We start from the raw sequence: 51,118 nt of genomic DNA on the forward strand, positions 1-51,118 counted from the left end.
AGGCAGACCTTGTTAATACTAAGCGATCAATTTGAAAATAGTGGTCACCCGCTCGCAGACGTAAGGCAGCAAGTTGACACGCTTGACTGAGGGGTGTCAATTTCAGATAATAATCAAGCTGTTTCTCTCCATTAAATCCTGCTTTCTCCCTTCGATAATGGTCCTGAATGCGTTCAAACCGTTGATCTCGCTTCTGATAACGTCTACTGACAACTTCTAATTGCTGAAGAAGTTCCGTTTGCTCTAACGTCAAAATAGTTTCAATCATCTCAATATGGCCCCTTTCTGAATAAGCGATTTAAGCAATAAATTGGCTGATTGGCTTTTATGATATAAGGTAATTTAGCTTCACGAATCAGAGGAGCAATCGATTGATTAGAAGATAAACCAAGGTAATGATTGAGCTGATTAAGTGACAAATGCGGACCATAGAGGATGGCAAATTCTCGGAGGGTGTTAAGATACGCATGTGGGTAGTGATGATGACAATTCGAACACGACCAAACTTGGTGTTGATAAGTTAACATAACGGTTCGACAACCTGGACACCAAACCCCTTTCTTAATTGCTTTGTCCGGAACGTGATACGTGTCGATAATTCGCTTGCAAGTGCTTTTTTGGGTGAAGGTTTGTTTGATGTGCCGTAATTCAGTTGGAGAAAGGTAAACCGTTTGATAGTGGTAGGCAATCGAAGCGATATCACAAGAAGGATCAGTTAAGGGATGGATCGGAATATTTACCGTTGAGGGTAGCCGTGATTTAATCGAAATCAGCTTTTGATTAGCTTGTGGATCAATGATAAACAATACGGTTGGTGTAATGAGAAGTGCATCAACAAATTCGGTGTAATTAAAATTTAAATACGGGTAACGCGTTTCTAAGTTAAGTCGACGTTGATACTGAAGTCGATGTGCTTTAAGTAAAACAGTAAGCCTTTGATAATGCGTGCCACATCGATCTAAGCGTGGCAAAAGAATCCCTAATTGAATATGCTGGGGGTCACGTTTAACTATTATTATTACCTCCCTTAAAATAAGATTTTTTCCATTATAGCGATAAAAATTGTAAAAAGCGAGACTTTTGACAAAATTAGAATCGCTTCGACAGTTTTCTTTTTGCTTGCTTTGATATATACTATATTTCGTATAACGAATAATTTATAGGAGTGTCTTTATGGCTTTACAAATAAATCATGCTGCCACTGCCGAAAAAATATGGACGAAAGACTTTGCCCTGATTTGCGTAGCAAACTTCTTCATCTTTCTAGGCTTTCAAATGACTTTACCTACTATTCCTCTTTTTGTTCAAGAACTTGGTGGCACTGACCAAATGATTGGTTTAATAACAGGTATTTTTACATTTTCATCTTTATTATTTCGACCTTATGCAGGACATGCACTTGAATCAAAGGGAAGACAAATCATCTATATGACTGGCCTGGCTATTTTCGTTCTATCTGTTGGTTCCTATGCGATCGTCCCTACCATCGCATTTCTGCTTATAATGCGTCTTGTTCAAGGGGTTGGTTGGGGACTATCTACCACTGCGACGGGAACGATCGTCACTGATTTTACACCGCTTAACCGACGTGGTGAAGGTATGGCCTATTTTGGTTTTTCAGGGAATCTTGCCCTTGCTATCGGCCCCACGCTTGGATTAACTTTGGCCGGAACCCTTGACTTTACCCCACTTTTTTTAATTATTGCATCACTCGGACTTGTCGCTACCTTACTAGCGACACGAATTAATTATAAGAAAGTTGAAGCAATGCCTAATAAATCGACAACAGTTAAATTTGATATTTTTGAAAAAAGTGCCGTTAAACCTTCCTTATTGCTATTCTTTGTCACGGTTACTTTTGGAGGAATCACATCTTTTCTCCCACTATACACTAACCAACAAGGGGTTCGAGGCATTGAACTATATTTCTTATGTTACGCTATTGCTTTATTAATTTCTAAAACATTCTGCGGAAAGTTGTATGACTTAAAGGGGCATATTTATGTTTTTTTACCCGGTGCAGTTTTAGTCGTGTTAGCAATGCTTATGCTCTTTTGGCTACCTGGAAGCTGGGCTTTACTCGTGGCAGGTGCTTTATATGGTCTAGGATTCGGTAGCATTCAACCAGCACTTCAAGCTTGGGCCATTAATGCCGCACCAACCCATCGCCGCGGAATGGCCAATGCAACTTTTTTTGGAGCATTTGATTTGGGTGTTGGTGCTGGTGCCATGCTATTCGGCTTCATTGCCTCATTTCTCGGTTATCAATTTATTTATTTATTTGCCGCTTTATCTGTATCAATTGCCATGATGGTTTATATTGGCTTATTGGTTAAATACGGTCAAGAAGGGTAAACTAAAAGCACTGTTAACAAAAGCACTATCCTTTATGTTGCATTTATTGGAAACTTACTAAAATAAAAAACTTGTAACTTTTCGATAAAACAAGAGACTAATAGTGTAGAACTTTACAAATTTGTTACAACTATTAAATATATGAATAAAGCAATTTACCTTTCATTTTAATAATAGTACAATAGTTGTTAGTGTTATGTATTTTGTTAACTTAAGGGGATTAATGATGAAAAAAAATAATCAAGTTAGATCACGTGCAATAAAAAGACAAGTTAAAAAAAGAAGTCGCAAGCGAAAGCTGATTTTATTTATATTAGTACCAATTTTACTCTTGGTTACGGCCACATCTGTTTACGCCTTAAATATGCTAAATCGAGCGCAAACTGCTGTAGACAATGCCTATGAAGATGATGGCAGAGACCGTTCAGAACTGCGCGAGATTGACGTTGACCCTGGACAAGATCATGTATCGATTTTGTTTATTGGTATTGATCAAAGTGAACATAGAGATAATGAAGGCCATGCACTTTCAGATGCCTTAGTATTAGCAACATTAAATAAAGACGAGAATAGCGTAAAATTACTTAGCATTCCTCGTGATTCATATGTTTATATTCCAGAAGTTGGTTATAATGATAAAATAACGCACGCCCATGCTAGAGGTGGTTCTCGTGCTACCATTGATGCCGTTGAAGGCTTTTTAGATATTCCTGTTGATTACTTTGTCCGTCTTGATTTTCATGCTTTTGTTGATGTCGTCGACGCTCTAGGTGGCATAACCGTTGACGTTCCTTATGAATTGACTGAATCGGATTCTTACGATCGAAGAGATTCTATACATTTATTACCTGGTGAGCAACAAGTTAACGGTGAAGAGGCTTTGGCCTTAGCAAGAACAAGAAAACAGGATAATGATATTGAACGCGGGCGTCGTCAGCAAATGATTATGGAATCGATCTTAGACAAAGCGGTCTCAATAGGTTCTGTTAATCGCTTAGGTAATATTATTGATGCAGTGGGAGACAATATGGCCACTAATTTAACTTTTAATGAAATGACAAGTTTTATTTCGTATGGTATTTCTGGTCATTTAAATGTTGAAACCTTAAACCTTGAGGGTAGTGATCTTTATTTAGAGAATTCTGTAGGTCAAAATATTTATTATTATCAACTTGATGAACCCCATTTAGCTGAGGTTCAAACCAAATTAAAGACACATTTAGATTTAATTGATGAAACTGACCAATATGAAACAAATATTGACGGTGAAACACAAACTTCTCCAATTGAAAATAACAATTAAATAATCGAAACGATTAATACACATTCTAATCAGTAACACCCCAAAAGTTAACCTATCCATTTAACTTTTGGGGTGTTTTTATGGCTTTCACTTCTGTTCGATTAAGACTTACGTATACTACCCATCCTGTCCTGCGTTAGGTATGCTTTTTAGCGGTCTGGAAACTTATATGTGTTACCTTGAGCAAGTTTTTTTACCTACCATGCTATAATGTCTGTGCCCCCTCCGACATAAGTTGAAGTTTTTTTGAAGACCAAAAAATGTAGTGCAATTAAATCTCACACTACATTTTTACTTTTATTTAAAAATTTACAAATTATTAAATAATTTATTTATCAAAATACCATTTAATCAACTATAAATTCCTTTACCCTATTAATATGCGTTTTATAGCTAAAATTATTTTCAATTAATTTTTCAGCTTTCTTTACTTGTTCGTTATAATATTTAGGATTAGAAATTAAGTTGTCTAGTTCTTGCTGTAAATTACTTGGTGTAGAATAAATCGCGGCATCTCCAAATAATATATTGTATTGAGGTGGTAAGATGACTGGTTTACCACAAGCCATTGCTTCTATAATTACCCTACCAAATGATTCAATCCAAGCACTATGCGTATAATAGACAAATACATCTATTTTATCAAGGAATTCTTTTGGACTGATCTCATCAAATTCATATACTACCCAATTATCCGGTAATTCACCAAGCATTTCTTTTGGAACAGAAGCTCCACCAAGCACATAAACTTTGTATTTCGGAGTGTTTGGATATACTTGAATTAACGCTTCTCTTGACTCTGGCCATTTCACTTTTTGCCCGCGCGAATGTCTGCCTATAATGATTGGGCTATTAATTGATGGGGTATCTGGGCTACTATTTCTCCACTCATTAACATCTATGATATTAGACCAATCAGTATCAGATAACTCTATCGTCTTCAAATCCTCGATATGATATTCAATTAACGCATTTCTAACTAATGGTCCAATAGGGTACCATTTAGCTTTTTTACCAAAATAATCTTTTATACGTTGGTTGCAAACTGGGATATCATAACGCTTTTCTTTATTGTCACTATAGTCACTCATCGGTGTTTGATTAATAATAGCAACTATCTTATTTGGCATTATATCCGGTATATATTTTTGATTTACTTGCAATATAGGAGGGTATCTTAATATAAGTAAATCACAAGTAACATGTTCCCCATATACTATGAGTTCAACCATCCCTGAATTTATAAGTTCTCTTACTTCTGGATTAATTTTTTTCTTTGGCGAATAGTCATAACGCGCAATTTGCACAATCGCTGTCTTTAATCCTACTTCAAGCTGAGCTTTAATCTCTTCAATACTTGATTTGGTCGATCCACCATCAAGCCTAAAATCCGAACCTATAATAACATCGAAATGGCGTTGTTTTTTATTATCTATTTCTCTAACTGGACGCATGGGTTCAGGTATAGCAAAAGGACGCTTAACTAGTGGATAATTATACTTTAAGTCTTCCGTTGCGTTATGGTGCTGCGTCTGTGCTTCAAGATATTCTTTCCTTGCCCCCATAAAAAAGTTTGGGAAACCAAATGCTGAATTTCCAGTTAATGAATTAGAGGAATATCTTTGAAATGAAAGCGGTCCTGATTCTAACAAGACAATACTATTCTCCCCAAATACTTTTTTTATACGTTTTATAAATTCTGAATCTGCTCCAAATCTAACACTATCCCAGTATCCTAATTTGCCTAATACTTTTTCTCTTCTAAACATAAAAGAAGACATATTACTAAAAATATATGTTCCTAACTTACCTCTACGATTAAAAAATAAATTGTCCGATGCTCTAGCTTGTTGTGATGTATTTCCTATAATTTTTGGATTCTTAACTAGATGCTGAACTTGTTTCTCTATTTTTTCGGGATGGGACCAATCATCCGCGTCATTAATCGTAACAAATTCCCCAGTAGCTATGTTAAGAGCTTCATTTCTTGCCACATAAGGACCACTATTTTCTGTTAATTTTAAAAATTTAATTCTAGCATCCGATTCTTGGTATTTCTCAATAATCTCCGCCGTACGATCAGAGCTACAATCATCAACAACAATAATCTCAAGGTTCTCCCAAGTCTGATTTTGAATTGAAGTAATAGAGGTATGAATAACATCTTCAGCGTTATAAACAGGCATTATCACAGTAACCTTTAGTTTGTCTTCTATCATTTTAAGGTTAGATTTCTCAACTTTTAACAGATCATAAGGAGCCTGTTCTGTATTCATTTCTTTAAGCGTAACAGGTGCTATATTATAATATGCCATAGCTTGATTAATTTCATTTATTCGAATGGATAGATCTGTTTTGGTATTAGCATTCGTCAAATACAGGTCCGGATGTGTATAACTTTTTAGCATTTTATTCAGTAAAGAAATGGCGGTTTTTTCCTCACCAAGTAACAAAAAACTTTCAACCTCTAAGATCACAATTTGTTTTTTAAATTCTTTATCAACTAATCCTTTTTTGACACGTTGTAAATAATCTATACATTTACGTGCGTCTTCTTTAGTTTGTTGATTAGCATGCCAGACTGCCAATTCTAATGCAATTGTTCTTTTAAAATGCTTATCATGACTTTCTTCATAAGCCAATAGTAGCTCCTTATATGCCTGCTCTGTAAATCCGAGATTATTTAATTTATATCTCAATAAATCAATTTTTCTATATGCCTTATGTACGTTACCTTTACTAATAGCATTTTTAACCTTACTTTTTATTTTTCTTGGTAAAATAGACAATAATAGCTTCTTGAATCGTGTAGTAAAGAGATTATTAATTGTCCAATATAAGATATCAGATAAATATTGTTTCATTATTTTAACCATTAATTGTGCACCTCATGTGAAATAATAATATTAATTTAAGTTATTGTCACCAATAAATATTTATCAATAACACAACCTAGATTTCTTTATAATAACATATTTCCCACATAAAATTAAATCTTTATATAAAATAAAAAACTCAAACAAAATACACTAAAACATGTATTTTTGCTTGAGTTAAGTTGAAATTCAGTCTACATTTATCTGTAGTTTACAACATCAAATCTTAATACTGGATTTGATACCTGATTATACAATGACTTAATATTTTGTGTTTGTTTTACAGCCCAACCTATATCCGTTGCATATTGAGGATAAAAATTAGGATTTTGTAAATGAGGATACTTATAATTCCATCGCATTTTGTAGAGCGTATTTTGTCCTCTAGCAAAATAACTATCGGAAATAAATGCTGATCCTCCTATTATTGCTTCTCGAGGTGTGAACCAACCAGCATTATAAGCATATATTGCACCTAATCGATTCGGATCCGCATCCGCTGCCCCAATTCCAAACATATTATATGTTGTACGTATATTCGATAAATCACTTCTGTTACTGGAATTCACTAATTCTAGATTTCCATCTTTGTTCCGTCCAACTTCTATACCAGAGGCTAATCGAGATGATCCATTGCCTGTTTCTAATATGGCATGAGATATTAAATAAATTTCATTAACACCATTAGTTTTTGCAGCATCAATAAAACTTTGACCTTGACCATCTAATGTCCCTTTACCACGAAGTACAGGATTAATCTGTGTAGCTGATAACCCGGCTGGTTGATCCAACACTAGATGTTGGTATATATCATTTCTTGTTGGATCTAAATACTCAAGAACAGCTGCTTGACTTGCATGATGGAATAAACCACTTGCACTGTAAACGACATCAAGCCAATCACCAGTTTGACCTACTACACTAACACTTTGACCATTTGATAATGTCCCAATGACTTTCGAGTTTGAACTTGGTTTACTTCTAACATTAAGTGAACTCCATTCACTAACTCTCACAGTGCCATTATTAATATAATCTTTATGAACGTAGCCTCTTGGCGTCGTCGTTTGAGGTGATTTATTTAACTGATCTTGAACAGCAGAAGATAGTGTTATGTCATATGTTGTATAGGTTAAATATTCGTACCCTGATTCGACTAATTCTGCAACTTTATTACGTGTCACTTCATCAGCTATCCCAGTAACTCTTAAATTAAAGTCCTTTTGAAATTGAATAACAGCTGCTTCAGTAGATGGACCATAGGTGTAAGTTATATTACTAGAAACTAAGTAACCTATCTTTGCTAGATCCACTTTGAAGTTATAAATATTTTCACCTAAGTTCCCTCGTTGATAAGGTGAGTAATAGGTTTCATCAATTTTTTGCAACGTAAGGTTATTTGCAATCCCTGTCACTGCTAATCCAAAATATTCTTGAAATGCTTTCACTGCAGCTTCTGTTTGTGGACCATAGTTAGAGTTCGGATTCTGAGTAATGAAGAAACCAATCTTATTTAACTTTAACTTCATCTCATAAACCGCTTGATTGTTTGAACCTGGCCCTAAAGTCGATGCTAATAACTCATTGATCTTCGCCAACGTCACTTCATCGATAATTCCATTGACGACAAGACCATAATGCCGTTGGAAGTTCTTCACTTCCTCTTCTGTCGTTGGACCGAAAGTAAAGGTCGGGTTATTCGATACGGAGAAGCCAAGTTTATTAAGATCTAATTTAAGATCTCGAATTTCCCCACTCATATTTCCTCTTTGATAAGGCGAGTTATAGGTCGCTTCAATCTTTTCTAACGTTTGATTATCTGCAATCCCCGTCACCGACAAACCAAAGTACTCTTGGAATGCTTTGACCGCTGCTTCTGTTTGTGAACCATAGTTAGCATTCGGATTTTCTGTAATGAAGAAGCCGATCTTATTTAATTTTAACTTCATCTCATAAACCGCTTGATTATTCGATCCTGGCATCAAAGTTTCATCTAGTAGCTCATTGATCTTTGCCAATGTCACTTCATCGATTATCCCATTGACCACAAGACCATAATGGCGCTGGAAGTTCTTCACTTCCTCTTCTGTCGTTGGACCGAAAGTAAAGGTCGGGTTATTCGATACAGAGAAGCCAAGTTTGTTAAGATCTAATTTAAGATCTCGAATCTCTCCACTCATATTTCCTCTTTGATATGGCGAATTATAGGTCGCTTCAATCTTTTCTAACGTTGCTTCATCTGCTGTGCCCGTCACTGACAAACCGAAATACTCTTGGAACGCTTTGACTGCGGCTTCTGTTTGTGGACCATAATTAGCGTTCGGATTTTCTGTGATAAAAAAGCCGATCTTGTTTAGCTTAAGCTTCATCTCACGCACATCTTGTCGATATAATCCAGGCCCCATGGGGGCTTCTAACAGCTCATTGATCTTTGCCAATGTCACTTCATCGATTATCCCATTGACCACAAGACCATAATGGCGCTGGAAGTTCTTCACTTCCTCTTCTGTCGTTGGACCGAAAGTAAAGGTCGGGTTATTCGATACAGAGAAGCCAAGTTTGTTAAGATCTAATTTAAGATCTCGAATCTCTCCACTCATATTTCCTCTTTGATATGGGGAGTTATAGCTCGCTTCTACTTTTTGAATGGTTGCTTCATCTGCTACACCTGTCACTGCTAGTCCAAAATAGTCTTGAAACTCTCGAACGGTTGCCTCTGTAGACGGACCATAGGTATATGTTGGATTACTTGATACACCAAACCCTATTTCGGCCAACATTAATTTAAAGTCTAGAATTTCTTGACCAACATCGCCTCGCTTGTATTCTCGACTAGTTGAAGCAACACTCATTGAGAAACTATCAGCTTCCTCATCCGATTCATTTTTCTGTTCGGAATCTTCACTTTGTTCTGAAGTTTCTTCTCTCTCCTCTTCAGACTGGCTGTTTACAGCTTCTTTTTGTTGATCCTCTTTTTCTGATGCATCAGCCTCAGTGCCTTCTTTATCCTCACTTAATTCATCAGATTGCTGATTCCCTTTATCAACAGACACCTCTTCTTCATCCGCCTCTTCTGAATCAATCGACCCAGACGAATCTACCTGTTCACTCTTGCCTTCCTCATCAATACTATTGCCATATACGGCAATATTTGATAGTGGGAAAGCCATAAATAACATAAATATTACAGTTAATACAAACCCTTTTTTGATCTTTTTCCCCTCCCTTCTCCCTATTACTATACTAAACTGAAAATAGAAAGTTAATAGTAAAATAGTATGATATACATTCATTTCTATAATTCTTAGTATAAAGTCACTCTTTTTCACTAAATCATTTTGTAATCAAAAAAAACTATTTAAAACTCTGTAATCAGAATTTTAAATAGTTTGATCTTTTATTCGCATACTAACAAGTCAGCAAAATTTATTAGATGGACTTATTTTCTTTGTAAATTAAATGATTCGGCTATAGCTTCTGCTGTTATAACACCTAACCATTCTCTATAAGCTCTATCCCTTAATAACTCATTGTCAGCCTGATTGTCAATGAATAAAAATTCTAGTAAGATAGCTGGCATATTTGTATTGCGCAACACACTAAAATCGGCTCTTTTCATACCTCGATCATGCACGCCCATCTCACCAATAATATAACTGTGAATATTTTCTTGATGTCTAACCGTTGTTGAAGAAACATTACCATTAAATATAAATGACTCAAAGCCACGAGCCTGGCCATTATGTGCATTGGTATGGACACTGACAAAGTAATCAGCTTCCCAAGCGTTTGCCATTTGTGAACGTTCTTTTAGAGCCAATGTTGTATCGGTAGTTCTTGATAATCTCACATCCACAAATTGATACCTTTCTTCTAAATAAGAGGCGGCACTCAATGAGATATCTAAAGCTAGATCTTTCTCTTTTAAGCCAAAACCAATTCCTCCAGGATCAGTTCCCCCATGTCCAGGGTCAATGAATATCTTGATTGAGTTACTATTATATGCATTTGTTAGAACATCAATAGTTATCTGATCTAAAATACCACTCACAGGTAAATGATTATCTTTTTGATACTCTTTCACTCTACGTTCAGTATTGTCTCCAAAGTAATCATTATTTACAGATAGACCATCATATCCCAAGACATTAAGCATTTCTTTATATTGAGGTAAACTGCTATGACTCTTACCATTTTGCAACGGGCTATTTAGAAGTTCTTCTATTCGATTTAAGGTTACAGGATCTGCTATACCATTTACAACTAACCCATAGTGATTTTGGAAATCTTTAACGTGTTTTTCGGTATCAGGACCGTAATTGTTAGGATAATTCATCCCTACTGGAAAACCTAACTTATTTAGTTGAGCTTTTAATTGGTGAACATCCCCATCTGACTGTCCTAATCGAAATGGACTGTTGACGATTGAATTTAACATATCTAGAGTAATCGTATCAGCTATACCACTATTCCTTAAGCCATAGTATTCTTGAAATGCCTTCACCGTAGCTTCAGTTCCTGGTCCATAATCATTAGGATAATCCATAGACACACTAAATCCAATCTGGTTTAAAGAGGATTTTAAATCTCCAACCCCATTATGGCTTTGTCCCCTTCGAAGAGCATTATTTAGCTCATAATCTAAAGTCTCAATCGTTTGATCATCAGCTATTCCCGTCACCGACAGGCCAAAATACTCTTGGAATGCCTTTACTGCGGCTTCTGTTTGTGGACCATAATTATAGTCTGGATTTTTTACACCAAGAAAGCCTAACTCATTAAGCTTTAATTTCATCTCATAAACATCTCGTCGATATAATCCTGGCTCCAATGGTGCTGCTAATAATTCACTGATCTTTGCCAATGTCACTTCATCGATTATCCCATTGACGACAAGACCATAATGCCGTTGGAAGTTCTTCACTTCTTCTTCTGTCGTTGGACCGAAAGTAAAGGTCGGGTTATTCGATACAGAGAAGCCAAGTTTGTTAAGATCTAATTTAAGATCTCGAATCTCTCCACTCATATTTCCTCTTTGATAAGGCGAGTTATAGGTCGCTTCAATCTTTTCTAACGTGGCTTCATCTGCTGTGCCCGTCGCTGACAAGCCGAAATACTCTTGGAATGCTTTGACTGCGGCTTCTGTTTGTGAACCATAGTTAGCATTCGGATTTTCTGTAATGAAGAAGCCGATCTTATTTAATCTTAGCTTCATCTCATAAACCGCTTGATTATTTGAACCTGGAATTAAAGCTCCACCTAACGATTCCTTTAGCTTATTGATCTTTGCCAATGTCACCTCATCGATTATCCCATTGACCACAAGACCATAATGGCGCTGGAAGTTCTTCACTTCCTCTTCTGTCGTTGGGCCAAAAGTAAAGGTCGGGTTATTCGATACAGAGAAGCCAAGTTTGTTAAGATCTAATTTAAGATCTCGAATCTCTCCACTCATATTTCCTCTTTGATATGGCGAGTTATAGGTCGCTTCAATCTTTTCTAACGTTGCTTCATCTGCTGTGCCCGTCACTGACAAACCGAAATACTCTTGGAACGCTTTGACTGCGGCTTCTGTTTGTGGACCATAATTAGCGTTCGGATTTTCTGTGATAAAAAAGCCGATCTTGTTTAGCTTAAGCTTCATCTCGTAAACGGCTTGATTATTTGAGCCCGGAGTTAAAGCACCATCTAATGATTCCTTTAGCTCATTGATCTTTGCCAATGTCACTTCATCGATTATCCCATTGACCACAAGACCATAATGGCGCTGGAAGTTCTTCACTTCCTCTTCTGTCGTTGGACCGAAAGTAAAGGTCGGGTTATTCGATACAGAGAAGCCAAGTTTGTTAAGATCTAATTTAAGATCTCGAATCTCTCCACTCATATTTCCTCTTTGATATGGGGAGTTATAGCTCGCTTCTACTTTTTGAATGGTTGCTTCATCTGCTACACCTGTCACTGTTAATCCAAAATAGTCTTGAAACTCTCGAACGGTTGCTTCTGTAGACGGACCATAGGTATATGTTGGATTACTTGATACACCAAACCCTATTTTGGCCAACATTACTTTAAAGTCTAGAATTTCTTGACCAACATCGCCTCGCTTGTATTCTCGACTAGTTGAAGCAACACTCATTGAGAAACTATCAGCTTCCTCATCCGATTCATTTTTCTGTTCGGAATCTTCACTTTGTTCTGAAGTTTCTTCTCTCTCCTCTTCAGACTGGCTGTTTACAGCTTCTTTTTGTTGATCCTCTTTTTCTGATGCATCAGCCTCAGTGCCTTCTTTATCAGCAGACACCTCTTCTGAATCAATCGACCCAGACGAATTTACCTGTTCGCTCTTGCCTTCTTCATCAATACTATTGCCGTATACGGCAATATTTGATAGTGGGGAAGCCATAAATAACATAAATATTACAGTTAATACAAACCCTTTTTTGATCTTTTTCCCCTCCCTTCTCCCTATTACTATACTAAACTAAAAATAGAAAGTTAATAGTAAAATAGTATGGTATCTAAGATACCATACTACTTTTTCATGAAACGGACCTTTAAATGAGTGGAAGTTTACGTTTTTCTTTCACTGATTGTTAGTTGAATTAATCAGGAGAGTAGCATCTAAATAGACGAGTACTACTCTCCGAACGTCTTATTACAGACGGTTATCGTGAGAATAAATCAAATACCACTTAATTTAATTGCCTCTTTTGCTAATAAGGTTAAGGGGTCAATAATTAGAGAAGTTGTTATAACCTTATTAGTTAATAAGCTTAATTCAGTACAACCAGTTATAACCGCTCTTACATTGTCTTTTTTAAATTGATCAACTAATTCAGCAAAATATAAATAATCACCATCAGCGACATTTTCAGATTTAATCTTGTATATTAACTTCATTATACTAGCCTGTAATGGTTCGTCTGGAATAACCAAGTTATTATCTATCCCTTTTTTGAATACACTTGATTTAATCGAACCTGAGGTTGCCATCAATCCAATCTTATCACTTATTTGGGCATCATTAATAATATATTTGTTTACCAAATCTATCGCATTAACAATTTTTGCTTCACAACCCGCTTGCAATTCATTTATAAAGCTGTGGGCAGTCATACATGGAATTAAAATGTAATCAGCCCCCGCCGTTTGCAAAGTATCAATATTTTTTTTTAACTGAGGAATTGGGCTCACCCCATTATTCAAAAGAAAATCAGTTCGATCTGGAATTTGAGGATCATTTATAATAATAACTTTGGCATGGTCCTGATCTTTTTGAACATCTGCCATGGTTACAATTCTATTAAATAATTCTACAGTAGCTGCCGGTCCCATACCACCTAATATACCTATGGTTTTTTTGCTCATTACTTATTTCCCCTTCTTCACTCAGTATTTGTATATTTATACTAGAGTGACCTTACATACTCCTTGAAATTGTCAAAACGCTTTCCATTTAGGATATCATTCATTAATCTTTCTTCAGCTTCCAAATAACTAATACCCAATTGGTTATCGACCTTTTCATTAAACTTAGAAAAGGTTCCTGGTCTTGGCGTAAACTCCCCAAAAACCATACCCTCTTTAGTCTTTAAAAAGTCAATTCTCATAAATGGAGTAGGTATTTCCTTGCTAATTAATTCAACCTGTTGAATTAATTCTTCTGGAACGCCATTTCCTTCAAAAAAAGTTTTTTCAAAAACACCAGTTTTCACAATTTCCCCCGCTCTGTTCCACCAACAATGGCTTTTCGAAGGGAAACGACTGATTTCTGTAATTAGTTCAACTTTTCCATAAAAACAAAGGAATTTATAATCTCTTGCGGGAGTTAAACGATCATCTTCAAAAATAAGCTCTTCAATAATCCATTCATCTTTAAAAACTCTACCTTGTTTTATATCATCCTCCATGTTAGCTAACATCTCTGACCAGTTCGATATCTCTGCCGACTTATGCACGTCCAGTATTTTATTATCTGATATCACAAGGTAAACACCTCTAGAAGCTGCTCCTTGTGTTGGTTTTATAGCAATATTAGTTTTTTTAGGTATTTGTTTAAATGTATAGATATTATTATCCGTCCAAGGGCGCTTAACGTTTAGCAGATCTATAAAGTTATATGCATATTTTTTGTCATTTAATTTCCATTCTGGAAGGTCAATCATCAGTTCTCGTTTTACTGACCTTAAATTCATAGATACTCTAAACGAAGCCAATCTTTTTAGTGAAACACCCTGATTTTCAGCTTCTTTGAGAACAAACTCTTGCTGATCTTTAATGTTAGTGTATTGTAAAATATGCTCAAATAACCTTGTTTTTTCACGACTGGAATGACTTTTTAATTTTCTAGCTACATGGAAATAAAGTGAATTTAGATTTTTCTTTTCTTTTACATAGCGATCATTTTGCTCTTCCAAATATCCCAATAATTCCCCTTTTTCCAAATAAATATCTGCATCAGACTTAAGCTGCTTTACATGCTCAACTTTGTCACTAAGGGCGTCTTTAGGAGAAGTTCCCACAATCTTATTTTCATCTTTTTGCTGGTTTTTAACACCCTTATTGGTATTTTTCACTATGTTTCTCAAAGGTTTAGTTATTCGCCAAGAATGACTTGACTCTAATTCAAACAGTTTCTTCTCTACTTGTTTCTTTTCATTTGTTAGCCTTTTGTTTCGTTTATTTTCTTTTCCTACTTCAATAATTAAATGATTAATCTCTTGTATAATTTTTTCTTTTTTTTGTTGTTCTTTTTGTAGTTTTCCTCTTAGGTCATTACCCTCTTCATTTTCACTCCAAGTTAAGTGGTCACCTATATTCGTTTCTTGGTTCTCAAGTTGCTTAATTCGATTTTTCATATTCTTAATTACTTCTCTTTGATGCCTGATTTCATTTTTTAATTCTTCTTCTTTAATAGCTTGCTTATAAATATCATTTTCAATCTCAATGTTAATATCAAATTCATCGCTGATTGCAATCGGACTAACAATAGATTTTCTTTTTGTTTTTCTAAGCTGCTCTTCACTAATAGTATCACTTTTTGCATGTATTGTTCTAAGATATAAACTTTTCTTTGAATCCACAATAGTTGGGAAAATTTGGTCGACATTTGTATGGGGACCAGCACCATATATACTTAATATAGATTTAGCAAAAGGGTTTTTCATATTTGGATCGTATGTATTAATATATGAAAGACCTAATGCAATTTTAGGTGAATAGTTACTGTGAATAGATTCAAAAGTATTACGCTCTTCATTAAAAATACCAGTATAACCTTTAGCAAAAGAAAGACAAAAGCCATTGTATGCTGTTGATAAATATGGGCTAACTTCACTTATGAAATTTCTACTTAATGCATCGTCATCATCTAGCCTCGTTGTTAAATAACATAGAGCATCACCATGGTGACTAACCTCTTTTTCTACCACATCTTCGATTGTTTTAATCATAGTATTTTCACTATTGGTAACTACTATTTTTGCCCAATTATAAGGAGAAATAATTTCCTTTAATTGTTGCATGTGTTTTTCTGGCAATTCTTGAGAAGTAATTATTAACAAACTAAAATCAATATCTTCATTTTTTTCCATACTAGCTACTGATGGTAATGTTATTGACTTAAATAAATGTTCCCGTTGCTCTAATCTTTTACTATCAAACAAACTTTTCTTATAATTGTCATAGGAAACTCTTCCGATTTTCCAATCTGCTCCATCAATTGTTAACATACTATAACGAACAATTATATAAACGTGCTTTTTCATATTCTTCACCCCTTAATTAAGCAGTAGATTGGTTTCAAACTTCATTTAAAGTATCAATATCTGTCACTTCAATCATTAAGCCTTCAAAGATATCCTTATATTCCTCTACCTCTTTCATGTGCCACGTGCCATAATCATTGAAGCTACTATAAACATTCGCTAACATGGCTTTTAATTGTTCTCTGCCTTTTGTCCTCTTATTTAAAGAGTTATTAGAATCAATCACTTTGATTACATTCGTCTCAATTTGCGGCGTGAATTTTTGCTTATATTCAAATACTGTCGGATCTAATATAATTAACGAATTACACTTTATATTTTCACCATATACAAGCATTTGCACTTTATCTCCATCAATATAACTTCTTAGTTCTGAATTAATTTTGTCTTGATTAGATAGATTGTATTGGTACATCTGTACAAGACCCACTCGTAAATCTTTATCAGCGTTATCTAAATAATGAGAAATCAACTTACTACTATAATCTAAAGAAAATCTGAAATCCTGAATTATAATGACATCAAAGTAACGCTTCCCTTTATTATCTTTATCTTCTCGTGTAGGCCACATTGGTTCAGGAACAGGAAATAGTCTATTTTTCATCGGAAAAGGATAATAAAGACTATCAGCGGAATTATGGTAATAGCCTTGTGATTCAACATACTCTCTTCTTGCTCCCATAAAATAGCCATGATATCCAAAGGCTGAATTCCCAGTTAAAGAAGTGCTAGACTGGCGCTGAAAAGATAGTGGACCAGTTTTCAAATTCACTACAACACCTCTACCGAAATACTTATTTATTCTACGCAAATACTCAGCGTCAGCACCAAACCTGACACAATCAAGATAACCAACAGCACTTAGTAGATGGTCTCTTCTAAACATAAAAGAAGACATATTTGTAAACATCAAACGATAATTACCTCTTCTATAAAATTTCAATTCGTTTGTTGCTCGTACTTGTTGTGATGTATTCCCTATAATGGTAGGATTATTTATTAAATGTTTAGCTTGTATTTCTAGCTTTTGTGGGTGTGACCAATCATCTGAATCGTTTGTTGTCACAAACTCCCCTTTTGCTATCTTTAATGCCATATTTCTTGCTACGTATGGTCCTCCATTGTTTGCTGTTTTCAGCAATTTTATCCTTGAGTCTTTTTGTTGATATTGCTCAACAATAGTGGTGGTATTATCTTCACTGCAATCATCCACCACAATAAGCTCTATATTTTTCCATGTTTGTTGTAACATAGCATCTAGAGCTGTCTTAACATAGGTTTCAGCATTATATACAGGCATTACCACCGAAATTAATGGCACATTTGGTCCAGGCTCAATGTATTTCAATGTATTCTTTTTAACGTAGATACGATCATAGTTTGCCTTATCTTCATCAGTTGAAAATTCAATGTTTTTTAAATTATGCATCGTTAAAACTTCATTTATCCTTCTAATTCTATTCGACATCTTTTCTTCAATGTTGGCAACCGTAAATAATGCATCAGAAAATGCACTACTATCTGATTTTGAAACCCTTTCTAGTGGTTTTAAAGCCATAGACTTTTCACCTAGAATAATATAAGCCTCTATTTCTAAAACAGATAGTTGGGCAACCTTTAAATCGTTAGTCTCACCCTCTAATGCAATCGGCAACAATTCAAGCGCTTTTTTAGCTCCTTCTACTGTTCTTAGATTGGAGTACCACAACACAAGTTCTCTTGCTGCTAATCTTTTATGAGATTGACTTTCTCCATTTTGAACAATATCTTGTAAATCTTGGTTTGCTTTTTCTTCAAAACCAAAATTCAACATATTCCTTTTTACTAGAGCTATATCTTTTTCAGCTTTACCGTTATTATCATTTATCTTACTTTTGGGCACAACACGATTACTGTTACTGGTTTTATTTACTATAGAGCTTTTCCCTTTAAATTTTCGTGCCAAAGCAGTTAGCTTCCAAGATCTACTCTTTTTAATACCTTTATATTTTTTTTCAATTTTTTTCTTCGAAAGTACTAGGTTATTATTCGTTTTTTTTATAGAATCCAGTTCTTTTCTTAGTTCTTTTAGCTGCTCCTCGTATCTTATTACCTTACTTTTTTCATCAGCTAATTCTTTAGGTAAATCATCAGTGTTGAAAGTAAGCCAACTGTCATTATCGTGATTAAGTGTCATCTATAATTTCCTCCCTCTCACTTAAATTCTTATAACTGAGAAATTATGTGAGCTAATGTGTATTGGGTATGTTTTCATTTTTAAGCATTCACACAAGTAAATTATGCTAAAGTTGCCCTTAAATAGTTATTTTATAAGGATACCTTTTTTATTTGTTCTTTTTGCTTTAACATCTTCTCGATATCGACGTACACCTTCTTTGGAATCACCATCAAATTTAATGTGTCCATTTTCCATCCATATTACTCTAGTACAAATCTTTTCAACCATTGACATACTATGTGAAACCAATACTACAGCTTTAGCATCTTCAATCATATTTTGAATACGTTCACTTGCTTTTTCTTTAAATGCCATATCACCTGTAGACAATGCTTCATCTATTATAAAAATATCAGGTTTTAATGTTGCTGCAATACTAAAACCCAAACGTGCCTTCATACCGCTTGAATATTCTTTTATAGGCTTATCAATAACTTTATTTAGCTCAGCAAATGAAACAATAGCTTGATAATTTTCAAACATGCGTTTCTTTGGGATACCCATTAACATGCCGTTAAGTAAGATATTATCTTTACCTGATAACTGCTTATTAAATCCTGTGCCATAGTTTAAAAGTGCTGTAGTGTCTCCATCAACTTTAATATTTCCTTCATCTGGAGCAAGTATTTTTGTCATAACTTTACAAAGTGTACTTTTACCTGCACCATTATGTCCTATTAAACCGACAATTTCCCCTTCGTTAATTGTAAAATTAATTTTATTTAGAGCCCAATACTCATCTTTGTTATGTTTATATAAGATACTTAAGTTATCAGCTTCAATAACTATGTTATTTTTTATGTCAATGTTTGTCTTGGACAGATTCAATTTTCTTTTCTTAGATTGTTTTCTTTGGGGCAGGGAAGCTTCATATTGCTTCATAACATAACTTGGATCACCAACTTCTCTGATCTCTCCCTTTTCAAGCCATATTAATCTGTCACAGTTCTTTACAGCGTACTTATGACTGTGGGTTACAATGATGACCATTTTAGCTTTAGATAATAATTCCCTAATTTTCACCGCTGCCTTATCACCAAAAGCTGCATCCCCGGTATTTAGTGCTTCATCTAAGATAAGAATTTCTGGTTCTAAATGTGATGCGACACTAAAACCTAACCTAGCTTTCATACCACTTGAATATGTTTTCATAGGGCGATTAAAGAATTCTTCCAATTCGGAAAACTCATGGATATCATCAATGAACTGATCTATCTTTTCTTTAGAAATACCTAACATCATACCATTTAAATATACATTTTCTTTTCCAGTTAAATCTTTATTAAACCCCATCCCCATTGAGAATAGTACAGAGACCTTACCATTAACTTTTAGGTCACCTTGATCCGGCGTTAAGATACCTGATAGCACCTTACATAAAGTTGTTTTACCGGAACCATTTGAACCTACAATACCAAGAACCTCTCCTTTGTATCCAGTAAACGTTAACCCTTTTAATGGCCAAAATACTTTTTGATCACTTTTATTCTTTTTTTTATTTTTCTTTGTTAAAAACTTAATAGCATGAGATTTATAATCATCTCTACTAAAGGTGGAACTATATGTCACCCCTAGGTTATTAGCCTCAATAACAACTTCCTGTTCCGTTGATGATTCAAAATTTGATGTCATAAATAAAATCCCTCATTTATAAAGCTTTAATTATTTTGTGTTCATTTTTACTATAGTGGTATATTAAATACAAAATCGCCAGTGTAGACATAACCGCAACAATAAAAAGACCACCTATATCTGGCATTCGATGATACATTAAAATGTCCCTGTATGCATTCATTACAATCGCCACAGGATTTATTGCAACAATCCAATCAAAACGTTCTGGCAATCTGCTTCCTTCCCAAATAATAGGGGAAGAATAGAAAAACAACCTAACTATATGTTTCATTACATTATCAATATCGCGAACAAAAACAGTAATATAAGCTACCAAAAAGCTTACCGCTATTAAAAAGAGTAATTGTACTAATATAATGTAAGGCAGAAAAACAATATGCCAAGTTGGCACCACTCTAAATGCAAATAAGAAAATTGCAATAACAATTAAACCAAATAAAAAGTTAAACAGTTGTGTAACTGAAAAAGCTAGTGGGAAAATTGACTTAGGCATGTAAACTTGACTTATAATACCTGAATATTTAGTAATGGCTTTAGATGAAGAATTAATCGTTGAACTTATCCAACGCCAAACCACTAAACCTATGACTAAATAAACCGGAAAATCAGGGCCCCCTCTTCCTACTATTACTACCATTAAAAAGTAATAAATAAAGACGTTTAATAGTGGATCTAACAACCACCAAAAGTAACCTAAATAACTATTTCTATTTTGCGCCTTTAATCCTGAAGAAACGAGATAAAATAATAAATCTTTTCTCTTAATTATTTCCTGTATATATGCTTTCATTCACTTTGCACCTCATTAATTATTTCTATGGTATTGCATTAATTATTTATTGCTTTTCTAATAACTGAAGTATTCTTTTGTTTTTAGAAAAGCATAATGGATAAAGTACCAAATCGCAACAGGTAAGCTTAGCTTTTCAACTTCCCGATAGACTCGCCAATTTTGTTTGGCCATTTTTATTTTATTGCTTGATAAAGAACCTACTCTTACAGAATAATTAGCTAGAACCTCGTTAATACCATGAGCCTCAAACCCTCTTCTTGTTAATTCTAGCCAAAGTGCATAATCTTGTCGAGCCCTAATATCAAACATTTGAACAGGCCCTGTTTTTTCAACGTCGATCATAACCGTTAGGCAACCAATGACATTTTGTTTTAATAGTTGCTTATAGGTTACCTGACTAGGTACAGATACAGCCTTTATTTCTTTGCGCCCATCATCATGGAGCTGGACACGATTATAGGCAGTATAAGTAAATGCGACGTTCGACTGTTGCATGTATAAGACTTGCTGTTCCAATTTATTTACTAACCATTGGTCATCACTATCTAAAAAGGCAATATATCGTCCCTCAGCTGCTTTCAGTGCAACATTTCGTGCACGTGCTGGACCTTGATTGGTATTAAGTTCTATTAATCGAATCCGTTGATCCTGCTCCATTAACTTGTTGATGACGCGAACGGTATCATCGGTTGACTGATCATCAACGATAACCATTTCCCAATTTTGATAGGATTGCTGTTGGACAGATACTATTGTGTTCTCTATGAAACGTGCCGCATTATATGTTGGGGTAATAACAGAGACTTTCGGCTCATCTCGTGTATCCATAATTGTTTCCACCTTATTTTTACAATTTCAGTTGTTGATACCAGTTGATGAGTTTGTCCTCTTCAACTGCCCAATTGAGTTCTTCGACAATCGCGGTGCGACCATTGTAAGCCATTGCCTGTCTTTCTTGCTCATTATCTATTAAATAATTTATCGCACGTTGCCAATCTTCTGGATTGTTCGGATCAACCGTTAAGCCACATTTGTACTTCTCTATAAACGCCTGCCAGACCGGAAAATTAGAACATATAATTGGGATCCCTGCACTCATATACTCAAAGAATTTAGTCAATTCTTTTCTCATATAGTGTTCAGTAGGGGGAAAGATGGCTACACCAGCTAACCACGTTCTAGAGATATAAGCTTGATCAATATCTTTTCGATCGACAAACTGATTAATCCCATTAAAAAATAAGTGCTCCTTATATTCGCCCGCTATTTGCTCCATTTTATTAGCTAGTCCTTGGTCACACTTACCTATAAAATGAATCATTGGGTGACTAGGTAAATTAGGGATGTTTGCATGTAAAAACGCCCCTCTTACTTCGGTAACATTGCCTGTATAAATGAGGGCATGGTCTGGTTTGTGATCAATCTGGTCATGATTTAGCAATTGTTGATTAATCATCGGATAATTAAGGACGGTTTGTCCCTTCGGATAGCGCTCTTGGTAGTATTTTTCCGCCAATATCAGGTTAAACTTTTTAATAAAAAACTTTTCTATTTTATTATAGAGTGCCCCAACTAATTTTCTAATCGATGACCATAAATAATCTTTCTGCATAATACTTGTATAATAATCTTCATGTATGTCATATACGACATGATTGGTTTTATTTTTTAAAAGCCACCCCACCCAGATTAATTCGGGATCATGGAAATGGTAGTATGACGCCTTTTCAGCTTTGGCAAGCTTATACGTTTGCCAAGTCGATAAAAGCATGCGGGTAAAACGATTATTTCTTTTCTTAGTAGCTATGACTTGAATACCCTCATCCGTTACCGTTTGTTGCCCGGTCACTTGATCCTCAAATGGCGCAACAAGTGTGACATTATATCCTGCTCTATGTAATGAGAGACATTCTTTATGGTAAACCCGTGTATCAAATGGGTGGTGAACGGTCGTTAAATGGACGACTTTTTCCTTGTTTGACACCTTAAACAACTCCTAACTAACGGGTCACGTCAAGAAAGACAGTTTCATATTGACGAACAATACCAGGCGCATTGAAAAACGCCGCTCTTTGATAACCCCTGCTTATTATATCACTAAGTTCATTATTTGCTAAAGTTAAAATCGCCAACATGTTTGAGGCTAGATTATCGACATCCCCGACCTCAACTAACCGTCCGTATTCGCCGTTGGCAAGTACTTCTGCTGGACCTGATTTACAATTCGTTGAAACAACTGGTGTTCCCGTAGCAAGCGCCTCTGCAATAACATGACTAAAACCTTCATGTTTAGAAGTGAGTACAAACAAATCTGCCTTAGCAAAAAATAAATATGGATTACGTTGAAAACCTAAGAAATGGACACGATCAGTAATACCAAGTTGCTGCGCTAATATCTCTAATGAGGGTTGTAATGGGCCTTCACCTAAAATAATTAATCGGCTAGCAATGTTCTGTTGTACTTGGGCAAAAGCGTTTAATAGGGTTGTTTGATCCTTTTGTGGGACCAAGCGTCCAGCAGTAACAATTGTTTTCTCATCTTCTTTAAACAAATCGATATATTTAGGTTCGAGTATTTCATTTTTAATCTTATCTTCAATCGCCACTATGTCAATAGGGTTATAAATCACTTTCACTTGATCACGCTTCATTTTATATTTTTCAACTAAATTGTCTTTAACACCTTCTGAAAGGGATACGACTTGGGCTGCCATTTTATAAATGCGTCCAAAACCGATTAGCTTTAAGCGTTCGATCAAACCTCCATCGAGATTGTCAGCTTCACGGACGACATTCTTTGCTTTCGTAAATGATAGGAGCTTCGCCAAAACAGCAATCGTATTCACTCTTGGAATCGTACTAAATATAACATCAATTTGTTGTTGACGAATGATTTTGGCTAATTTGAAAATGGATCGACTTAATCTTTGTGTATCTACCTTTAAAAAGACAATATCTTCTTTAACCTCTGATTCATACGAACCATTATAATCCAATGTGACCAAAACTGGTTCAAATCGCTCTCTATCAAGGTTATTCATTATATTTAATAGCGTTCTTGCAGCGCCTCCAGAGCCCATCTGATAAATAAAAAATAGCACTTTTATTCTCTTCATAATAGGACAACCTTTCTTTCAACAATTAAAGGGATTTGCGTGCAACCACAAATCCCACAATAATCACTTAATGATATAACGATTATAACTCTTTTAATCTACAATTATCCCAAAACAATACTCCCAGTATATCACAAAATCCGATAACTTTCGTGTAATAATTATATCATTATGAGGAATTTACGTTACAACTTTGTTTCAAAACACCTCTTTAGTAAAATATTATATATAGCAATGCATTAAATGAAATGTTTATAATTGACAACTGCTCCCCCAACTAGGTTTAGCTGGGGGAGCAGTTGTATTATGTGAGTTTGAGCACTTATTCTTCTTCATCATCTAACATATCTTCATCACCCATATCAGATGGTTCATCTGTTTCATCTGTATTAGGATCTGTTTGTTCCTCATCCATCTCTTCATCTTCTAGATTATCTTCCATCTCTTCTTCCATATTATCCATGTCTTCTTGCAATTCGTCTTCTGCCGGTTGATCATCAGGTGTCGGCTCTTCTTGTTCTTGCGCACAACCTAATAACAACCCGATCATCATTAGCGACATCAAAAATTTGTTAAGCAATATATGTCACCTCTTTTCATTTATGTTTGCAGTAGTTAGTTTGCCCTTGTTTAACATTTATAATCATGATTTATTACTTTATTATGTCATGATCGGTAAATTTAGTTTCCTTGTGATTAAAGGAAACAAGCTTGTTACCTTATTCTAATTGGTGACGAAATCAGAATAATGGTGTGCGCTAAACGCAATGTCTAATCAAGGAGAACGAAAATGCCACTAATTAAAGGTTTTATACGTACTTAACGCAAAAAGACTGGGACAAAAGAGTAACAAGATAAGAAAAATCCGAACATTAATGTCTGATACATGTAGCGCTTCGGTAAAACACGTCGCTTTCCGTGGGCACGGCCTCGGGCCTACAGGATGTAGGTCAGTTAGACGTTGTCCCAGGACGGGACGGGGTTAGTCTAACATTCCTCCACTGTGAAGAAGTACACTTCACTCAGTGGATCCTCAGCTCGTGCTATTCCCACAGGATAAGGAAAGCGTCCTCGATCATACATCGCACGAAGAAAATCGTTCGATATTTTCGAGGAGTCTACGTGTTTTTCCTACGCTTTGTTCAGAATGTTCGGATACGCCATTTCATTATTTAGTTATGTTCCCAACCTCTTTACTGAATGGCGAACATAATTTCTGCTTCACAAGCGAGCTCGCCTGCTACAGACGCTGTTGCCTTCCCTTTACCTATTGGTCCTTTAAGTCGGGTGATTTCTACTTCTAACGTTAGTGTATCTCCCGGCTTCACTTGACGTTTAAATCGACATTTATCAATACCTGCAAGAAAACCAATTTTGCCTTTGTTCTCTTCTTTACTAAGCATAGCAACAGCTCCTGTTTGGGCAAGTGCTTCAACAATCAATACACCTGGCATAACGGGATATTCAGGAAAATGCCCTTGAAAAAAAGGTTCATTGATCGTTACATTTTTCTTGCCGACCACACGCTTGCCTTCATCAATTTCAGTAATTTCATCTACAAGTAAAAAAGGGTACCTATGCGGTATGGTTGCTTTAATTTGTTCAATATCAAGCATCTAATCCTCTTCCTTTCATTATATATGTCCATGTTTTATCATCAATCAGTCATAGAAAAAACAGATTAACAACAACATTAATCTGTTTATCCGTTACTTATTCAACACCAGTAATAATGTCAAGAATATGCTGCCAAAATTCAAATTGCAATACATCTAACGGCTCACCATCTCCAAGGACACTAAAACCGACGATCATCCCCACAATTAAGGCAAGAAATGAAAGTAAAAAGATAACAATAATACGTAGCCAAATAGGGAAAATTCGACGTAACGGTTGTTTAGTCGACTGTTGCTTTTCCTCTTTTCGCTTTTGACGACGTGTTCGTTTATCTCCTTGCTTAGCTTTACTTTCCTTGCTTTGATCTGTCTGTTGCATAAATTGAAACTCCTTAGCGTAATTGATTAACAAGTCCTCGCATCTGGTCATGCATTGTAATCGTACGTGCATTATACTGATAGGCACGTTGAGATTGAATTAATTCAGTCATTTGTGTTGAAAGATCAACATTGGATAATTCTAAAGCTCCACTTTGAATTTGATTATCGATAGCAGCTACGTCACCAATAATATCCGCTGCTACATAAGCTTCATCAGTGATGTCAGGCAACCGGAATAAGTTACCTCCTGTTGCTTCGAGAAATTGTGGTCTAATCGCTTCTACGATAGCTAATTGTCCTTCAATAACTTCTTGACCACCACGACGGACAACAATTTGCCCAGCATTATTAATCGAAATATCTTCTATATCATCAGCAAAAGTAATCGGTCCACCCGTTTGTCCGATAACAGGGTGCCCTTCACTTGTTGAAAGTATAAGCTGATTATCTCCAAATGGCTGTAAATAGAGACCACCATCACGTGTATAGCGTGTTTCAGTCACACCATTCTCAGTAACTTCGACTTGTAGCATGTGATTATCTTCAAGCAAAGCAATGTCTAAACCTCTTTCAGTCGTATTAATTGTACCTGCGGACAAGTCAATGTTTGTATGACCTAGCCGAGCACCTGACCCTAAGCGAATACCGTGTGGCGTTACACGTCCAGTCGCGTTAGCTGCAACATCACTAAAATTATCAATATTTTGATACAGCAATGAGGTGAAATTAGCGGAACGGTTCTTGTAACCTGTTGTACTAGAGTTAGCCACATTATGACCAATAACATCAATTTTATTTTGAAGCTGATTCATTGTAACAGCAGCTTGAACATTCATTCTACTCATTTATTGATCACTCCTTAAGTCAAACGCGCAATTTGATTAACTGCGATATCCATACTTTGATCATATGCACGTAATACTTGCTGATTTGTTTCGAACAAACGATATGCTTGCATCATGTTCGTCATCGTTTGGACTTGGTCAACATTAGACGTCTCTAGAAAACGATGTTCAACAGAAAAGGATAAGCCAGCAAGGCCTCGCGCATCGACCATTTCACCCGCTTCATCTGTTAGTGTAAAAAGATCTTCATCATCCTTAATAAGATCATTTACATTAGCTGTATAGGCGATATTTAAAGGAATAGCTTGATCCCCTACTTCGACAATACCTTCGCTTGTTACCGAAAAAGATTGACCGTCAGTAAAAATCGGTTCACCCGCTTGGTCTAACACGTAATACCCTTGATTAGTGGTCAAATAACCTTCACCATCAATCGTGAAATTCCCGTTTCTCGTATAGCGTTCCTCACCAGCAGCATTCTGCACAGTAAAGAAAATGCTCCCCATATCATCAGGAATAACACCATTAACTAATGCCATATCCGTTGTCATTCCTGTCTCTTGCAAGCCACCTTGTTGATGATCCGCAATCGTCTCTTGAACATAGACACCTGTATTGATTGATCCAATATTCTGATCATGTGGAACAGAGAACCGACGTGTCGTAGGTAAATTTTCTTGCCCCATCCGCTTAATTAATAGCTCAGGAAATGCACGCACAGCCGCTTCATCTTGTTTAAAACCAGGTGTTTGTGCATTAGCTATATTGTTTGATAATGTATCTTGGCGACGTTGTTGCGTTGTCATACCACTTGCTGCAGTATAATATCCTCTTAGCAATTGGCCACTTCCTTTCAATTTCCGACAAATAATAAGTCTATTTTATCACAAATTTCGCAAATTGAACTGGTTTTTCTTAAAAATCATTTTTAAACAAGATAATGTTTTAACAAAAATACTTCTAGATTAATGATCGTTTCTCTATTTTATCAATATTTTCTAACATAATCCCTGTTCCTTTCGCTACACAATGCATCGGCTCTTCCGCTAAAAAGACAGGTACTTTTAATTCCTCAGATAACAATTGATCAATACCATGTAATAATGCGCCACCACCAGTTAGTATAACACCACGATCAATGATGTCCGCTGATAATTCAGGTGGTGTCTTTTCTAGTACATTTTTAGCAGCTTGTGTGATAACAGCGACTGATTCACGTAATGCCTCTTCAATTTCATCTGATTTTATCGTTATCGTTCGAGGCAAACCTGTTACCATATCACGCCCGCGTATATCAATGGATTCTTGACGCGCTCCAGGAAAAACAGTCGCAACATGAATCTTAATATCTTCTGCTGTGCGCTCACCGATTAAAAGTTTATATTGCCGCTTAACATAATTTAAAATCTCACCATCAAATTTATCCCCGGCCATCTTTATCGATTGTGCCGTTACTATATCACCCATTGATAAGACAGCGACATCTGTTGTTCCACCACCGATATCAACAACCATATTACCACTAGGTTGGAAGATATCCATCCCTGCACCAATGGCTGCAACTTTAGGTTCTTCTTCCAAATAAACTTTTTTTCCACCTGATTTTTCAGCAGCTTCTTTAATTGCTTTTTGTTCTACTTTGGTAATGTTAGTCGGGCAGCAAATCAACATACGTGGCTTCGAAAACATACCACGCACATTAATCTTATTAATAAAGTACTTTAACATCGATTCAGTGACATCAAAGTCTGCAATAACCCCATCTTTTAATGGTCGAATCGCTTCAATATTTCCCGGCGTTCGTCCTACCATCCGACGAGCAGCTTCTCCAACTTCTAGTACACGTCCACTTGAACGGTCCATCGCGACAACAGAGGGTTCATTCAGAACAACCCCCTTTCCTTTCACGTGAATTAAAACATTTGCCGTACCTAAGTCAATTCCTATATCTCTTGAAAACATGAATTCGATCCTCCCTATGTAAATAACTTCCGAAAAACGATATTACCTCTAATAATATATAATAGCATAAATTGGTTAGTAAAGTTAATCTATTTTGTAAATAGATTGTGCAAAATCTTGTATTTCATTAATTTTTGTCAAAATTAATTTGCTCTATCAACTATTTAAGCGTTTAAATGACGTTATTCATCCATTACTTGTGATAAAAAGTGGGAAGGGAATAGGAAGGATCACACCCTGTGATTAGTAGTTAGAAGTTTGTTCATATTTTCGTTTAGTCGCTGCTCCACCCCTAAGGTGACGAATCGCTTTATGGTGTTCTAAAATTTCTTTTACTTGAATAGAAAGCTCAGGATTTAGTTCTGGTAAACGTTCTGTTAGATCTTTGTGAACCGTGCTTTTAGATACACCAAATTCTTTAGCAATCGTTCTAACTGTCTTTTTTGTATCAATGATATGTCGACCAATTCTAATGGTTCTTTCTTTAATATAATCATGCACATCATTTGCCTCCTCCTGTTGTTTGGCCAAGGTGTGGGAAGTTAGATTGGCACGAATAAGCACGTATAGTTTAAATACAATTCCTCAGACCGTCTTTGTGTAGTTTGTATCATTTTATTAGTGGTAACGTTTGAATATGCGTGTTTTAGAACGATAAAAAAAGTCGACCTCTCTTATAAAAGAAGTCGACTTATCATTATTAAACTTAAACAATCGTTCCACGTCCTGGATCACTACAGATCGTTCCACGTCCTGGATCATTAATGCTATCACCTGGATTGCTAACAATTGTTCCACGTCCTGGGTCATTAATACTTTCACCTGGATTGCTGACAATCGTTCCACGTCCTGGATCTAGTGGTGTAACTTCGGCTTTAGCAGACAATGTCGTGCTTAGCTGGACAACACTTAAAACAGTGATCACTATAACTGCCATTAATGTTGAAACAAATTTACGTTTCATCTCTTGTCACCTCCTTAATTATTTTTATGAAAAACTGAAGCTACAAAGCTTTCAATGCTGTCAGAGGTAAACGTGCAAAAAAATGATCGCTTCGCTTCTCGATAAATTCGTTATAGGCTTGAAGTAAAATGCGACGATCCTGATAAGCACGCCCTACATAGTATTTAGTAAAAGGTGTATCTTCAGTTACTTCCGATAGTAAATGCTGTGCAAGTTTCAGATCTCCCCTAGCAATGGCTAGATGGGCTTGTTCGCTTTTAACAGGTGTTTTTATATCACAAGCTCGATTAAAGTGAGCACACAAGAAAGGGATATTTTGGTTGTCTATCATATCAATGATCCATGTTAAATTTAGGCTTTCTGCATTTTTCTTTGATTCATTAAGATGGAAGATGGCAGACTCAAATTCATCGAATATATACGATAAACTTAAATTAATGTGCAAATTAGCAAGTACGTAACGGTTTTTTGTTCCCGCTAAGGCATTAAACCCATGCTTTCGAGCTAAAATCATTTCATTGCGCCTCCAATAGTTATGAAACAACACCAATTCTAACCGTTGATTAATTAATGGTGCTATAATAGGATGCGAAATGGTTTTTATTTGTATTAAAAGCCGATCTAGTTTATTTCCAAGTATTTCATATTCAAACATATCAAAATGAATCGAAATGATAAATACTTGATTAATACAAGACAAAGCTGGATCTTCGGTATTTAATCGTTGAGCCCCTTCTAACAATAGCTCTAAATGTACTTGCCTATTCAATTTAGCCATTATTAATTCAAACACATATGCCCAATCTCGGTTAACCTTATTTTTACTTTGTTTATTTTTTTCAATCATCTGCTCTACTAAATCAAAATAGCCGTACATATAAAGAAATTCTAGAGCCACACATTGAGAGTAAGCGTCATTTGTTGTCATAAAAAAATCGCGTAATAGACGGGGGTGGTCTTGCTTGTCCACATGAGACTCAAGCCAATAGAAATAGGCCTCAGCATCTAAATTTAATTGTTGCTTGCGATAATCTTCTTTATTCGACACTAGCTGCCTCCCTCCCCTTAGATTCTACACTATTATTGTTACATATTCTCAGAAATTTACAAGAGAAAAAACGGTAAAATCGTTCGACAAATAATTTAACTCTTCGACAATAATGACTATTCATAGCATACCAACACTCTAAACTATATACTATTTTAATAATTAAAACATTGTTTCGCTTTCACACATTTGAATAAAATCTGTTGATCTATGTAAAAAGTTTTGACTGAGTCACCTGATCTTATTGTAATTTGAAAACTTGCATTCAACTGTCCTTTTAGCAAATATACTAACTTTCCTTATACTTGTCACTTTAAAATTTCACTTCGACGCTTGCTAGCCTGTCCTTTCTTAAGGGATAAAAAAGAGCCTGGGACAAAAGCGTAACAAGATAAGAAAAATCCGAACATTAATGTCTGATACATATAGCGCTTCGGTAAAACACTTCGCTTTCCGTGGGCACGGCTTCGGGCCTACAGGATGTAGGTCAGTTAGACGTTGTCCCAGGACGGGACGAAGTTAGTCTAACATTCCTCCACTGTGTGAAGAAGTACACTTCACACAGTGGATCCTCAGCTCGTGCTATTCCCACAGGATAAGGAAAGCGTCCTCGATCATACATCGCACGAAGAAAATCGTTCTTTATTTTCGAGGCGTCTACGTGTTTTTCCTACGCTTTGTTCAGAATGTTCGGATACGCCATTTCATTATTTAGTTATGTCCCACCCTCTTGCTAAATAATTAACTATGTGTCGTTGTTCTTCCGGATTCAAGATCTTCCTCTTCAGACTTGTCTTCTTGTTCTTCTTGTTCTTCTTGCTCTAGATCTGGTTGGTCTTCTGTCACATCTTCAGCATTAGTGATAACAATATCTGTGACGGGTTGTTCTAAAAATGTCTCAGGATTCACCGTTTGCCCTTCCTTACGCAACTCAAAGTGTACATGCGTACCTTTGTCTTGACCGAATAAACTTGTTCCGGCGTGGGCGAGTACATCTCCTTGTTCTACCTTATCACCAATCTTAACCTCAACATCTGTTAAACTAGAGTAATAAGTTGATACATCGTGATCATGTTCAATTTGAACGACAAAGCCTAATAACGGATCTTCCTTCACTTCTACAACTTCGCCACTTAGTGCTGCGACTACTGGCAAAGGATCACTTGTGCTAGCCGCAATATCAATCCCTTGACTTTGATAGTACTTATTATTGTAGAACACTAGGGCTTGTTCTTGATCTTCTTGTTCTACTTCATGATCATAAAACTTTGTGACAATTTGCGTCTCACTTTCTGATAAAACAGGCAAACTAACATTTTCGACTGGGCTTGTTACCGGATCAGATGCTTCATCTAATCGGTGCTGGTTGTCACCGCGCAATTCATCTTGCAAGTTGTGATCAAGGTTCAAATCAGGCTCTGAAATACGATCCATATTTTGATACCAAAGCACACCAGTTAGTAAGAGCGCAGCAACAACAAGATAAAGTGCCGGGAAAAATCCTTTTTTCTTAATGATTCGTTTCCAGTGGTATGATAATCCACGTTTTTCCTCTTTCATTTTCATCACCTCAGAAACCATTCTGATCAGAAAGAGGAATTTATATACATTTAATTTTTATTTTTTTGCAACAAGGGTCGGAATTGCTTCTGTTATCATTGAAATGTCGACACCTTGGTAATAATGGAGCACAATATCGCTATAATCCTTTCCTTCCTTAGCCATACCATTAGCCCCGTACTGACTCATCCCAACACCATGGCCAAACCCTTTAGTGGTGAAAACAAGGTGGTCATCTTTTTGTTCAATAGTAAAATCAGTTGATTTTAAATCTAACTTCTCTCTAATCTCTCTACCTGTAAAGACTTGCCCTCCCAATTCAACAGTCTGCACACGGTCACTTTCAGTATATGTCATACGTGGTGAAGAGACGATCTCATGAATAGTTATGCCAAGAGATTGCTCCACCTCATCAATAGGTATACTTTTTTGATCTAAAAATCGCGGCGAATCCTTATCCCATTCACTATCTACACTAATAAGATAAGGAAGCTCATTTTCCCAATAGTCTTGAGCGTTCTCTGTTTTACCATTACTTGTGGAAAAAAAAGCAGGTGTAATCAAGGCATCATTGTAAGTCAATATCTCCCCAGTCGTAACTGTCACCGCTTCACTTATTTTCTCATACTTCCAGTTAAAATCTGCTCCCCATAATGCTTTAAGCTCTTCTTCACTACGGTATACTTGATGTTGAACTGTATCTGTAATCGTCTTATCAGAATCCAACGAACCGGTTGCCATCAGATATTGAACAATATATGTCCTAGCCGCTAATGCTTGCGCTTTTAAGGCCTCTAGTTCAAAGTCAGCAGGCATTTCTGAAGCGACTACGCTAATCACATATTGTTCGAGCGGGACCGATTCTACTTGATCTGTTTCTGAACGTTCGACATTTACGGTAATCACACTCTCTTCATTTAAATCATGCTCTATTGATTGATCGTCTACCAATGTTTGACTTGGTAGCGGTTCTTTAGAGCTTAACAGAACAATTGATGATGGTAGGCCAAGTGCAACAATAATTAAGATCATTAGTACAATAAGGATAGGTTTGAAAACATTGTGCTCTTTTGATATGGGTTTAATAATAAAGCCCTCCAATCTAAAGTGATTATTAACAATAAACTATATGCTATTTGTCACTAGACTATGCGGATGGTCTTATCGTTCAGGAGGATTATCTCATTAGAGGTAAGTGAAACTTCTCAATACAGAATAAAATGATTTCTCATAGCAAGGCATGCATCGCTTCTCTCGCGAATAATTTTTCTCACTCACGGATAATACCGCCTTACTTGCAAGCGAAGAGTTAGGACATCATTTTTGAAGACAACGATTAATATGAAGCAAACGGAGCAAAAGAAAAGATGTTAAAAGATGAATAGATGATAACTTAGCATTTATTTTTAAAAATGAGCTTGTGTTGAATTTTTAATAACTTGCGAATTTTCATGTGGCAAAACTGATTTTATCATAACTTAAGAAAAACTCTAGCTTTTGGGGGTGACCACCAAATCAGTTATACACTTTTACTTTTTACATGCTCAAATAAAGCATATACTCCCATTACAGTAAGTAGAATTGGAAAAATGAATAACCAATTCTCATATTTTACGGAATGATCAAGCTTCAAGCCAAACAGATAAATATACATGACAAAAGAAAAAGAAAAACAAATTGAAGATGTTAATAAATTCATAAATTCGAAACACCTTTCTAATATTATCTATATATTGTATTAATTTTCTATTATAAACTATGTTAAAAATTAATGCATTAGTTTAATTTATTATGAAGGGAATAAGCATATGTGAAGATTAAATTTTTCAAAAGCTTTTATACTCAAAGTATTTGCTTCCTTTTGCTTTCTAATATAAATAACGTTTTGTCTTTGAAAAAAGCATTTGAAGAAGAGCGCACTAATTTTCTAGAAATTCAAGATGTCAAATCAAGTAATGAAGATTTTATGTCGAAGGGGTTCAAACTTCTCCTTAAAGCTTATACGAAAACTCCTTGAGGAACAGGACAAACCGAAAATTAGCTGAGGTTGTCCCTCAGGAACGCGGAGTGTATTTTCGTAGCCGAAGTTACGGTTAAAATAACTACATGATGACATTAAAATTTTATACTTTCTTACTTTATAAACAAAAACCACGCTCCACAGTACTTTAAAGCACCGTAGAGCGTGTTACACCACTTTCATTTGAAATAAAATATTTTCTATAATGATGAAATTTTTTCCAGTTGATCGACAGCTACACCTGCTTCTTCAATTTTAACACGTTCGACATCTGCACCAAGTAATTGAAGTTTTTCTGCTAAGTTAACGTAGCCACGGTCGATATGTTTAAGTTCAGTCACTCGGGTATATCCTTCAGATACAAGTCCCGCTAGCACTAAAGCAGCACCAGCTCTCAGATCAGTAGCTTGCACCTCTGCTCCTTGTAAATTAGCTGGGCCTTCGATAATGACACTGCGACCCTCAATTTTTATTTGAGCATTCATACGACGAAATTCTTCAACGTGCATAAAGCGATTTTCAAAAACAGTTTCTGTAATAACACTTGTTCCTTGCGCTTGGAGCATTAAAGCCATAATTTGTGATTGCATGTCTGTTGGAAAGCCCGGATGAGGAAGGGTTTTTACATCAACAGCTTTTAGCTTATCAGGTCCGATCACACGAATGCCATTAAGTTCTTCTTGAACAATTACACCCATTTCTTCCATTTTAGAAATTAAAGAACGTAAATGTTCTAGTTCCGCTCCTTCAATAAGCACGTTACCTGCCGTGATAGCGGCTGCTGTCATAAACGTTCCTGCTTCAATTCGATCAGGGATGATAGCATGTTCTGCTCCACGAAGTTGATTAACACCATAAATCTTAATATTTTCTGTTCCAGCACCAACAACTTTAGCACCCATTTTATTCAGGAAATTAGCAAGATCAACAATTTCTGGTTCCTTGGCCGCATTTTCAATTACTGTCTTACCCTTTGCTAACGCAGCCGCCATCATAATATTTTCTGTTGCTCCAACGCTAGGCATATCCAAATAAACCTTTGCACCTTTCAAAGGTTTATGAGTATATAATTCTACATAGCCATTTCCAACATGAACTTCTGCTCCCATTGCTTCAAAGCCTTTTAAATGTAAATCAATCGGTCTTGAGCCAATGGCACATCCGCCTGGCATTGCTACTTTGGCATGACCATACCGTGCAAGTAACGGACCTAGTACAAGGACTGAAGCTCGCATCTTCGTCACATATTCTAATGGCGCCTCTGTTAACAAAGGCTGTGTGGCATCTACAGTTAAAGTATTATTAATCATTTGTACTTTTGTATTGATATGAGTCAAAACATCTTGCATCGTATATACATCGGCTAAAGTCGGTACATTAGTAATCTTTGTTTTACCACTACTCGCCATAATTGTAGCAGCAATCACTGGTAAAACGGCGTTTTTAGCGCCTTCAACTTTTACTGTTCCAGATAACTTGCGACCACCTTTTATTATTATTTTTTCCAAGGCTCATTCTCCTCTAACATCAAAGTCTATATTTTATTAGTATTCAGTCGTTAGGATAGGTGTGCCAATTGTAAAGGTGGTTTCACCATCTCTTCCTATTCGACTCGCTATTTGCACATTCATCCCTGCATCTTCTACAGGAATTTCACTCTTGAACTGATCTGATAATCCAGAGACAACAATGAAATCTTCTTCTACTAGTCTATTGACCTCGGTAATCATTAAATCACTTTGTAATTTCTCAAAAAAATAACCACCATCTATAATACCATTTCCAGTCAACTGAACACAAGCATAATTGTGCATATTATTTGTGTAAATCGTGCCAATTAATGATTTAAATTGATTATATAGATCTTTATTTTCAAATAGTTCAACCACATCACCAGAAAGGTGGTAATTTAGCATAAGTTGCTGCTGTTTTCGGGATTTAACAATAGTTAATTCTTCTGTTATATTTGGACTAAGCATCCTGACATACTTCTCTTTAGACTGATCACTATGTAAAAAGCCCGTTTCTTCTATAAAGCTCTTTATCTTTTCAAATGTTTCGAATGATATTGACTCTTTAATCAGAAGCTCGCCTGTTTCAATTTGATATTGGTAGGCATCAGCAAAGTTGATCAACTCATGTAATGCCGTTTCCCCTCTTCCTAGAAATAAAACATGGGATATTATAACAGCAATAAGACTTTGAATAATAACTTTAGACATTAACAAACACCCTCACTTGATTTTATCTATCATTATCGACCAAGTGAAAGATGGCTATACGCCTAATCATTTGTCATAACTCGACATGTTAATCTTTAGAACAGATATAAGACTTGCTGCGCCCAATTGATTAAATCAATAAAAAACCGACTCACTGTTGAGCCAATAACAATCGTTATCAAAATAACCAGTATTCGACCTTCTATAATTCTATCTTTCTTAAAAATACCATCTAACCTGACCGCTTGTATAACTTGCCATGTGATGTAGATGAAAATCAAATGAGAGAAAATATTGATTAGCGCTTGTACACCAAGTTCTTCAATCATTTTAGCCCTCCCTAAATAATTTGTTATTTCCCAGGAAATATAGCTGATTTATGTCGTAATAACATTTTATATGAGCATGAAAAAAGTCTAACCGATAGCAATCATCATGTTTGTCTTCAACCTTAGAACGCTATTTACAACTACAATAAAACGATGCTCCAATCAGTAAGGAAAACATTCTTTCCCTATTAAAAGGTGATTGGAATATCAGGACATTCGTGCCCGTTAGCTCTCGACTAAACAGATCCTCAACTCTCTATTTTGTGCTAGGCTTTTTTTCGAACGGTTATCTGTGATAAAGGATTTTAAAAGAGCGCTCATATTTAACTAATAGTGTTCAACAAGATAACCAGCCGATATAGAAAAACTTTAACACAGTATATCACCGCGTTAAAGCTTTTTTTATATCAGATATCTTCATCTATCATATTTAGTCGATTGATTGCTCGTTTCAGCGCAAGCTCAGCTCTTCTAAAATCAACATGATCACGTTTTTGTTGAATTCGACGCTCTGCTCTTTCTTTAGCCTTTCGCGCACGTTGGACATCAATTTTCGCCGGTGTCTCAGCCGATTGAGCCAGTAATGTTACATGATCTTGATCTACTTCAATAAATCCTCCACCTATTGCAACTTTCATTGATTCATTTCCTGTCTTTAAGCGCGCTGAACTAATAATTAATGGAGCAATTAAGGGGGCATGACCAGGCAGTATCCCTAATTCCCCCTTTTCAGAGTGAACAACGACCATATCAAACTGATCATTTACAATACGACCATCTGGCGTAACCACCTCAACTGTTAATTTTTTCACCGTCTGCCCCTCCTTTGAATCAAACCATTTTCATCGCCTTTTCAACAGCTTCATCTATCGTACCTACAAGACGAAAAGCATCTTCAGGTAAATCGTCGTATTTCCCTGCTAAAATCTCCTGAAAGCCCCGAACCGTTTCTTTTACTGGTACATAAGATCCTGGTTGCCCAGTAAACTGTTCAGCAACATGAAAGTTTTGTGATAAAAAGAATTGCATCCGACGTGCGCGGGCAACGATGATTTTGTCTTGATCTGACAATTCATCCATACCTAAAATTGCAATAATATCTTGTAATTCGCGATAACGTTGCAATGTTTGCTGTACTTGATGGGCCACCTTATAGTGCTCTTCTCCAACGACATTCACATCCAATGCACGCGATGAAGAATTTAATGGATCAACGGCTGGATATATACCTTGCTCTGCCAATTTTCTATCTAAACTTGTTGTCGCATCCAAGTGAGTAAAAGTTGTCGCTGGTGCTGGATCCGTATAATCGTCAGCTGGTACATAAATGGCTTGAATCGATGTAACCGAACCATGATTCGTTGATGTAATACGCTCTTGTAAACGACCCATTTCTGTAGCCAACGTTGGTTGGTAACCAACAGCTGATGGCATTCGTCCTAACAATGCCGATACCTCCGATCCTGCTTGGGTAAACCGGAAGATATTATCAATAAACAGCAGAACGTCCTGTCGCTCTTTATCTCGAAAATATTCAGCCATGGTTAAACCTGTTAATGCTACACGCATCCTTGCACCTGGTGGCTCATTCATTTGCCCGAAGACCATCGCTGTTTTCTTAATGACGCCTGAATCTTTCATTTCAAAATACAAATCGTTACCTTCACGCGTTCTTTCACCAACACCGGCAAAAACAGAAATACCCCCATGTTCTTGAGCAATATTGTGTATCAATTCTTGGATTAGCACTGTTTTACCAACACCTGCGCCTCCAAATAGTCCTATTTTACCCCCTTTAATATAAGGAGCGAGTAAATCGACAACTTTAATACCTGTTTCTAATATTTCTGTTTCGGTCGACAGCTTACGAAAATCCGGAGCAGGGCGATGAATTGCTAGTTTTTTGGTGTCTTCAGCTAATGGTGCTTCTCCATCTATTTCTTTGCCTAATACATTAAAAATTCGACCTAATGTTTCTTTTCCTACTGGCACTTTAATAGGGGCATGCGTATTTGTGACTTGATCGCCACGTCTAATCCCTTCTGTTGCAGACATCGCAATGGTCCTAACTTTATGGTCACCAAGGTGAAGTGCTACTTCAAGCGTAATCTCAACGATTTGCTCATTTTGATGTGCACTCACGATCAACGCATCGTTTGTATTCGGCAATTCACCTTCATCAAATTTAACATCGATGACGGGGCCAATGACTTGTGTGACATATCCTTTACTCATCGATTATTCCTCCTATAACAAACGTTTAATCATTTTTGCGCGTCTGCTCCACTAATAATCTCTGACAATTCTTGCGTGATTTGAGATTGACGTGCTCGATTATACTGCATACGTAAATCTGAAATCATTTTGTCAGCGTTATCTGTTGCATTACGCATCGCATTCATCCGCGCTGCATTTTCACTTGCTTTACTTTCGAGGAAAGCACCGTATATTAAACTTTCTGCATATTGTGGTAAAAGTGATTTTAATATCCCTTCTTCATTTGGCTCAAAAATAAATTCACTGTGCCGTGATTTCTTCAAATCTTCAACATCGTCTTCACTAATCAACGGCAAAATCCGCTTTGAACGAACTTCTTGAGTCATTGCTGATAAGAAATGATTATAAATCATTTCAAGCTGATCAAATTCACCATCTAAATAAAACTGAACCGTATCAAAGGTTAAGTCCTCAAGATCACTAAAATATGGGCTGTCTGGCAAGTCTGTTACCGTTCTTAGCACAGGCATGTTCCGCTTCTTAAAATAATCCCTGCCTATTCTTCCGATCGATATAATCGTATATTCACGTGGTGAATGATGGCGTTCTTCAATAATCTCTTCCAAACGACGCAACACTTGGCTGTTAAACGGACCAGCTAATCCACGATCGGCCGTCACAACAAAGTAAGCTGTTTTCTTCACTTTGCGTGGAATAATAATCGGATGATTATGCTCACCATAACTTTCAACAATATGATGGACCATTTCCTCAATTTTTTCAGCGTAAGCAACAAAAGCATGATTGGTTGTTTCTGATTTACCTAGCTTAGATGCCGCCACCATATGCATCGCATTAGTGATCTGTTTCGTTTTTTCAGTCGAATTGATTCGCTTTTGGATTTCTCTTAACGAGGGTATCATCACTCATCCTCCTTCGACACTATACTGACCGAACAAACTGCTTCATAAAAGTAACAATCGCCTCTTCCATGTCTTCTGGTTCTGCTAATTGTCCACTTTGTCGAATTTGCTCTAATAACGTTGAATAACCACCATCTAAATAGGTATAAAATTCTGATTCAAAACGATTGATATCCTCAACTGGAATGTCATCTAAATAACCGTGTATCAATGCATAAATAATCATGACTTGCTTCTCCATGGCAATCGGTTTATGCAAACCTTGCTTCAATACCTCTAAGGTACGTTTACCGCGGTTTAATTTAGCAATTGTCGCCTGATCCAAATCTGATCCGAATTGTGCAAATGATTCTAGCTCGCGATATGAAGCCAAATCAATTCTTAGTGTTCCCGCTACTTTCTTCATTGCTTTCGTTTGCGCTGACCCACCAACACGTGATACCGACAACCCTGGATTAATCGCAGGTCTTACCCCAGAAAAGAATAAGTCAGACTGCAAAAAGATTTGTCCATCCGTAATCGAAATAACATTCGTTGGAATATAAGCTGAAATATCACCTGCTTGTGTTTCGACAAACGGTAAAGCGGTAAGAGATCCTCCACCTAGCTCATCACTTAACTTCGCTGCTCGCTCCAATAGTCTTGAGTGTAAATAAAAGACATCACCTGGAAAGGCTTCTCTTCCTGGGGGACGCTTTAATAGTAACGATAACTCACGGTAAGCAGCTGCCTGTTTTGACAGGTCATCATAAATGACTAAAACATGTTGACCGTTATACATAAATGCTTCACCCATTGCAATACCAGCATACGGCGCTAAATATTGTAGTGGTGCTGGCGCTGAAGCACCGGCATTAATAACAATTGTATAATCTAGTGCTCCATACTTGCGAAATGTTTCTACAGTAGCCCGCACCGTGGAATCTTTTTGTCCAATCGCCACATAAATACAAAACATATTCTGATTTTTTTGATTAAGTATGGTATCGACGGCCACAGTTGTTTTTCCTGTTTGCCGATCGCCAATAATGAGCTCACGCTGGCCTCGTCCAATCGGTACAAGTGCATCGATCGCTTTGATCCCAGTTTGAACAGGTTCATGTATCGATTTCCGATCCATAACACCAGGTGCTGGAGATTCAACCGGTCGCGTCTGATCCGTATTAATCGGCCCCTTACCATCTATTGGCTGGCCCAAAGGATTGACCACACGTCCTAGTAATGCTTCACCAACGGGCACCTCCATAATTCGACCTGTTCGTCGAACTTCATCGCCTTCTCGAATCGAAAGGTGAGAACCAAGAATAACCACTCCGACACGATCTTCTTCAAGGCTTTGCACTAAACCCATTGTTCCATCTAAGAATTCAACAAGCTCACCAGACATGGCATTGTTCAAACCATAGATTTGGGCGATACCATCTCCTGTTTCGATAACGGTCCCAATATCCTGTATTTCCGTGTCATTCTGATAATACTTGATTTGTTTTTTTATCAGGGCGCTAATGTCTTCAGCTCTGATATCCATGCCATTTCACCCCTATCACCTTTTATATAACGGAACAAAATTCCGTTTCATTTTTTGAATCCGACCTTGAACGGACGCATCGTATACTTGTTGATTAACAATAATTTTAAAACCACCAATCACACGTGAATCAACAATATTATTTAATTTAAGTTGTTGGTAACCAAATTTTTGAGCGAACCGATTTGATATTTCCGCTTTTTCTTCCTCAGATAATGGTTCAGCCGTCCGTATTTCTCCAATAGCAGTACAGCGATCTTGGTTTAATAGTCGGACATAATGATCGACCATAGCAACAACATCTTTTTCTGCATGATGCTCAACCATGATCAATAAGGTCTTAACAACTTCGGCAGAAAAGGTTGTAAAAGTCGATTTGATAATACGTGCTCTATTCAGCCATTGCTGTGGATTCTGAAGGAAACCAACCAAATCTGATTTATCATGAAAAACCTCTCTAATCACTTGCAATTCAGATTCAATACGATCTTGATGTTCTTGTTCTTTAGCCACTTGATACAAGGCCTCGGCGTAACGTCTAGCTTTTAGACGGTTTTTCATGAGTTGTCCTCTCCTAAGCGATCCAAACGCTCTTGAATTAATCGTTTTTGATCCTCTGGACTAATTTCCTTTTGGATAATATCCATAGCTATTTGAAACGCGATATCAGCTACTTCTGATTGCATTTCTTGCAATACTTCTTGACGTTCGACAGCCATTTCCTCTTCAACGTCTTGTCTCATCTTTTTCGCTGTATCTCGGGCTTCAGCTAAAATATTTTCTTCTAAAGTGGTTGCCGACTTCTTTGCATCAATAACAATTTGTTTCGCTTCTTTTCGCGCATGTTCTAATTTCTGATCCGCTTCTTTAATCGCTTGATCTGCTTCGACTCGCTTCTCTTGAGCTGTTTCCAATTCTGTGGCAACAAAATGCTCGCGCTCTTCCATCACTTTAATTAACGGCCCCCAAGCGAAACGCTTCAGAAGAAAAATAAGCGCAGTAAAACTGACAAGTGTTACGATAATATTACCAATATGCAAACCACCAACGGCTGCGCCGATTACGACGTGTTGCACCATAGCCACTCCTTCCATAACAATAAATTATTCCACAATTACAATGTCCTTTATAAGATCATAAAGGCAACAACGACAGCAAGAATTGGAATTGCCTCTACAAGTGCGATACCGATTAACATGACGGTTTGGAGTGGTCCACGCAATTCAGGTTGACGTGAAATCCCTTCGATTGTACTTTTTACAATAATACTGTTAGCAAAACTTGCGCCTAATGCTGCAAAACTAACGGCAATAGCGGCTGCTATAGCTTCCATGTTTTTTCCTCCTCTAAATTCAGTTCAAGTTGTTGAGGTCCTGTAATTAGACAAACCTCTCTCTATATTGCCTTATTAATGGTTTTCTACTTTATGTGACATATAGACCATAGACAGCGTAGTAAAAATAAAAGCTTGGATAGCGCCGATAAACAAACTAAATCCTTGCCACAAAATCATAGGAATAAGAGCACCAATAAAGGCGATCGGTAGTGTAACAAATGCCATCTCTGCAATTAAACCGAGTAATATTTCTCCAGCAAATATATTACCGTACAAACGGAAACCCAGAGTCATGGTATTGGTAAACTCTTCAATTAACTTAAATGGCAAAATGAAGAATACAGGTTTGACAAAACTTTTAGCATACTTTTTTGTCCCCCGCATTTTTACACCATAAAAGTTAGTCATAATGATCATAAAACCTGCTAAGGTCAAGGTCACACCTGCATCAGCAGTTGGTGATTTCCACCAAATATCACCATCATAGACCCCAATAACGATTACACCCAAAATATTACTAATAAAAATAAACGTAATTAACGTCAAAGCTAATGGTAAAAAAACTTTACCGGTACGCCAATCCATCGAGTCATTAATGATCTTTTTAACAAAATCAACGACCCATTCCATAAAGTTCTGGATACCGGTCGGTTTCATCTTTAAATTGCGTGTTGCTAACACAGCAAGAATAAAGACAATCAAACATGAAACCACCATCATCATGGCACTTGACAAATCAATACTTAACCAAGGTATCCCAAATAGATTCTCAATAATTGGTGCACCATGATCCATTATTCTCACCTCTTTTCTCTATTTTAATGATTCGGTTTTTAAACGAACAAAGGCCTCAAGCAAGATAACAACGTACTTGAGCATCAGCCCCATAACCACTGCAAAAAAATTAATATAAGCATCGTATCGCCATGCTAACGCCACGACAAGTAAAGCTGAGCCAATACGGCTAATTGTCCCAGCTGTTGCAAATCGTCTATATCCCATGGCGACTTCAGCAATTTGATTAATATGTCTTTGCAGTAACCATAAATTTGTGTAGCTCGCTAAGCTTCCTAGCAACAAACCAAGCCATGTTCGTTGACCTAAAGTTAAAACCGTCCCAATAATCATGATCAATATCATGCCTTGAAGCCATTTCCTTTGGCATCTTATCATTTGTTGATAATGATCCATTTGACTACCTCCAACGTATTTCAACTCGATCTTTAAACCGAATAATCCCATTATAACACTCGTTGTCAAAAAAAGCGTATAGACATGAAAATTTCACAATTAAAAGCGGTTACATACTAATTATAGTTGAATATAGCGAACCTCTTGTTCTTAAATACAAGAAGAACCGTCGACAAAGTGAGTAAGACATTTGTGTCCGTTATCGTTCACCTAAATAGATTTACCTCTGTCCTCTATTTTGAGCTGGTTGTTTTCAGACGGTTATCAGCGATATAAACACCCCCCTTTGCCACGTCTAAGCGAAGGGGGCGTTTCATCTGAGGTTATAGGATCTACTTCATAAATGATAATGATGTTGGTAATAGTGAACGTCCTCATCTTTGATCACTGTGACATTAAATAGATAGTCTGCTTGATTTTTATATTCACTTAAATCTAATTGGACTTCTAACATCCCCGCTTCAGCATCTTCTTGCTCATAGACACGTCCAATATGCGCGTAGGTAAAGGGATCATAAACATCAATTATGATCTGATCACTCGTTTCTGCCAACTGTAACCGGCACTGATAACGATCCGGAAAAGCAGAGATAGGCTCAATCTCAAATCCAGCAACCTTAGGATAAGCTGCGGTTTGATTAATGAATAAATAAGGTAACTGATAGTGTTGATTATCAATTACTATGCTGAGATAATCTTGATGGATGCCCTGCTCCAGTTGATCGGGTCGTAATGTAACCGAAACCGGTAAATCTCTCGATTGTCCCGGTTCAATCGTGATTGTAGAAGGAAACCTCCAACTCATCCCCGCTTGGAGATTCGAGCGCTCAAATCGAATCGAAGTGGCTTGATCAGATACATTTTCTATTGTGAAATGATGTGTTTTAATTTCTTTTCTGTCTTGAACTAAACCGAGATTTGCCATTGGATTCTCAATAATAATAGGTGTGTTAATAGCAGCTTCAAGATTCACTTGCCCCATCCCTTGTTCTGTTGGGATTTGTTCAGGTAAATGCTCTGCTTGTGTCAACAAAGCGCCCTTCAACTGTTGAGGCGTCCAATTGGGATGGGCTTGCTTTAATACTGCTAATACACCTGTTACATAAGGTGCTGCCATACTCGTACCTTGCAAACTGGCATAGCCATCTGGGATGGTACTCAAAATATCAACGCCAGGAGCGACAACTTCGGGTTTTATTTGCCAACTCGTTGTAACAGGACCCCTCGAACTAAAACGAGCAATCTCATTATCATGTGTGACAAAGGTAGTTCTTAACCACAACTTCTTCTGGTCATGCATTTGTTTTACTAACCACTTGCCATCATCCTTACCAATGATAGCAGCGGGAGTTTCAGATAAATAATCTATGCTTGCTTCAATTTCCTCATCACTATCGTTATATATGAGTACCGCTTCAGCATTTGCTTCTTCAGCTCTAACCATCTTTTCAGTAAATGTTACTTCACCCCGTTGAAATAAGACAATATGTCCCGTCGCATCGGCAAGTTCCTCCGTACCAAGCCCGCCATCTACCACAGGATAGTCACGGGTTAGCTCCCAGTCAGCACTACCTGCCATTTGTTTTAGTGCCATTTTACGGTTGCGAGGAAACGCTTCTAAAATAGGTTCAGTATAGACTTGTGTCGACGCGCCAACAGAAATGGCGTCTGTTGCCGTTGCTGGTGAACCAACTGTCCATAGATCTGGACCGGTGTTGCCATTAGCAATAACAACAGAAACCCCCTTCTCAACAGCACGATTCACTGCAATACTCGTTGGCCAATCTGGTCCATTTACCGCATTCCCTAATGATAAATTAATAATATCCATGCCGTCATTTACAGCTCTTTCTAAAGCAGCAATTACTTGAATGGTTGTTCCCATCCCGCCTGGTCCTAAACCGCGATAACCATATAATTCAGCATCTGGCGCCATACCTTGAAAAGCACCATTCGCTGCTATAATCCCAGCAACATGTGTGCCATGAATAGTTGGTATACCTTGATCTGCTGTTGTTTCCATCGGATCATCATCAAAATCAACGAGATCGTAACCGCCTTTAAAATTCGGGGCTAGATCAGGATGTTGATAATCAATACCTGTATCAATCACGCCTACTTTTACACCTTTCCCTGTATATTCATCTTGATCGACTGATTTTATTGAGGTGGTTGGAACGGATATTGGCTCGGTGTGTTGTGGATTTACCGTATATGTAGTAATTGGATAAGCTTGCTTTACGGATTGATGTTTAATAATGCGTTCAAGTTGTGTTGATTTACCTTCGATAGCTAGACCTTGTAATAGCGTATCGAAGCGCTCGATTATTGTCACATTCGGAAAATCTCGCGCTAGTTCTGATTCGAATTTTTCAGTAGCTGTTTCAAGTTCAATTAATACACGACTGGTGTCAATGGCTGCATTTACTTGTGGTGTTATTGTTAAGGAGAGAAAAATGATTAGACTCATTATTGACGTTAACTTCACTATATGTAGTCCCCTTTTTAAATGTAGTATGTGATAACAGATCATTGATCATACATTTTTAACCACAAAAAAACACTCCCGAACAGGAGTGTTTTTGTCAAATACAAATGGTTCTATATGTAGTTATAGAGTAGTGATTCGGAAAGAAAAGATCGCGTTATTTTGTGCCGTACAAACGATCACCTGCATCACCTAAACCTGGGACAATGTAACCTTTTTCGTTGAGTCGCTCATCCATAGCAGCCAAATAGATATCGACATCAGGATGTGCCTCTTTAATAAGATCGACACCTTCTGGAGCAGCAATTAAACACATTAATTTAATATTTTGGGCTCCTCTTTTTTTGAGTGAATCAATCGCATCTTTAGCTGAACCGCCTGTGGCAAGCATCGGATCAACAACAATTAATTCTCTTTCCGCTATATCATTAGGCATTTTAATATAGTATTCCACCGGCATTAACGTTTTGGGATCACGGTATAAGCCAACATGACCGACCTTGGCGGTTGGGATGTGGCGAAGGACACCTTCTACCATACCAAGCCCTGCGCGTAAAATCGGGATGATTCCAATTTTTCTTCCGCTTAAAACATTCGATTCCATTTTTGCCACTGGGGTTTCAATCGTCACCTGAGTGACTGGTAAATCACGAGTAATTTCATAAGCCATTAAACCTGCGACTTCGTCAACAAGTTCTCGGAATTCTTTTGTTCCCGTTTCCGTTTTACGGATGTGGGTCAACTTGTGCTGAATTAGTGGATGATCCAATACAAATACATTTCCCATCGTTTGACCACTCCTCATTAAAATGATGTATCTATAAAAGTGTACTGAAATTTCACAACGCTTTCAAGTCATCTTAGTAGGAATTTTGTTGAAAAATGTTTTTTATCACAGATAATCGTCCTTAAAACGCCCATCTCGAAATAGAGTATAGATCTTATTTATTTTGACGAACACTAATGACCTGACTCATTCAAGTGAAAATCCTTTCTGAAAATGGACCAATAAATAACCGACAAGTGCATAAAGCCCTGTCGGTTATTTATTGGTTTAACGATATAAAGGGAATTGGTCTGTCAATGCTTTAACACGCGCGCGTGCTTCTTGTCGTTTCGTTTCATCCGCATGATGCTTTAACGTGAAAGCAATAATTTTCCCGACTTCCTCCATCTCTGTTTCTTTAAAGCCGCGCGTCGTTACGGCAGCCGTTCCAACGCGTACCCCACTTGTGACAAATGGACTTTCTGGATCAAATGGAATCGTGTTTTTATTCGTAGTAATACCCACATCATCAAGTGCTTCTTCAGCTTCTTTTCCTGTCAAGTTAAGACTACGTACATCAAGTAATAATAAATGATTATCTGTTCCACCTGAAATGAGACGTACACCTTCTTTTTCAAGTGCTTGAGCAAAAGCTTTAGCATTTGCTATAATTTGTTTCGCATAGTCAGCAAAATCAGGGGCAAGTGCTTCTTTAAAAGCAGCCGCTTTTGCTGCAATGACATGCATAAGGGGACCGCCTTGGATACCAGGAAAAACAGCTTTATCTATTTGTTTCGCATATTCTGCCTTCGTTAAGATCATACCACCCCGTGGGCCACGCAATGTTTTATGCGTCGTGGTCGTGACAAAATCTGCATAAGGAATCGGATCTGGATGTTCACCGCTTGCGACCAAACCAGCAATATGCGCCATATCAACCATTAAATAAGCCCCTACTTCATCAGCAATACGGCGAAACGCCTTAAAGTCAATTGATCGCGGATAGGCACTAGCGCCAGCGACAATAAGTTTTGGTTTAACAGCTAATGCTTTTTGGCGTACCACTTCGTAATCAAGGGTTTCTGTTTCTTTATCAACACCATATTCTTCGAACTGATAAAGCTTTCCACTAAAATTAACAGGGCTTCCGTGGGTTAGATGACCACCATGTGATAAATTCATGCCAAGTACTGTATCACCCGGTTGCAAAAAAGCATGATAAACAGCCATATTAGCTTGTGCACCTGAGTGTGGCTGAACATTAACATGCTCAGCGCCAAACAATTGCTTGGCACGATCACGCGCTAGATTTTCTGCGATATCGACATACTCACAACCACCATAATAACGTTTATCAGGATAACCTTCTGCATATTTATTTGTTAACACAGATCCTTGTGCTTCCATCACTGTTTCAGATACAAAATTTTCTGAGGCAATCAACTCAATTTTATCATGTTGACGTGCCCTTTCTTTTTCAATTGCTTCAAATAGTTCTATGTCGTGAGCTTTTACGTTTTCCATCTTTCTTCATCCCCTTATCTAAATTGAATATTCCTTAATTGAAGCTGTATTATCTATAGACTGCACGCTCTCCCCCAATTAACTTAGGACGTGTATAAGCCGCGTTCACACGCGCGTGACCGATCTGATTTTGTTCTAACCTTACAGGAACAGCTACATGTTTAATATGCATGCCAATCATGGAATCACCAATATCAATACCTGCTTCGACTTGAGCAAATTCAATTAAAACAGGATCATCAAGGTTGCGATAGGCATAAGTAGCCATTGCCCCTCCTGCTTTTAAGGCTGGCACCACATGAACCGGATCATAACCTTTAGCTTCAGCAAAATTACGTTCAGTAACGAGGGCACGATTTAGATGTTCACAGCACTGGAATAATAGAACCACCCCTGTTTTTTCTTGAAGTTGCTTCATCGCCTTAAAGATACGCTCAGCTACTTGCTCATTACCCAATGTGCCAATCACATGACCCATGACTTCACTTGTTGAACAGCCGATGACTAGAGAACACTTTGTTTTAAAGTTGTCATTCGCTAGCCATTCTTTAACAAGTTGACTAAGTTGCTGATCAAGCTCTTCACAATTTAGTGGTTCAGTTTGATTTCGATTCATATTCCGTCACTTTCCCAATACGTCGCGCATGTCTACCACCTTCAAATTGGCCACCAATCCAAGTCTTTACGATTTCTTTCGCTAGATCGACACCAATAACACGTGCACCCATTGCCAAGACATTAGAATCATTGTGCTCTCGCGTTACACGTGCTGTATAAACGTCATGAACAAGCGCACAGCGAATGCCTCTGACTTTATTAGCTGCTATCGACATGCCAATACCTGTCCCGCAAATGACAATACCACGATCATATTTGCCTTCAGCCACCTTTTCTGCGGCTGGAATCCCATAATCTGAATAATCCACAGAATCTGGACAACCACACCCGATATTATCGACTTCAATATCTAGTTCTTTCAGAAAGGCTTCGATTTCACTGGCTAATTCAAACCCACCATGATCTGATGCTAGTACGACTTTCATCCTTACACACACCTCTCAGTCATTATAGTCTCTTATATTGTACTCATTTTTCGACAGAAAGAACAGTTGCTTTATTATTATTCTGACAATTTTTTTATTAACGTCTCAATCGCATCATTAATTTCGGCCAATGTCTCTTGATAGGCTTGCTGATCCATCCCAAGTGGATCGGCAATATCATAGTTTGGTAACTCTTTCTCTATACGTTCAATTTCGTCTTGTTCTTCTCTTAAAAATGCTCTGAGTTGTTGCTCTGTTTGTTGGTGGCCATGTTCTTCATGAACAAGCATGCGTTTCTCTTCCAAGTTAAGGTAAGCTTTCTTTAAGTCTTGCCATTTCTCATCAGCGTCATCACTTACATATTCCTTTAATGTAAACAATTTTTCAAAAGCACGCGAATATTGAGTAGCAACGACTTGTTTATGTTGACGCGTCATCGTTAAGATCAAATCAGCCCAATCCACCAGTTGATCATTAATCCGTTGTGATGATTGCCCTTCAAAATCAAGCTCCATTGATTTAAGCGCCTTAACCGTCCCCTCACTTGTTGGTATACCGTCAACAGTTGAAATACCTGCTGATTTCACATGATGATTTGTTCTCGCCTTCATTATCGCTTCTGCCATTGGACTTCGACATGTATTTCCTGTGCAGACAAATAGAATATTCATCATTTCTCCCCTTTTCGCAAGTATGATTAGCTAAATAATAACATACTCGCTCAATATCGACCAAATGACTTATTCTTAGAGGTTAACAGAAAATAACAAAAGCTAAAAGAACATAAAGCACGGAGCAATAGCGAAAACAAAAGCGTCGACTTAACATATCTTCCTTCGAAATCAAATAAGTGTTCCGTGTAAAAAAGGGCGGGACGAAACAAAAATGATTGTCTAAAACACGAACGGTTCTTTCAAAAAGTCATTGCAATGTGAAATAGACTCGCTTTCTGCGGGCACGGCCTCAGCTAACTTTAGAAGCAAAACCCGCTTCTAAAGTGGATCTTCGGACTCGTGCTATTCCCGCAAGAGTCTCCTCTATTTCAATTGCTATAGAACGTGTGGTATATACAGGTAAATTAGTCGGACAAAA

The 51,118-nt window shown here is 37.0% G+C and carries 44 protein-coding genes (1 of these 44 running past the window's edge); 2 read left to right on the plus strand and 42 right to left on the minus strand.

The genetic code is table 11. The annotated features are described in order from the left end of the window. Both B494_RS0103595 and B494_RS0103600 read right to left on the minus strand, forming a co-directional pair. A protein-coding gene (locus tag B494_RS0103595) for a nuclease-related domain-containing protein (RefSeq protein WP_017471000.1) crosses the window boundary here: on the minus strand, positions 1–268 show its 5' portion. Its footprint begins 686 nt before the window's first position; 268 of the gene's 954 nt are visible here — the first part of the coding sequence; its start codon is at positions 266–268; its stop codon lies off the left edge, out of view. A gap of 1 nt (position 269) precedes the next feature. After that, on the minus strand, positions 270–971 hold the full coding sequence (locus tag B494_RS0103600; protein ID WP_017471001.1) for a hypothetical protein: 702 nt from the start codon (positions 969–971) through the stop codon (positions 270–272). A gap of 202 nt (positions 972–1,173) precedes the next feature. On the opposite strand from B494_RS0103600, the gene B494_RS0103605 reads away from it, so the two are divergent. Together B494_RS0103605 and B494_RS0103610 are read left to right on the plus strand one after the other, a co-directional pair. Next, positions 1,174–2,355 carry an MFS transporter gene (locus B494_RS0103605; protein WP_017471002.1) on the plus strand — a complete coding sequence of 394 codons (1,182 nt, stop codon included), beginning with the start codon at positions 1,174–1,176 and terminating at the stop codon, positions 2,353–2,355. A gap of 226 nt (positions 2,356–2,581) precedes the next feature. Beyond that, entirely contained in the window at positions 2,582–3,658 is a 1,077-nt protein-coding gene (locus B494_RS0103610) for an LCP family protein (protein ID WP_017471003.1), read from the plus strand. Positions 3,659–4,005: 347 nt separating this feature from the next. Here B494_RS0103610 and B494_RS0103615 read toward each other — a convergent pair whose 3' ends face one another. The 40 genes from B494_RS0103615 to B494_RS0103820 all read right to left on the minus strand — a co-directional run bounded on the left by B494_RS0103615 (position 4,006) and on the right by B494_RS0103820 (position 50,697). Continuing rightward, positions 4,006–6,534 carry a glycosyltransferase gene (locus B494_RS0103615; RefSeq protein WP_017471004.1) on the minus strand — a complete coding sequence of 843 codons (2,529 nt, stop codon included), beginning with the start codon at positions 6,532–6,534 and terminating at the stop codon, positions 4,006–4,008. A gap of 200 nt (positions 6,535–6,734) precedes the next feature. Beyond that, positions 6,735–9,827 (minus strand): peptidoglycan-binding protein, encoded by a 3,093-nt coding sequence (locus tag B494_RS20095; protein WP_017471005.1) that lies wholly within the window; start codon positions 9,825–9,827, stop codon positions 6,735–6,737. Between the two features lie 146 nt (positions 9,828–9,973). After that, positions 9,974–12,946 (minus strand): peptidoglycan-binding protein, encoded by a 2,973-nt coding sequence (locus B494_RS20780; protein WP_051128208.1) that lies wholly within the window; start codon positions 12,944–12,946, stop codon positions 9,974–9,976. A 269-nt stretch (positions 12,947–13,215) separates the two neighbouring features. Next, positions 13,216–13,902, minus strand: a complete 687-nt coding sequence (cuyB, locus tag B494_RS0103630) for a cysteate racemase (RefSeq protein WP_017471007.1) — start codon at positions 13,900–13,902, stop codon at positions 13,216–13,218. Positions 13,903–13,943: 41 nt separating this feature from the next. Continuing rightward, entirely contained in the window at positions 13,944–16,301 is a 2,358-nt protein-coding gene (locus B494_RS20105; protein ID WP_017471008.1) for an ATP-grasp fold amidoligase family protein, read from the minus strand. A gap of 34 nt (positions 16,302–16,335) precedes the next feature. After that, positions 16,336–18,477, minus strand: a complete 2,142-nt coding sequence (locus B494_RS18910; protein ID WP_017471009.1) for a glycosyltransferase family 2 protein — start codon at positions 18,475–18,477, stop codon at positions 16,336–16,338. A 126-nt stretch (positions 18,478–18,603) separates the two neighbouring features. Beyond that, positions 18,604–20,151 carry an ABC transporter ATP-binding protein gene (locus tag B494_RS0103645; RefSeq protein WP_017471010.1) on the minus strand — a complete coding sequence of 516 codons (1,548 nt, stop codon included), beginning with the start codon at positions 20,149–20,151 and terminating at the stop codon, positions 18,604–18,606. Positions 20,152–20,167: 16 nt separating this feature from the next. Next, complete coding sequence (locus B494_RS0103650) at positions 20,168–20,944, minus strand: ABC transporter permease (protein ID WP_017471011.1); 777 nt, start codon at positions 20,942–20,944, stop codon at positions 20,168–20,170. Between the two features lie 57 nt (positions 20,945–21,001). Beyond that, positions 21,002–21,775: a glycosyltransferase family 2 protein gene (locus B494_RS0103655; protein ID WP_017471012.1), complete on the minus strand. Its 774-nt coding sequence runs from the start codon at positions 21,773–21,775 to the stop codon at positions 21,002–21,004. A gap of 19 nt (positions 21,776–21,794) precedes the next feature. Further along, on the minus strand, positions 21,795–22,931 hold the full coding sequence (locus B494_RS0103660) for a glycosyltransferase (RefSeq protein ID WP_017471013.1): 1,137 nt from the start codon (positions 22,929–22,931) through the stop codon (positions 21,795–21,797). Positions 22,932–22,947: 16 nt separating this feature from the next. Beyond that, positions 22,948–24,063 (minus strand): glycosyltransferase, encoded by a 1,116-nt coding sequence (locus B494_RS0103665; RefSeq protein ID WP_017471014.1) that lies wholly within the window; start codon positions 24,061–24,063, stop codon positions 22,948–22,950. Positions 24,064–24,385: 322 nt separating this feature from the next. Next, positions 24,386–24,643: a hypothetical protein gene (locus B494_RS18915; RefSeq protein ID WP_017471015.1), complete on the minus strand. Its 258-nt coding sequence runs from the start codon at positions 24,641–24,643 to the stop codon at positions 24,386–24,388. A gap of 613 nt (positions 24,644–25,256) precedes the next feature. Continuing rightward, positions 25,257–25,679, minus strand: a complete 423-nt coding sequence (fabZ, locus tag B494_RS0103675; RefSeq protein ID WP_017471016.1) for a 3-hydroxyacyl-ACP dehydratase FabZ — start codon at positions 25,677–25,679, stop codon at positions 25,257–25,259. 97 nt (positions 25,680–25,776) lie between these two features. Beyond that, positions 25,777–26,058, minus strand: coding sequence for a DNA-directed RNA polymerase subunit beta (locus B494_RS0103680; RefSeq protein WP_017471017.1), 282 nt, complete (start codon positions 26,056–26,058; stop codon positions 25,777–25,779). A gap of 13 nt (positions 26,059–26,071) precedes the next feature. After that, positions 26,072–26,905, minus strand: coding sequence for a flagellar hook-basal body protein (locus B494_RS0103685; RefSeq protein ID WP_017471018.1), 834 nt, complete (start codon positions 26,903–26,905; stop codon positions 26,072–26,074). Between the two features lie 14 nt (positions 26,906–26,919). Beyond that, positions 26,920–27,744, minus strand: a complete 825-nt coding sequence (locus tag B494_RS0103690; protein WP_017471019.1) for a flagellar hook-basal body protein — start codon at positions 27,742–27,744, stop codon at positions 26,920–26,922. 121 nt (positions 27,745–27,865) lie between these two features. Next, entirely contained in the window at positions 27,866–28,867 is a 1,002-nt protein-coding gene (gene mreB, locus B494_RS0103695) for a rod shape-determining protein (RefSeq protein ID WP_017471020.1), read from the minus strand. A gap of 243 nt (positions 28,868–29,110) precedes the next feature. Further along, a complete protein-coding gene (gene spoIIID, locus B494_RS0103700) occupies positions 29,111–29,368 on the minus strand; it encodes a sporulation transcriptional regulator SpoIIID (RefSeq protein WP_017471021.1) in 258 nt (85 codons plus the stop codon). Positions 29,369–29,573: 205 nt separating this feature from the next. Beyond that, the gene (locus tag B494_RS0103705) at positions 29,574–29,831 is read right to left on the minus strand and encodes a hypothetical protein (protein WP_017471022.1); all 258 of its coding nucleotides are present in this window, start codon (positions 29,829–29,831) and stop codon (positions 29,574–29,576) included. 40 nt (positions 29,832–29,871) lie between these two features. Beyond that, complete coding sequence (locus tag B494_RS0103710; RefSeq protein ID WP_017471023.1) at positions 29,872–30,879, minus strand: AimR family lysis-lysogeny pheromone receptor; 1,008 nt, start codon at positions 30,877–30,879, stop codon at positions 29,872–29,874. A 741-nt stretch (positions 30,880–31,620) separates the two neighbouring features. After that, positions 31,621–32,439, minus strand: coding sequence for a stage II sporulation protein SpoIIQ (locus tag B494_RS0103715; protein ID WP_017471024.1), 819 nt, complete (start codon positions 32,437–32,439; stop codon positions 31,621–31,623). Between the two features lie 57 nt (positions 32,440–32,496). Continuing rightward, a complete protein-coding gene (gene spoIID, locus B494_RS0103720) occupies positions 32,497–33,540 on the minus strand; it encodes a stage II sporulation protein D (protein WP_241211391.1) in 1,044 nt (347 codons plus the stop codon). A 1,119-nt stretch (positions 33,541–34,659) separates the two neighbouring features. Then, entirely contained in the window at positions 34,660–35,967 is a 1,308-nt protein-coding gene (murA, locus tag B494_RS0103735) for a UDP-N-acetylglucosamine 1-carboxyvinyltransferase (protein ID WP_017471028.1), read from the minus strand. A 36-nt stretch (positions 35,968–36,003) separates the two neighbouring features. Further along, the gene (locus B494_RS0103740; RefSeq protein ID WP_017471029.1) at positions 36,004–36,681 is read right to left on the minus strand and encodes a YwmB family TATA-box binding protein; all 678 of its coding nucleotides are present in this window, start codon (positions 36,679–36,681) and stop codon (positions 36,004–36,006) included. Positions 36,682–36,776: 95 nt separating this feature from the next. Continuing rightward, positions 36,777–37,010, minus strand: coding sequence for a DUF1146 family protein (locus tag B494_RS0103745; RefSeq protein ID WP_017471030.1), 234 nt, complete (start codon positions 37,008–37,010; stop codon positions 36,777–36,779). 407 nt (positions 37,011–37,417) lie between these two features. Next, entirely contained in the window at positions 37,418–37,822 is a 405-nt protein-coding gene (locus B494_RS0103750; RefSeq protein WP_017471031.1) for a F0F1 ATP synthase subunit epsilon, read from the minus strand. A gap of 19 nt (positions 37,823–37,841) precedes the next feature. After that, positions 37,842–39,245, minus strand: a complete 1,404-nt coding sequence (gene atpD, locus B494_RS0103755) for a F0F1 ATP synthase subunit beta (RefSeq protein WP_017471032.1) — start codon at positions 39,243–39,245, stop codon at positions 37,842–37,844. A 29-nt stretch (positions 39,246–39,274) separates the two neighbouring features. Then, positions 39,275–40,147 carry an ATP synthase F1 subunit gamma gene (gene atpG / locus B494_RS0103760; protein ID WP_026065139.1) on the minus strand — a complete coding sequence of 291 codons (873 nt, stop codon included), beginning with the start codon at positions 40,145–40,147 and terminating at the stop codon, positions 39,275–39,277. Between the two features lie 22 nt (positions 40,148–40,169). After that, positions 40,170–41,678, minus strand: a complete 1,509-nt coding sequence (atpA, locus tag B494_RS0103765) for a F0F1 ATP synthase subunit alpha (RefSeq protein ID WP_017471034.1) — start codon at positions 41,676–41,678, stop codon at positions 40,170–40,172. 15 nt (positions 41,679–41,693) lie between these two features. Further along, on the minus strand, positions 41,694–42,239 hold the full coding sequence (locus B494_RS0103770) for a F0F1 ATP synthase subunit delta (RefSeq protein ID WP_017471035.1): 546 nt from the start codon (positions 42,237–42,239) through the stop codon (positions 41,694–41,696). Beyond that, on the minus strand, positions 42,236–42,754 hold the full coding sequence (gene atpF / locus B494_RS0103775; RefSeq protein ID WP_017471036.1) for a F0F1 ATP synthase subunit B: 519 nt from the start codon (positions 42,752–42,754) through the stop codon (positions 42,236–42,238). The genes B494_RS0103770 and atpF overlap by 4 nt, the downstream gene beginning before the upstream one ends. A 50-nt stretch (positions 42,755–42,804) precedes the next feature. After that, positions 42,805–43,011 (minus strand): F0F1 ATP synthase subunit C, encoded by a 207-nt coding sequence (gene atpE / locus B494_RS0103780; protein WP_017471037.1) that lies wholly within the window; start codon positions 43,009–43,011, stop codon positions 42,805–42,807. Between the two features lie 75 nt (positions 43,012–43,086). Then, complete coding sequence (gene atpB, locus B494_RS0103785; protein ID WP_017471038.1) at positions 43,087–43,809, minus strand: F0F1 ATP synthase subunit A; 723 nt, start codon at positions 43,807–43,809, stop codon at positions 43,087–43,089. Positions 43,810–43,827: 18 nt separating this feature from the next. Then, entirely contained in the window at positions 43,828–44,205 is a 378-nt protein-coding gene (locus tag B494_RS0103790) for an ATP synthase subunit I (RefSeq protein WP_017471039.1), read from the minus strand. A gap of 337 nt (positions 44,206–44,542) precedes the next feature. Then, entirely contained in the window at positions 44,543–46,693 is a 2,151-nt protein-coding gene (locus B494_RS0103795) for a S8 family serine peptidase (RefSeq protein ID WP_017471040.1), read from the minus strand. Positions 46,694–46,850: 157 nt separating this feature from the next. Continuing rightward, on the minus strand, positions 46,851–47,480 hold the full coding sequence (gene upp / locus B494_RS0103800; protein ID WP_017471041.1) for a uracil phosphoribosyltransferase: 630 nt from the start codon (positions 47,478–47,480) through the stop codon (positions 46,851–46,853). Between the two features lie 267 nt (positions 47,481–47,747). Then, the gene (gene glyA / locus B494_RS0103805; protein ID WP_017471042.1) at positions 47,748–48,983 is read right to left on the minus strand and encodes a serine hydroxymethyltransferase; all 1,236 of its coding nucleotides are present in this window, start codon (positions 48,981–48,983) and stop codon (positions 47,748–47,750) included. A gap of 49 nt (positions 48,984–49,032) precedes the next feature. Continuing rightward, positions 49,033–49,599, minus strand: coding sequence for a TIGR01440 family protein (locus tag B494_RS0103810; RefSeq protein WP_017471043.1), 567 nt, complete (start codon positions 49,597–49,599; stop codon positions 49,033–49,035). Beyond that, positions 49,580–50,026, minus strand: coding sequence for a ribose 5-phosphate isomerase B (gene rpiB / locus B494_RS0103815; RefSeq protein WP_017471044.1), 447 nt, complete (start codon positions 50,024–50,026; stop codon positions 49,580–49,582). Before rpiB ends, B494_RS0103810 begins: the two co-directional genes overlap by 20 nt. Positions 50,027–50,103: 77 nt before the next feature. Then, positions 50,104–50,697, minus strand: a complete 594-nt coding sequence (locus tag B494_RS0103820; RefSeq protein WP_017471045.1) for a low molecular weight protein arginine phosphatase — start codon at positions 50,695–50,697, stop codon at positions 50,104–50,106. Between the last annotated feature and the right edge of the window lie 421 nt (positions 50,698–51,118).

Origin of the sequence: Amphibacillus jilinensis Y1 (assembly GCF_000306965.1) — a bacterium.
Lineage (GTDB): Bacteria > Bacillota > Bacilli > Bacillales > Amphibacillaceae > Amphibacillus_C > Amphibacillus_C jilinensis.

Excerpts from the sequence above, each read along its gene's own strand:
- atpD (WP_017471032.1), bottom strand. The coding sequence starts at position 39,245 with ATGAGTAAAGGATATGTCACACAAGTCATTGGCCCCGTCATCGATGTT.
- B494_RS0103810 (WP_017471043.1), bottom strand. The coding sequence starts at position 49,599 with ATGAATCGAAATCAAACTGAACCACTAAATTGTGAAGAGCTTGATCAG.
- B494_RS0103745 (WP_017471030.1), bottom strand. The coding sequence starts at position 37,010 with ATGATTGAAGAACTTGGTGTACAAGCGCTAATCAATATTTTCTCTCAT.
- rpiB (WP_017471044.1), bottom strand. The coding sequence starts at position 50,026 with ATGAAAGTCGTACTAGCATCAGATCATGGTGGGTTTGAATTAGCCAGT.
- atpE (WP_017471037.1), bottom strand. The coding sequence starts at position 43,011 with ATGGAAGCTATAGCAGCCGCTATTGCCGTTAGTTTTGCAGCATTAGGC.
- glyA (WP_017471042.1), bottom strand. The coding sequence starts at position 48,983 with ATGGAAAACGTAAAAGCTCACGACATAGAACTATTTGAAGCAATTGAA.
- B494_RS0103680 (WP_017471017.1), bottom strand. The coding sequence starts at position 26,058 with ATGCAACAGACAGATCAAAGCAAGGAAAGTAAAGCTAAGCAAGGAGAT.
- B494_RS0103685 (WP_017471018.1), bottom strand. The coding sequence starts at position 26,905 with ATGAGTAGAATGAATGTTCAAGCTGCTGTTACAATGAATCAGCTTCAA.
- B494_RS0103740 (WP_017471029.1), bottom strand. The coding sequence starts at position 36,681 with ATGTCTAAAGTTATTATTCAAAGTCTTATTGCTGTTATAATATCCCAT.
- B494_RS0103705 (WP_017471022.1), bottom strand. The coding sequence starts at position 29,831 with ATGAAACGTAAATTTGTTTCAACATTAATGGCAGTTATAGTGATCACT.
- mreB (WP_017471020.1), bottom strand. The coding sequence starts at position 28,867 with ATGTTTTCAAGAGATATAGGAATTGACTTAGGTACGGCAAATGTTTTA.
- atpB (WP_017471038.1), bottom strand. The coding sequence starts at position 43,809 with ATGGATCATGGTGCACCAATTATTGAGAATCTATTTGGGATACCTTGG.
- B494_RS20105 (WP_017471008.1), bottom strand. The coding sequence starts at position 16,301 with ATGAAAAAGCACGTTTATATAATTGTTCGTTATAGTATGTTAACAATT.
- upp (WP_017471041.1), bottom strand. The coding sequence starts at position 47,480 with ATGGGAAATGTATTTGTATTGGATCATCCACTAATTCAGCACAAGTTG.
- B494_RS20095 (WP_017471005.1), bottom strand. The coding sequence starts at position 9,827 with ATGAATGTATATCATACTATTTTACTATTAACTTTCTATTTTCAGTTT.
- B494_RS0103665 (WP_017471014.1), bottom strand. The coding sequence starts at position 24,063 with ATGAAGAGAATAAAAGTGCTATTTTTTATTTATCAGATGGGCTCTGGA.
- B494_RS0103790 (WP_017471039.1), bottom strand. The coding sequence starts at position 44,205 with ATGGATCATTATCAACAAATGATAAGATGCCAAAGGAAATGGCTTCAA.
- B494_RS18910 (WP_017471009.1), bottom strand. The coding sequence starts at position 18,477 with ATGACACTTAATCACGATAATGACAGTTGGCTTACTTTCAACACTGAT.
- B494_RS0103650 (WP_017471011.1), bottom strand. The coding sequence starts at position 20,944 with ATGAAAGCATATATACAGGAAATAATTAAGAGAAAAGATTTATTATTT.
- B494_RS0103715 (WP_017471024.1), bottom strand. The coding sequence starts at position 32,439 with ATGAAAGAGGAAAAACGTGGATTATCATACCACTGGAAACGAATCATT.
- B494_RS0103645 (WP_017471010.1), bottom strand. The coding sequence starts at position 20,151 with ATGACATCAAATTTTGAATCATCAACGGAACAGGAAGTTGTTATTGAG.
- B494_RS0103655 (WP_017471012.1), bottom strand. The coding sequence starts at position 21,775 with ATGGATACACGAGATGAGCCGAAAGTCTCTGTTATTACCCCAACATAT.
- B494_RS0103605 (WP_017471002.1), top strand. The coding sequence starts at position 1,174 with ATGGCTTTACAAATAAATCATGCTGCCACTGCCGAAAAAATATGGACG.
- fabZ (WP_017471016.1), bottom strand. The coding sequence starts at position 25,679 with ATGCTTGATATTGAACAAATTAAAGCAACCATACCGCATAGGTACCCT.
- B494_RS0103610 (WP_017471003.1), top strand. The coding sequence starts at position 2,582 with ATGAAAAAAAATAATCAAGTTAGATCACGTGCAATAAAAAGACAAGTT.
- cuyB (WP_017471007.1), bottom strand. The coding sequence starts at position 13,902 with ATGAGCAAAAAAACCATAGGTATATTAGGTGGTATGGGACCGGCAGCT.
- atpA (WP_017471034.1), bottom strand. The coding sequence starts at position 41,678 with ATGGATATCAGAGCTGAAGACATTAGCGCCCTGATAAAAAAACAAATC.
- B494_RS20780 (WP_051128208.1), bottom strand. The coding sequence starts at position 12,946 with ATGTTATTTATGGCTTCCCCACTATCAAATATTGCCGTATACGGCAAT.
- B494_RS0103770 (WP_017471035.1), bottom strand. The coding sequence starts at position 42,239 with ATGAAAAACCGTCTAAAAGCTAGACGTTACGCCGAGGCCTTGTATCAA.
- B494_RS0103615 (WP_017471004.1), bottom strand. The coding sequence starts at position 6,534 with ATGGTTAAAATAATGAAACAATATTTATCTGATATCTTATATTGGACA.
- B494_RS0103820 (WP_017471045.1), bottom strand. The coding sequence starts at position 50,697 with ATGAATATTCTATTTGTCTGCACAGGAAATACATGTCGAAGTCCAATG.